Origin of the sequence: Paenibacillus sp. URB8-2 (assembly GCF_013393385.1) — a bacterium.
Lineage (GTDB): Bacteria > Bacillota > Bacilli > Paenibacillales > Paenibacillaceae > Paenibacillus_AQ.
Genome location: NZ_AP023239.1, coordinates 5302641 through 5360311 on the forward strand (window position 1 = coordinate 5302641; position 57671 = coordinate 5360311).

The 57671-nt window shown below is 53.0% G+C and carries 49 protein-coding genes and 1 pseudogene (2 of these 50 cut by a window edge); 17 read left to right on the top strand and 33 right to left on the bottom strand.

Annotated features, from left to right (window positions below; genetic code table 11):
- Positions 1-1705, bottom strand: partial view of a methyl-accepting chemotaxis protein gene (locus tag PUR_RS24525; protein WP_232101633.1) — the 5' portion only. It extends 341 nt beyond the left edge of the window; only the first 1705 of its 2046 coding nucleotides appear in the window; it begins with the start codon at positions 1703-1705; its stop codon lies off the left edge, out of view.
- Between the two features lie 261 nt (positions 1706-1966).
- Positions 1967-2362 (bottom strand): Fur family transcriptional regulator, encoded by a 396-nt coding sequence (locus PUR_RS24530; RefSeq protein WP_124696488.1) that lies wholly within the window; start codon positions 2360-2362, stop codon positions 1967-1969.
- 266 nt (positions 2363-2628) lie between these two features.
- Here PUR_RS24530 and PUR_RS24535 point away from each other — a divergent pair, with 266 nt between their 5' ends.
- The 4 genes from PUR_RS24535 to PUR_RS24550 all read left to right on the top strand — a co-directional run bounded on the left by PUR_RS24535 (position 2629) and on the right by PUR_RS24550 (position 6577).
- Positions 2629-3744 (top strand): GGDEF domain-containing protein, encoded by a 1116-nt coding sequence (locus PUR_RS24535; RefSeq protein WP_179037467.1) that lies wholly within the window; start codon positions 2629-2631, stop codon positions 3742-3744.
- A gap of 136 nt (positions 3745-3880) precedes the next feature.
- Complete coding sequence (locus PUR_RS24540; RefSeq protein ID WP_179037468.1) at positions 3881-5428, top strand: FAD-dependent oxidoreductase; 1548 nt, start codon at positions 3881-3883, stop codon at positions 5426-5428.
- A gap of 69 nt (positions 5429-5497) precedes the next feature.
- A complete protein-coding gene (locus tag PUR_RS24545; RefSeq protein WP_179037469.1) occupies positions 5498-6217 on the top strand; it encodes a 3-ketoacyl-ACP reductase in 720 nt (239 codons plus the stop codon).
- Between the two features lie 48 nt (positions 6218-6265).
- Entirely contained in the window at positions 6266-6577 is a 312-nt protein-coding gene (locus PUR_RS24550) for an antibiotic biosynthesis monooxygenase (RefSeq protein ID WP_179037470.1), read from the top strand.
- A gap of 189 nt (positions 6578-6766) precedes the next feature.
- Here the strand turns inward: PUR_RS24550 and PUR_RS24555 are convergent, their stop codons facing one another.
- Genes PUR_RS24555 through PUR_RS24565 form a run of 3 tightly spaced genes read right to left on the bottom strand, consistent with a single transcriptional unit; the run spans position 6767 to position 10937 of the window.
- Entirely contained in the window at positions 6767-8674 is a 1908-nt protein-coding gene (locus PUR_RS24555; RefSeq protein WP_179037471.1) for an ABC transporter ATP-binding protein, read from the bottom strand.
- Positions 8671-10476, bottom strand: coding sequence for an ABC transporter ATP-binding protein (locus PUR_RS24560; protein WP_179037472.1), 1806 nt, complete (start codon positions 10474-10476; stop codon positions 8671-8673). The genes PUR_RS24555 and PUR_RS24560 overlap by 4 nt, the downstream gene beginning before the upstream one ends.
- A complete protein-coding gene (locus PUR_RS24565) occupies positions 10473-10937 on the bottom strand; it encodes a MarR family winged helix-turn-helix transcriptional regulator (RefSeq protein WP_232101634.1) in 465 nt (154 codons plus the stop codon). Before PUR_RS24565 ends, PUR_RS24560 begins: the two co-directional genes overlap by 4 nt.
- A 276-nt stretch (positions 10938-11213) precedes the next feature.
- Between PUR_RS24565 and PUR_RS24570 the strand changes: the two genes are divergently transcribed.
- Positions 11214-12566, top strand: coding sequence for a transposase (locus PUR_RS24570; protein WP_179037474.1), 1353 nt, complete (start codon positions 11214-11216; stop codon positions 12564-12566).
- A gap of 254 nt (positions 12567-12820) precedes the next feature.
- On the opposite strand, the gene PUR_RS24575 is transcribed toward PUR_RS24570, so the two are convergent.
- Together PUR_RS24575 and cidR are read right to left on the bottom strand one after the other, a co-directional pair.
- Positions 12821-13057 (bottom strand): aspartyl-phosphate phosphatase Spo0E family protein, encoded by a 237-nt coding sequence (locus PUR_RS24575; RefSeq protein ID WP_232101635.1) that lies wholly within the window; start codon positions 13055-13057, stop codon positions 12821-12823.
- 136 nt (positions 13058-13193) lie between these two features.
- Positions 13194-14081 carry a cidABC operon transcriptional activator CidR gene (cidR, locus tag PUR_RS24580; protein WP_124696480.1) on the bottom strand — a complete coding sequence of 296 codons (888 nt, stop codon included), beginning with the start codon at positions 14079-14081 and terminating at the stop codon, positions 13194-13196.
- 112 nt (positions 14082-14193) lie between these two features.
- Between cidR and PUR_RS24585 the strand changes: the two genes are divergently transcribed.
- Positions 14194-14715, top strand: a complete 522-nt coding sequence (locus PUR_RS24585) for a CidA/LrgA family protein (protein ID WP_332107922.1) — start codon at positions 14194-14196, stop codon at positions 14713-14715.
- Positions 14621-15244 (top strand): CidB/LrgB family autolysis modulator, encoded by a 624-nt coding sequence (locus PUR_RS24590; protein ID WP_332107955.1) that lies wholly within the window; start codon positions 14621-14623, stop codon positions 15242-15244. The genes PUR_RS24585 and PUR_RS24590 overlap by 95 nt, the downstream gene beginning before the upstream one ends.
- A 72-nt stretch (positions 15245-15316) precedes the next feature.
- Here the strand turns inward: PUR_RS24590 and PUR_RS24595 are convergent, their stop codons facing one another.
- Positions 15317-16285, bottom strand: coding sequence for a Gfo/Idh/MocA family protein (locus PUR_RS24595; protein ID WP_179037476.1), 969 nt, complete (start codon positions 16283-16285; stop codon positions 15317-15319).
- Positions 16286-16362: 77 nt separating this feature from the next.
- Positions 16363-18662 (bottom strand): annotated as a pseudogene (locus PUR_RS24600) (helicase C-terminal domain-containing protein).
- 329 nt (positions 18663-18991) lie between these two features.
- On the opposite strand from PUR_RS24600, the gene PUR_RS24605 reads away from it, so the two are divergent.
- Positions 18992-20791 (top strand): LTA synthase family protein, encoded by a 1800-nt coding sequence (locus tag PUR_RS24605; RefSeq protein ID WP_179037477.1) that lies wholly within the window; start codon positions 18992-18994, stop codon positions 20789-20791.
- A 159-nt stretch (positions 20792-20950) separates the two neighbouring features.
- On the opposite strand, the gene PUR_RS24610 is transcribed toward PUR_RS24605, so the two are convergent.
- On the bottom strand, positions 20951-21382 hold the full coding sequence (locus PUR_RS24610) for a MarR family winged helix-turn-helix transcriptional regulator (RefSeq protein ID WP_179037478.1): 432 nt from the start codon (positions 21380-21382) through the stop codon (positions 20951-20953).
- A gap of 286 nt (positions 21383-21668) precedes the next feature.
- On the opposite strand from PUR_RS24610, the gene PUR_RS24615 reads away from it, so the two are divergent.
- On the top strand, positions 21669-23366 hold the full coding sequence (locus tag PUR_RS24615) for a methyl-accepting chemotaxis protein (protein WP_179037479.1): 1698 nt from the start codon (positions 21669-21671) through the stop codon (positions 23364-23366).
- A gap of 155 nt (positions 23367-23521) precedes the next feature.
- Here PUR_RS24615 and PUR_RS24620 read toward each other — a convergent pair whose 3' ends face one another.
- Positions 23522-25537: a putative bifunctional diguanylate cyclase/phosphodiesterase gene (locus PUR_RS24620; protein WP_179037480.1), complete on the bottom strand. Its 2016-nt coding sequence runs from the start codon at positions 25535-25537 to the stop codon at positions 23522-23524.
- Positions 25538-25845: 308 nt separating this feature from the next.
- A complete protein-coding gene (locus PUR_RS24625) occupies positions 25846-28488 on the bottom strand; it encodes a glycoside hydrolase family 31 protein (RefSeq protein WP_197970112.1) in 2643 nt (880 codons plus the stop codon).
- Between the two features lie 666 nt (positions 28489-29154).
- Here PUR_RS24625 and PUR_RS24630 point away from each other — a divergent pair.
- Positions 29155-30729, top strand: a complete 1575-nt coding sequence (locus PUR_RS24630; protein WP_179037481.1) for a response regulator transcription factor — start codon at positions 29155-29157, stop codon at positions 30727-30729.
- Here the strand turns inward: PUR_RS24630 and PUR_RS24635 are convergent.
- Both PUR_RS24635 and PUR_RS24640 read right to left on the bottom strand, forming a co-directional pair.
- A complete protein-coding gene (locus PUR_RS24635) occupies positions 30722-31723 on the bottom strand; it encodes a Gfo/Idh/MocA family protein (protein WP_179037482.1) in 1002 nt (333 codons plus the stop codon). The genes PUR_RS24630 and PUR_RS24635 overlap by 8 nt on opposite strands.
- Before the next feature lie 82 nt (positions 31724-31805).
- Complete coding sequence (locus PUR_RS24640; RefSeq protein ID WP_179037483.1) at positions 31806-32747, bottom strand: 1,4-dihydroxy-2-naphthoate polyprenyltransferase; 942 nt, start codon at positions 32745-32747, stop codon at positions 31806-31808.
- A gap of 285 nt (positions 32748-33032) precedes the next feature.
- On the opposite strand from PUR_RS24640, the gene PUR_RS24645 reads away from it, so the two are divergent.
- The 6 genes from PUR_RS24645 (at position 33033) to PUR_RS24670 (ending at position 38861) form a co-directional block, all read left to right on the top strand.
- Entirely contained in the window at positions 33033-33656 is a 624-nt protein-coding gene (locus tag PUR_RS24645; RefSeq protein WP_179037484.1) for an acetate uptake transporter, read from the top strand.
- Positions 33657-33894: 238 nt separating this feature from the next.
- Positions 33895-36099 carry a putative bifunctional diguanylate cyclase/phosphodiesterase gene (locus tag PUR_RS24650; protein ID WP_179037485.1) on the top strand — a complete coding sequence of 735 codons (2205 nt, stop codon included), beginning with the start codon at positions 33895-33897 and terminating at the stop codon, positions 36097-36099.
- A 32-nt stretch (positions 36100-36131) separates the two neighbouring features.
- The gene (locus PUR_RS24655) at positions 36132-36461 is read left to right on the top strand and encodes a hypothetical protein (RefSeq protein WP_179037486.1); all 330 of its coding nucleotides are present in this window, start codon (positions 36132-36134) and stop codon (positions 36459-36461) included.
- 93 nt (positions 36462-36554) lie between these two features.
- Positions 36555-37031 (top strand): DsrE/DsrF/DrsH-like family protein, encoded by a 477-nt coding sequence (locus tag PUR_RS24660; protein WP_124696467.1) that lies wholly within the window; start codon positions 36555-36557, stop codon positions 37029-37031.
- A 143-nt stretch (positions 37032-37174) separates the two neighbouring features.
- Positions 37175-38677 carry an aminotransferase class V-fold PLP-dependent enzyme gene (locus tag PUR_RS24665; RefSeq protein ID WP_179037487.1) on the top strand — a complete coding sequence of 501 codons (1503 nt, stop codon included), beginning with the start codon at positions 37175-37177 and terminating at the stop codon, positions 38675-38677.
- Complete coding sequence (locus PUR_RS24670; protein WP_179037488.1) at positions 38667-38861, top strand: hypothetical protein; 195 nt, start codon at positions 38667-38669, stop codon at positions 38859-38861. Before PUR_RS24665 ends, PUR_RS24670 begins: the two co-directional genes overlap by 11 nt.
- A gap of 650 nt (positions 38862-39511) precedes the next feature.
- Here the strand turns inward: PUR_RS24670 and PUR_RS24675 are convergent.
- The 9 genes from PUR_RS24675 to PUR_RS24715 form a co-directional block, all read right to left on the bottom strand.
- Complete coding sequence (locus PUR_RS24675; protein WP_179037489.1) at positions 39512-40420, bottom strand: aldo/keto reductase; 909 nt, start codon at positions 40418-40420, stop codon at positions 39512-39514.
- Between the two features lie 35 nt (positions 40421-40455).
- Positions 40456-41079, bottom strand: coding sequence for a TVP38/TMEM64 family protein (locus PUR_RS24680; protein ID WP_179037490.1), 624 nt, complete (start codon positions 41077-41079; stop codon positions 40456-40458).
- 245 nt (positions 41080-41324) lie between these two features.
- Positions 41325-41990, bottom strand: coding sequence for a bifunctional 2-keto-4-hydroxyglutarate aldolase/2-keto-3-deoxy-6-phosphogluconate aldolase (locus tag PUR_RS24685; RefSeq protein WP_179037491.1), 666 nt, complete (start codon positions 41988-41990; stop codon positions 41325-41327).
- A 67-nt stretch (positions 41991-42057) separates the two neighbouring features.
- The gene (locus tag PUR_RS24690) at positions 42058-43023 is read right to left on the bottom strand and encodes a phosphoglycerate dehydrogenase (RefSeq protein WP_179037492.1); all 966 of its coding nucleotides are present in this window, start codon (positions 43021-43023) and stop codon (positions 42058-42060) included.
- A complete protein-coding gene (gene ilvD, locus PUR_RS24695) occupies positions 43011-44702 on the bottom strand; it encodes a dihydroxy-acid dehydratase (RefSeq protein ID WP_179037493.1) in 1692 nt (563 codons plus the stop codon). Before ilvD ends, PUR_RS24690 begins: the two co-directional genes overlap by 13 nt.
- A 149-nt stretch (positions 44703-44851) precedes the next feature.
- A complete protein-coding gene (locus PUR_RS24700; protein WP_179037494.1) occupies positions 44852-46129 on the bottom strand; it encodes an MFS transporter in 1278 nt (425 codons plus the stop codon).
- Positions 46130-46146: 17 nt separating this feature from the next.
- The gene (locus tag PUR_RS24705) at positions 46147-47100 is read right to left on the bottom strand and encodes a sugar kinase (protein ID WP_179037495.1); all 954 of its coding nucleotides are present in this window, start codon (positions 47098-47100) and stop codon (positions 46147-46149) included.
- A 159-nt stretch (positions 47101-47259) separates the two neighbouring features.
- Positions 47260-48024 (bottom strand): sugar phosphate isomerase/epimerase, encoded by a 765-nt coding sequence (locus PUR_RS24710; protein ID WP_179037496.1) that lies wholly within the window; start codon positions 48022-48024, stop codon positions 47260-47262.
- A 236-nt stretch (positions 48025-48260) separates the two neighbouring features.
- Entirely contained in the window at positions 48261-49319 is a 1059-nt protein-coding gene (locus PUR_RS24715) for a LacI family DNA-binding transcriptional regulator (protein WP_179037497.1), read from the bottom strand.
- 114 nt (positions 49320-49433) lie between these two features.
- On the opposite strand from PUR_RS24715, the gene PUR_RS24720 reads away from it, so the two are divergent.
- Positions 49434-49937, top strand: coding sequence for a GNAT family N-acetyltransferase (locus tag PUR_RS24720; RefSeq protein WP_179037498.1), 504 nt, complete (start codon positions 49434-49436; stop codon positions 49935-49937).
- On the opposite strand, the gene PUR_RS26220 is transcribed toward PUR_RS24720, so the two are convergent.
- The 10 genes from PUR_RS26220 to hydA form a co-directional block, all read right to left on the bottom strand.
- Positions 49908-50078 (bottom strand): hypothetical protein, encoded by a 171-nt coding sequence (locus tag PUR_RS26220; RefSeq protein WP_232101636.1) that lies wholly within the window; start codon positions 50076-50078, stop codon positions 49908-49910. The two genes, PUR_RS24720 and PUR_RS26220, sit on opposite strands and share 30 nt — an antisense overlap.
- Positions 50075-50935 carry a transglutaminase family protein gene (locus PUR_RS24725; protein ID WP_179037499.1) on the bottom strand — a complete coding sequence of 287 codons (861 nt, stop codon included), beginning with the start codon at positions 50933-50935 and terminating at the stop codon, positions 50075-50077. The genes PUR_RS26220 and PUR_RS24725 overlap by 4 nt, the downstream gene beginning before the upstream one ends.
- Positions 50936-50966: 31 nt before the next feature.
- The gene (locus PUR_RS24730) at positions 50967-51581 is read right to left on the bottom strand and encodes a GH32 C-terminal domain-containing protein (protein WP_179037500.1); all 615 of its coding nucleotides are present in this window, start codon (positions 51579-51581) and stop codon (positions 50967-50969) included.
- A 225-nt stretch (positions 51582-51806) separates the two neighbouring features.
- Positions 51807-52895: an IS200/IS605 family element RNA-guided endonuclease TnpB gene (tnpB, locus tag PUR_RS24735; RefSeq protein ID WP_179037501.1), complete on the bottom strand. Its 1089-nt coding sequence runs from the start codon at positions 52893-52895 to the stop codon at positions 51807-51809.
- A 188-nt stretch (positions 52896-53083) separates the two neighbouring features.
- Positions 53084-53632: a glycoside hydrolase family protein gene (locus PUR_RS24740; protein WP_197970113.1), complete on the bottom strand. Its 549-nt coding sequence runs from the start codon at positions 53630-53632 to the stop codon at positions 53084-53086.
- A gap of 84 nt (positions 53633-53716) precedes the next feature.
- Positions 53717-54571 (bottom strand): MetQ/NlpA family ABC transporter substrate-binding protein, encoded by an 855-nt coding sequence (locus PUR_RS24745; RefSeq protein WP_179037502.1) that lies wholly within the window; start codon positions 54569-54571, stop codon positions 53717-53719.
- Between the two features lie 51 nt (positions 54572-54622).
- A complete protein-coding gene (locus PUR_RS24750; protein ID WP_179037503.1) occupies positions 54623-55291 on the bottom strand; it encodes a methionine ABC transporter permease in 669 nt (222 codons plus the stop codon).
- Positions 55288-56088, bottom strand: a complete 801-nt coding sequence (locus PUR_RS24755; RefSeq protein ID WP_179037504.1) for a methionine ABC transporter ATP-binding protein — start codon at positions 56086-56088, stop codon at positions 55288-55290. The genes PUR_RS24750 and PUR_RS24755 overlap by 4 nt, the downstream gene beginning before the upstream one ends.
- 279 nt (positions 56089-56367) lie before the next feature.
- Positions 56368-56589 (bottom strand): hypothetical protein, encoded by a 222-nt coding sequence (locus tag PUR_RS24760; protein WP_179037505.1) that lies wholly within the window; start codon positions 56587-56589, stop codon positions 56368-56370.
- Positions 56589-57671 carry the 3' portion of a dihydropyrimidinase gene (hydA, locus tag PUR_RS24765; protein ID WP_179037506.1) on the bottom strand. Its footprint extends 345 nt past the window's final position, so only the last 1083 of its 1428 coding nucleotides appear in the window; its start codon lies off the right edge, out of view; it ends in the stop codon at positions 56589-56591. Before hydA ends, PUR_RS24760 begins: the two co-directional genes overlap by 1 nt.

Below are 57671 nucleotides of genomic sequence, written 5' to 3' on the forward strand. Positions count from 1 at the left end.
TAACCGCCCTGCGGATCCGCGAGAAGGAACGCCCGGTCGTATCGACCGCGAGGATTCCCTCGGATACTTTCTCCTTGGCGTTGTTCATCGTCACTATCGCTTCTTTCATCTCGCTATTAATAGAAACGATTACCTCTGAAATCTGGCGTGCCGATTGCTCCGATTCCTCAGCAAGCTTGCGGACCTCCGCGGCGACAACCGCAAATCCGCGGCCATGCTCCCCGGCTCTCGCCGCCTCAATGGACGCGTTAAGCGCCAGCAGATTCGTCTGCCGGGCGATTCCCGTAATAATGCCCACGATGCCTACAATATGTCCGCTGCGCTCATTCAGCTTGTCGATGACGGCTCCCAGCTCCTCGACTGTCTCGTGAATGCCGTTGATCTTGTCGACGACCTGGATGACCGAGTCGTTGCCTTCCGCCGCAGAGCGGGAGGTATTGTCCATCATCGCCGACACTTCATTCATGTACCCGGAAATATTCGACACTTCCGCAGTGGTCGCGGCCGTGCCTTCCATCCCTTTATGCACACTCCCTACCTGCCGCTCGTTTCCGGAAGCCACCTCCTGGATGGCAACGGTCACATGTTCGATCGCCTTTGTCGTCATCTCGGCGCTGGCTGTCAACTCCGCGGCCGAAGAAGATACGTTGTCGGTCATTTCCTGTACCCCGAGTATCATCTCTCTTAGACTGGCGACCATCGTCTTGAAATTAGCGGCCAACTGGCCGATCTCGTCCCGTCCGAAGGAGCCGATATCCTGCGAAAGATCGCCTTGGCTGATGATCTCCGTCGCTTTGCTCAGCCGGCCCAGCGGACCCAAAAGAGCGCGCAATATAAAGTAGAGCGGCACCAAAGCAAGCAGTACGGACGCGGCGATGACAATAAGCGCAGTCGTCCGGATGCCTTGCGACGCGCCGGTTATTTCACTTGTGTTGATTGTCCCGGCTATTCTCCAACCGGTAAGTTCATTGACCATATAGGTCAGGTTTTTCTTGGAACCTTTATATTCATAATTGAACGAGGCAGCATCGTTCTCGAACATTTTTTTGACAAATTCCACGGATGACGGCTGGCCTAGAGGCTCGGTGGGATGCACTACAAACCTCTTGCTGCTGTCCGCAATCAGAATATACCCCTGCTTGCCGACCTTCAGATCGACCAGATTCGCCAGCTGCTTCAAATTCAGTTCTAGAATGAATACGCCGTTTTTGTCATTAAGCATTGACGATATGGAAACAACCGTCTCCTTGTTCGCATTCTGGAATACCGGCGAGATCACGGGGCCTTTCCCATTCTTGATAGCGCTAACATAAGAAGCTTCCAGCCTAGGATCGTATCCGCCGGGAATGGGGGTATCGGAAGCTTTTATGACTTTTCCCTGGTCAGTTCCTATGTACGCTTCCAGCACATCGGGATGCATCGCCGCATACTCCTTCAATCTGCCTTTCAGCTCGGCGTATGCTTCTCCGTTCGGGTCGCTGTTGACTGTGGCTGAAGAAACGGCATCGATGAAATATTTCACATCGTCCATTTTGGACCGGATATTCGAATTGACGATATCATTGACTGCCGAAACACTCTCCCTCGCATTATAGTCGAGCTGATCCGTTACTGCGCTGCTGGCCGTCCGATATGTCAGGCCTCCGATAAGGAGGCTCGGAACAATCAATACAATTAAATAAATTGCTATCAACTTTGTTCGCATGGTCAAGCCTGCCTTGTTCTTTTTAGGCATTTTCTCTGTTCCCCCATTCAACTGGATAAAATAACGGTAGAAAGCTAAATATATAATGTTATATCGGCATTTGTTAGCTGTAATTCTACTCTTTTTCTTGATTTTGCTCATAAAAATATCCAGTCATTCCATAAACGGACACAAAGAAGGGCTTCCCGGTCTGAAGTCACCGGAAAGCCCTCCTTGAACTAATCTAACTATCAGCGTCAGCAATGGACCACAGCCGCCCGGTCAGTTCACAACCTTATTGCGGCAGGCGGAGCAAACGCCTCCAAAAACGACATGCGCATGCCCGATGCTGTAGCCGGTCTCTTTGGCGACCTCCTCCAGCCAGTGCCCGGGCACATGGCTCATCACTTCATCGACCGCTCCGCACACTTCGCAAATAATATGCTGGTGGTCGTCCATGCGTGCGTCGTAACGGCTGGCGGCCTCTCCCAGCTTCAGTTCCCGAATCAACTGTTTATCCGCAAGATAGCGGAGCGAATTATACACCGTGCCGTAGGCAAGGTTATGTCCCTTCTCAACCAGGCGGTTCATGACCTCCGCCGCGGTCGGATGGTCATGCGATTCACGGACAATATCATAAACGGCTTGGCGTTGGGAAGTCAGATTCAAATGTCTCACTTCGATCACCCTAACTTTATTTTTAGATCAAGTATAAATCTTTAGAGCACTCCGGTCAATAATTTGGAGAGCTCCGGCCCGCAAAAATCCGTCAATCTGCTAGAGAAACCAGGAATTTGCATAATGCTCAAAGAAAATGGTAATGTTGCTAAAAAGTCGATTTATTTCGACAAATTTCTTCAACATTCTATATTGAATTTCCGATAAAATAAGCAAGAGCCGCAGTTGGGTACGGCCACTTTATCCGGGGAGCTCTTGATGCCGCCATGATGATAATAAAATTGATCAATAGCCTTTTTGCAAACTTTTGCATCCTTGTTACTTTCCTGTTTATGTCGGGTATGCTGTCCAAAAAATTTGTCGTCGCCGGCCGTTCGGTCAGCACGGCCGCAAGCGTCAACGCCGGACTGCTCTTCGGATTGTTCGGCATGATCCTGATGTGCTATTCCTTTCCGGTTGGCCCGGGCAGTTATGCTAATCTGCGTCACTTGACGATTATCATCATTTCCTCATATATCGGCTGGCTGCCGGCACTGATCTGCTCCGTGCTCTTGTCCATAAGCCGGGTTCTTTTTTATGGAGTGGCCTATGCTTCCGTATCGGCGAGCATTTCTCTCCTGATTATCGGGTTTTGCTGCTGCTGGATTTCCGTACTGCCATGGTCGCGGCTCCGCAAAGTTATGGTCAGCAACCTGATCAGCATGGGCATCAGCTTTGTGGCGCTCAGCACCAACCTGCGAAGCGTTGGCAGGGTAATGGAATTTTTTCCGCTGCAGCTTGGGGTCACTCTTGCCGCCGGACTGGCCGTTTATTATATTGCCGAATATATTCAACGTTCCAACGAGCTGTACGCACAGCTTGAGCATCGTGCAACGACGGACTACCTTACAAATCTAAACAATCTGCGCCAGTTCCACCGCCATATGGATACGGAGATGGCCCGGGCCGAGCGGCGCGGCGACAGCCTGTCGATGCTCGCTATTGATATCGACCATTTTAAGGTTATCAACGACACCTATGGTCATCCGGCGGGAGACGCTGTCCTGAAGCAGTTGGCCCGCCGCCTCTGCAATCACTCTCGTTCCTATGATATCGTATCGCGAAACGGAGGGGAAGAGTTTACGATTCTGCTCCCCGATTGCCCTCTCCAGCAAGCGCTAAGGGCCGGAGAGCGCATCCGGGCCGCTGTGGAGAACGATCGTTTCCAGCTGCCTTTAGGCATAAAAATTCATCTCACCGTATCCGTCGGGGTTGCGTCGTATCCGGAACATATTCAGGACGCGGACGGAAACCTGCTCTGCCAGTATGCGGACAAGGCGCTGTATGCGGCCAAGAACTCGGGAAGAAACAGGGTCTGCGCCCCCGATTATCACGAAGAGTGAAGGTACAAGCCGCCGCACGGCCATATCGAAGCATCTGATGCACATTGAGCCTTCCTATAAGTTTCTTTTGTCCTTTCAGTGGTAATAGTGGTAATGAATGAAATGACAACTGTATAATGTAGGGAGGAATAATCAAATGAATCCAGAAAATAAATGGCCGGAGAGTCTGCCCAAATTTCCGGAATCGCTGTGGAGAGGAACAACGGAGCTGCCCTCGTTTCCCCGGCTCGCGGAAGATCACACCACCGATATCGCCGTGGTAGGCGGCGGCATCACCGGTATTACCGCGGCATATCTGCTTGCGGAAGCCGGGTTTAAGGTTACGCTGCTGGAAGGCTCCGAGCTGCTCGCCGGCACAACGGGCTTCACAACGGCCAAAATTACGGCCCAGCACGGACTGATCTACAGCAATTTGATCAAGCATTTCGGGGAAGAGCACGCACGCTCCTATTTCCGCTCGAACAGCGAGAGCGCAGAGTGGATCATCCAAACGGCCGGGAAGCTCGGCTTATCTTGCGGTTTGGAGCGTGAGGATGCCTATGTGTACAGTGACGTCGGCGACGAGAAGACGATGAAACAGCTTGAGGATGAATTCGAGGCCTACCGCAAGCTGGGGCTCCCAGGGGAATGGGTCGATTCCGTATCGCTGCCCATGCGCATCGGAGGCGGCATCAAGCTTCCGGGACAAGCCCGCTTCCACCCTCTGCATTATCTGAAGGGACTGCTTGAAGCGTTTCTCGCCAAGGGCGGAACCGTATATGAACATACCATGATCGGCGAAGAGGTGGAGGATCAAGACGGCCTGACGCTCTTCACCGAACGGGGCAAGCACCGCATCAAGTGCCGGCATGCCGTATCGGCCTCCCACTTTCCGTTCTATGACGGTGGAGCGATGTATTTTTCGCGCCTCCATGCGGAGCGCGCGTACGCCCTGGCCTTCGAGCCCGAAACCGACTATGAAGGCGGAATGTACTTATGCGTCGGCGAGCCCAGACGCTCTCTTCGCGCGGTCGAATGGGAAGGACGAAAGCTGGTCATTGCCGGCGGCGAGAGCCACAAGACGGGACAGAGCGACTGTACGATCAAGCATTATGAGAATCTGGAGATTTTCGCTGGAGAGCTTCTGGGCATCCGCCGCATTCCTTTTCGCTGGTCCACCCAGGATTTGATTACAGTCGATAAGGTTCCCTACATCGGCAAACTGTCCAAAGACAAGGAAATCTACATCGCCACCGGCTTCGCGAAATGGGGAATGACGGCTGGCACGCTGGCGGCGCGGATGATTGCCGATCAGATCCAGGGCAAACCGAGTCCCTATACGGAGCTTTACGACCCGACGCGCTTTAAGGCTAACCCGGGCATCAAGAATTTTGTAGTGGAGAACGCCAACGTCGCCAAGGAGCTTGCCCTGGGCAAGGTAGAGTTCGCTCATAAAAAAATAGAGGATCTGAAGCCGGATGAAGGCTGCATTGTCCGCCACGATGGAAAACGCGTCGGCGCCTACAAGGACCCCGAAGGCGGGATTCACCTGGTGGACAGAACATGTACGCATATGGGCTGCGAATGCCATTGGAACGAGAGCGAACGCTCCTGGGACTGCCCATGCCACGGCTCCCGTTACACCTATGACGGTGAAGTGATCGAAGGACCGGCGGTTCAGCCGCTGACCAAGCTGGATTTCTGAAGCTGGTCAGCCGGCCCCGGCCGTGGGCCAACAGAAACTTAATTAAACCAAAGGAGTGATTGTAAAACAATGGAACTGAGAGGTAAGACTGCAGTCATTACCGGTGCCGGTAAAGGCATCGGCAAATCCCTGGCCTTGGCGCTCGCCAAGGAAGGCGCCAACCTGGGACTGATCTCCCGGACCGCCGCCGATTTGGAGGCCCTGAAAGCCGCAATTACCGAAGTGTATGAAGTGAAGGTCAGCATTGCCGTCGCCGATGTATCGGTCCGCGAAGAAGCGGAACGCGCGGTAGCAGCCATCCAGAACGATCTGGGCACATTCGACGTCCTGATTAATAACGCCGGCGTCGCTACTTTCGGCACATTAGTGGACATGGACCCTGAAGACTGGAAACGCCATATCGACATCAATCTGTTCGGCGTCTATTACGTCACCCGCGCCGCGCTGCCTTCGATGATCGACAAGAAGTCTGGCAATATTATCAATATCTCATCCACAGCCGGAGAACGCGGCTTTGCCACAGGCTCCGCCTACTGCGCATCCAAATTCGCGCTCATGGGCATGACCGAAGCCCTCTTCCAGGAAGTGCGCAAGTTCAACATCCGGGTTGTGGCGCTGACGCCGAGCACGGTCAATACCCCGCTCGCGGTGAATGCGGGCCTGCCGATTGGCGACGAAGACCGGATGATGCAGCCGGAAGATGTCGCCGAACTGGCTCTCACGGCACTGAAGCTGCCTGACCGCGTGGTCATCAAAACGGCCGGCATCTGGACGAACAATCCTCAATAGGCTCTTGTCCCCATTCCTTCATCCATTCTTAGCGGGAGGTTTGAAGCTATGCTCGTAGTCACGAATACGATCAAGGTCAAGGAAGGCGCCGGAGCGGCGCTGGCGGAGCGGTTTGCCGGAGCGGGCGGCGTGCAGGACATGCCGGGCTTTGTACGCTTGGAGGTATGGCACGGCAGCGCCAAAGAGGGCGCGGAGGAACTGAAGATCTGTACCGTGTGGGAGAACGAGGAAGCATTCAAAGGCTGGACCGCAAGCGAGTCCTTCCGGAATTCCCACCGGGGGGCGGGCGGCAACGACTCCATTCTCGGAGCGTCGCTCGACAAGTACGAGCTTCTCCTCAGCCGTACTCCAAAGCAGTAAAACGGACGGCCGGACAGCAAAAGCGCAGAAACGCTCCCGAAAGGGAAGAACGTTTCTGCGCTTTTTTTCTACTGCCAATCGGCGAATCCGGGCTGTTGCTTTTCCGGAATCTCCTGGTGATTGCCCGGTGGCATGAGCCGTGAATAAAGAGGCGTTCTTCATATTGAGGCCGGGTCCGAAGAAGCCCGCTCAACCGGCATCCGAAAGCTCGCTGTCCGAGAACTGGCTGTTATACAGATCGGCGTAGAACCCACCTTGTATCAGCAGCTCTTCGTGAGAGCCCTGCTCGATGACTGTGCCGTGGTTCATAACGAGAATCAAATCAGCGTCGCGGATAGTCGACAAGCGGTGGGCGATAACAAAGCTGGTTCTGCCCTGCATCAGCGTATTCATCGCTGTTTGAATCTGGACCTCCGTGCGGGTGTCGACGCTGCTGGTGGCTTCGTCCAATATCAGAATCGACGGGTCCGCCAGGATGGCGCGGGCGATGGTCAGCAGCTGTTTTTGCCCCTGTGAAATATTGGAGGCTTCTTCATTCAGCACGGTGTTATAGCCCATCGGCAGTGTGCGGATGAAATGGTCGGCATGAGCCGCTTTGGCCGCCCGCACCACATCCGCCTCGGTCGCGCCTTCGCGTCCGTAAGCGATATTGTCACGGATCGTGCCGTTAAAGAGCCACGTGTCCTGCAGCACCATTCCGAACCTGCCGCGGAGCTCGCTGCGCTTCATGTCGGTAATATCCACGCCGTTGATCAGAATCTGGCCGCCGCTTAACTCGTAGAACCGCATCAGCAGGTTGATCAGCGTCGTTTTGCCGGCTCCGGTCGGACCTACAATCGCGATAGTCTGTCCCGGACTGACCCGGATGTTCATATCTTCGATCAGAATGGCATCTTCCTTGTATCCGAATTTCACGTGGCGGAACTCAACCGCTCCTTCATCCGGATGATCGGTCTTGCCTGCCAATGCCGCCGCAGATTCCGGCACTTCCTCTTCCTCGTCGAGCAGTTCGAACACGCGCTCTGCGGAAGCGATGGTTGACTGGATAATATTGGCGATGTTGGCCGTCTGGGTAATCGGCATCGTAAACTGGCGCGAATATTGGATAAATGCCTGGATGTCGCCGACTTCGATCATTTTCTTGGTGACAAATATTCCGCCGACTACGCAGACCAGCACATAACCCAGGTTGCCAATGAACATCATCAGCGGCATGATCATGCCGGACATAAACTGTGCGCGCCAACCGGAATTGTAGAGCTCCTCGTTGATATTGTCAAAATCCTTGAGCGATTCCCGCTCACGTCCGAAAGCCTTGACGATCCGGTGGCCCGTGTACATTTCCTCGACATGGCCGTTCAGCTGGCCGAGCGATTTCTGCTGGCCGACGAAATACGATTGGGAGCGCTTGGTGATGCCCATAATCACGACAAAGCTGAGCGGCAGCGTAATAATCGTGATGAGCGTGAGCCACGGACTGATGGTCAGCATCATAATGATGACGCCAATGATCGTAATGATGGATGTAATAAGCTGGGTCAAGCTTTGCTGGAGCGTCGTACTGATATTGTCGACGTCGTTGGTGGCCCGGCTCAGGATTTCCCCATGCGTCCGGGAATCGAAATATTTCAGCGGCAGCCGTTCCAGCTTGCTGTTGACTTGCTCACGCATGTTGAATACGACACTCTGCGCCACGCCTGCCATAATATACTGCTGCACGTAGCCGAAGAGGGCGCTCAGCAAATACAAGCCGGCCAGGATCAGCAAAATTTCATTAATGTAGCCGAAATCGATGGCCGCTCCCGGAACGCCCTTCATCTTGCCAATGACGCCTTCGAACAGCTTCGTGGTCGCTCTGCCCATGATCTTGGGGCTGAAAATGCTGAATACCGTGCTCAGGATGGCTGTAATCAACACGACCAGCAGTTGCATTTGTTTCGGACGCAAATACCCGGTTAGCCGCCGCAGCGTTCCTTTGAAATCCTTGGCTTTTTCCGGCGGCAGCATCATGCCCGCTCCTCCGAAACCTCCGGGTCCGCCGGGCCCTCTGCGCTGCGTCTGCGCGGGACGGTTGTATTCCTGATTATTCTCGCTCATGCAATTTCCTCCTCTGACAGCTGCGAAGATACGATTTCGCGATAGACGTCGCAGCCGGCAAGCAGTTCGCGGTGGCTGCCGATCCCGGCAATCCGGCCCTCATCCAGCACGATAATCCGGTCCGCATCCATAACGGTGCTGACCCGCTGGGCGACAATCAGCACCGTCGATTCCGTCGTCTCCCCTTTGAGCGCGGCACGCAGCTTGGCATCGGTCTTGAAGTCGAGCGCGGAGAAGCTGTCGTCAAACAAGTAAATCTCCGGCTTCCGCAAGAGGGCCCGGGCAATGGAAAGCCGCTGCTTCTGCCCGCCGGATACGTTATTGCCTCCCTGGGCAATTTCCGAGTTAAAGCCGTCTTTCATCGCGGTTACGAAATCCAGCGCCTGCGCAATCTCGGCCGCATGCCGGATCTCTTCATCCGTCGCACCTTCCTTGCCGTAACGGATATTGTCGCTGACAGTGCCGGTGAACAGCACTGCCTTCTGCGGCACATAGCCGATCTTGGCGCGGAGCTCTTCCTGGGTCATCCGCCTAATATCGGTCCCGTTTACCAACACCTCGCCCTCAACCACATCGTAGAAGCGGGGAATCAAGCTGAGCAGCGTCGATTTGCCAGAGCCCGTACCGCCGATAATCGCCGTCACTTCTCCGGGCTTTGCGCTGAAGCTGATGTTAGACAGGGCCGGCTGCTCCGCTCCCGGATAGGAGAAGGAGACGTCCTTGAATTCCACGAAGCCGTGAAGTCCGGGTTTCGCCGGCTGATCCAGCGAAGCGACCGTAATTTCGGGATCGGCGATATCCGGCGCCAAGTCTTCCAGGTCCGGCGTTTCCGGCACTTTGATTTCGGGGTCCGAAATTTCCGGCACCATATCGAGCACTTCGTTAATGCGGATCGCGGAAGCCGAAGCGCGCGGAATGAGCACGAACATCATGGAAACCATAATAAGGGAGAACATGATCTGCATCGCATATTGAATAAAGGCCATCAGCGAGCCGACCTGAAGGTCGCCGTTATTAATCCGGATGCCGCCGAAATAAAGAATGCCGATCATGGAAAAGTTCATGACGAACATCATCATCGGCATCAGCAGGGCCATAATCTTGTTGACCTTGACCGCCGTATCCGTCAAATCCCGGTTGGCCGCGCTGAATCGCTTGTTCTCGTGCTCCGTTCGGTTGAAGGAACGGATGACGCGAATGCCGACCAGATGCTCGCGCAGCACCAGATTCAATTTGTCGAGCTTGATCTGAATCGCCTTGAAGAGCGGCAGCCCCTTCATGCCCACATAGGCAATCGCCAGGGCAAGCACAGGTATGACGACGACAAAGATCAGGGACAGCTTGGCGTCTTCGGACACCGCCATAATAATACCGCCGATCATCATCATCGGAGCGCCGACCATCATGCGCAACATCATCATAAGCACCGTCTGTACCTGGGTAATATCGTTCGTCGTCCGCGTAATAAGAGATGCGGTCCCCAGCTTATCAAATTCGGTCAGTGTAAAATTCTCCACATGATTGAACATGCGTGAACGCGTGTCGCGCCCGAAGCCCATGGCTACTTTGGCCGACAGAAAGCTGGCAACAACGGAGCAGAGCGCGCCTCCGCCCGCAACCAGCAGCATAAAGCCGCCGATCCGCCAGATTAAGGCCCGGTCCTGCTGCACAATTCCCTTGTCAACGATGTCGGACATCAGGGTCGGGAGATATAAATCGCCCATTGACTGCAAGAACACAAGCAGAAGAATTGCGGTGATCGGCAGCGAAAAAGGCTTTAATTGTCTGAATAATTTAATCATTCTGCGTCATCTCCGTTCATTGGTAACCGTTCAATATCGAGCATATGCTCTTGGGCAAAAGCGTGCACTTTAAGCAGAAGATCCGCCAACCGGCTGCTGTCTTCCTCGCCCAAAAAGTCCACGAGCTTGTTCAAGGTCGCGGTTCTATGCTCTTTTGCTCTTTCGGCAGCCTTGCCGCCCTGTTCGGTCAAATTGACGCGCACTACCCGCCGGTCGCTCGAATCCGCCTGCCTGGCAACCATTCCTTTCGCTTCAAGGCTGTTGATGAGCTGGGTAACCGTCGGCGGAGTCAGGCCCAGCAAACGGCTGATTTCCGACACCTTCAGTCCCTGCTTGGCAGAACGGCCATTCCTTGCGATGCATAGCATCAGTGTCATTTCGCTGGGTTTATTGCCTTCCGCAGCTTGGGTCCACTTCGCCTTATGCAGCTGCTGCAAAGCTAACAGCAGCTTGTGCGGCACCTTGTTGTTATCGTCCTCTATCCCAATTGTTGTCCCTCCATTTAGCGAATTCCTTCCGTTTCGTTTACTTAGCATCCCTAATTATTATACAGTATATTATTTAGGCTTACTAATTATATTTTCGCTTTGATCTCTTGTCAAACTTTGAACAGATTTAGTGTCGCAGTTCCCCTCCTCTAAGCCAACAGCGAAGGTGGGGGTTAGACACGTCTGCTTAACAAACATATGTTCTTGTGTTATGCTAGATCCATCAAACTTGCGATGGAGGCGTGTCTCATGAAGGTGGTCAAAACACTTAAACATACGATTACGTCTCACCACCGCATGCTAGATGCGACTCTCCTTGTGTATCAAGAGGCGCTCTCGTTCTTGATTACGGTCATTCACGAGCAGTTTATGGCCTTAGAACCGTTATCCACACAAGCGGTTGTGACGGCAGTAGAACGGCTGACTCACCGCACCAGGCACAATCCGAATCCGCTGTACGCCGAATTCGATCAACGCTTTTATAAGTTTCCTTCGTACTTCCGCAGAAGTGCCATTGCAGAAGCATTTGGCATTGTGAAAAGTCATCATTCCCGTTTTGAGCTTTGGCAAGCCGAGCGGCAACACGCTCAGCAAGAAGGGAAACGCTTTTCGAAGAAACCGCCGACACTCCAAGCTAAGCATCAGGCGTTCCCTTGCTTGTACAAAGGCAATATGTTCAAACGAACCTCCGATAGGGCAGCCAACATCAAGGTATTTCATCAAGGCAATTGGGTCTGGCTCCCCATTACCTTTAAAGGGCAAGACTTATTCAAACGTAACGTGTGGAGCATGAAAGAATGCAGCCCCACATTGGTTCGAAAAGGAAAACGCTATGCCCTTCATATCGCCTATGAAGGGGATGTGAAGTTGACTCAGGCGGAAATTTCCAAGCAACGGGTGTGTGCCGTTGATTTAGGCTTAACGAATTCCGCAGTCTGTTCCGTGATGGACGCTAACGGCACTGTCTTGGCGAGGACATTTATCAACCAAGCCAAAGAAAAAGATCGGATGCGCCAAATCACAGGCAAACTGAAACAAGCCCAGCGTCAATCCGGTATAGGGGCAAAACCGAATTTCTGGCGGCGGATGAACGGCTTACAGACGCATATCGTCCACGATACCGCGCATCAAATCCTTGCCTTTGCCCAAAAGTACCACGCTGATATCATTGTCATGGAGTATTTAGGGAAGATGCGTCTGCCTAAAGGAACGTGGGGAGCCAAGCGGCTTCGTGCCAAACTCCAGTTTTGGGCCAAGCGGTGCATCCAAACGAAAGTGACCGAAATGGCGCATTTCTTGGGGATGTGGGTTTCCATGGTTAATCCTGCGAATACAAGCGCGCTTGCTTTTGATGGCAGTGGATTTGTACAACGCAACACGAAGCGTGATGTTGCTGTATTCGCAACAGGCAAAACGTATCACGCGGACCTTAATGCCTCGTATAACATCGGCGCACGATATGTGCTACGTAATATACACAAAGCCACATCTGAAAAGATGTGGTTGTCCTTGGAGGCCAAAGACCCTCCATTGGCAAAACGAACGTATTGGACGTTGGCTTCCCTCATTCGGGTGCAACAGGCGTTGAGCCTTCAATCATGAAGCTCGCAAGCGTGTGCAACCCTGTATCGATGCCAACAGAAGCCCCCACTTCATGCGTAAGCTAAATGGGGGAGAGTTCACTTCGCTATTATTATCCTGGAACCGCACGTCAAAAAGACCCTCCCGCCGCATTGGGCGGGAAGGTCTATGGATTATCGATTATTGGCGGGACGATTCATCCCTTAAGTAGCTGTATTGGCGCGAAGCAGCTGTATTGCCGCAGCTAATTCAGTCTTCTCGCCGGACCCAGCCTTTCATCTGTATGCCGGCCGCTGATTCGTGCGGCTCCGGAGATTCTCCATCATTTTATTCTGGGCAAGCAGGATATAACTGTCGAGGCGCTCGCTGAGCTCAACAACGGTGCGGTCGCTGAGACTTCGCTGTTGAGCGACCTCCAGCAGTTCGCATCTGAGACTCTCTATAGTTATGAACAATTCTTCTTCCCTGCATTCTCTCACATAATCATTCTGGGGTGTACATTCCTGAAGCACTGCATCACCTTCCCTCTGATACCTTCTACTCTATTATATATCATGATACCAAAAAAACATATTTTGCAAAAAAAGAAAAATATGTCGATGCTCCAACTTTTTTTTATGACTCCCGGCAGACTCGCCCGAACGGCGATTACCTCTCGTTCAAAAGATCGCGCGCGAAGGAGATCCACTCGCGGGCGGCGAAGGACAGATAGCGGTCCTTGCGCCAAATCATACCAAGCTGCCATGGAATGGCCGGCTCGGTCAACGTGACAATGGAAATACGCGATCGGTCCATATCGCGGCAGATCGTCTGCGGAAGCAGGGCAATGCCGAGACCGGCCGCTACCATCCGGGCGATAAGGTCCCACTGGGAACTTTCATACACGACCATGGGTTGAAACCCCGACTTGACGCATTCGGTGATCACGCGGTCATGCAGGGCGAAATCCTCACGGAACAGCACAAACTCCTCATCCTTCAGCTCCACCAGGGGAACCGAGCTTCGGCCCGCCAGCCGATGGCCGGCAGGCACCAGCAGCTCCAGCCTTTCCCGGACGAAGGAGAAAACATGAAATCTGGCTTCATCTACGGGAAGAACAACGACGCCGATATCGAGGAAGCCAGTGTCCACATCATTTTCCACTTTCTTCGCCCCGTCCTCGTACAGCCGGATCGTAACGTCCGGGTACTTCCGGTGAAACTGGCCGATCACGGACGGAAAGAAGTTGGCCCCTACCATAGGCGGCAGACCGATGCGGATATGGCCCTGCTTCAGGTTGCGCAGGCTGTCCAGCTCGGAGGAGAGGCTTTGGAAGGATACGACGATATTTTGCGCTTTGGCGAGCAGGATCTCGCCCGCGTCGGTCAGTTTGATGCTCTTGCCTTCCCGGTAGAACAAATCCGCCCCAAGTTCTTCCTCGATCTGCCGGATCATTTTGCTGACGGTGGGCTGGGTAATGTACAACGATTTGGCCGCCTTGGAAAAGCTGTTCAGCCGGGCCGCCTCCACAAAATACTGCAACTGCCTGATATCCAAAGCGTTAATCCTCCTATATAGACAAAAGGAATATCATCTATTCGATATATTCATTTTACCTATGTAAATAATTGTTGTAAAATTTCAATATAGCTTGAAAGGGGCGGGCCTTATGAGAAAACTAATGATTGCAATGCTGCAGGTAGGTGCGCTGTCCGTATTCTCCCTAATAATGGGGAAACTTAGCTCTTGGTTACATCTTCCGGTTCCCGGAAGCATTATCGGCATGGTGCTGCTATTCATCATGCTGGAGACGGGTGTCATAAAGCTGGGCTGGGTCGAGGCCGGCGCAACCTGGCTGCTTGCCGAGCTGCTGCTGTTCTTCGTTCCCTCCGCTATCGGCGTTATGAAATACTCATCATTGCTTGGGACGGACGGTCTCAGCTTACTGGCGATCATACTCGCGGGAACCTTTATCGTTATGACCAGTTCGGGACTGCTAACAGCCCTTATTTTCAAATTCAAGGAGGGAAGACATCATGCTAACCGGACTTCTGTTTCTGGCTCTGACTCTCGCAGTTTATCTGATATCCAAAAAGATTTACGCGGCCAAGACGAAAGTGTACTTGTCTCCGCTGATCATTACGCCGCTGCTAATTATCAGCTTCCTGCTGATGATGGGCGTATCCTTTGATTCCTACAATGCGGGAGGCAAATGGCTCACCGACCTGCTTCAGCCGGCAACCGTTGCCTTTGCCATCCCTTTGCATAAAAACTTCAAGGTGCTCAAAAAGCACGCCACAGAGATTGCGGCAGGCGTACTGTCAGGAACGGTGATGGCGGTCATATCATCCGTTCTCCTGGCCCATTGGCTGCACCTCAGCAGCAATCTGGCAACAAGCCTGGTGCCCCGGTCGGTCACTACGCCGATCGCCATGAACATCTCGCAGAGCATAGGGGGCATACCTAGCATTACGGCCGTATTCGTCATTTTGACCGGAGTGCTTGGTACGCTGATGGGACCGACGGTCCTTCGCCTCTTCCGCATTGACAATGAAGTTGCGCGCGGTGTATCGCTGGGAACCGCTGCGCACGGTATGGGCACTTCCAAAGCCTTCGAGCTGAGTTCGCTGACCGGAACCATTTCCAGTATCGCGATGATTCTGACGGCGCTGTTTACACTCAGCGTAGCGCCGGCTCTACTCGCGGTCTTCCTCCACTAGGCCGCCCCGGCTTGGGCCGCAGACACCCGCTTCAAGCATATTGCTGAAGCGGAGTGTCTTTTTTTACGGAATTTATAACTTCACCGGCGCTTCCTTACGGGCCGATTCGAAAGCCGCGCAGGTGACCTTGAGCGTCTTGTAGGCGTCCGCGTAATCGCTCAGTATCCTGCTGCGGTCCCCTGTGCGGACGGCATGGAGGAATGCCTCGCTCTCCGACACGTAGGGGTTGCCGCTGCTGGTGTATTCGGCGCTGTCTCCATCCCGCACCTCCAGCAGCCGCTGCGGGTTCCAATCGAGCAGGCCGCGGTCGTTGTAGAAGCTGAGTCCAACCCTGCCTACCTCTCCTGGAAGGACGCAGGTGTTGGAAATATTGGCCACAATGCCACTGGCAAGCTTCAGCGACACCGTTCCAACGTCCGCGACGCTGACGCCGTCTTTTTTCTCATGCATGACCCGGTTCCCGAACATCGCGTACACTTCCGTTACTTCTCCCGCCAGGTAGCGGAGCAGATCCACGATATGCGTCGTCTGCTCGGTGAACTGCCCGCCGGACTGCTCCTGATCGCGCCACCACGGCGCCTCCGGCATACTGCCCATCCACTGGCCGACGATCATCCCGATTCTATCGCCCTGCAGCGCCTCTTTCAGCCGTTTGACGTTCTCCTGATAACGGAAATGGTAGCCGACGGAGGTCAGAAGCCCACTAGTCTCGATATCCTGAAGAAGACTCGCCGGAATTTCCGTGTTCACCCCGAGCGGCTTCTCAACGAAAAAGGGAATTCCCCTCCGGATCAGCGTCCGTTCAATCGATCCATGGGCTCCCGGCGGCACACAAATGTAAACGGCGTCCAGCTTGTGGGCGTCCAGCATTTCCACCGGGTCGCCATAGCCTTCCGCGGCGTAGGACCGCGCCATTTCTTCACCCTTGTCCCTGCTGGTGCCGCACACCGCCTGCAGCTTGACCCCCGCCATTCCGGCCAGCAAATCGGCATGCACCTTGGCGAACCAGCCTGTTCCGACCATTCCGATATTCAGCGTCATTTCCTAAGCCCCTCCGTTTCCCGTGATAGATCCTTTTTCAAAATATAAGAATTTATAGTCTTGAAAATTATACTGCGTTATCCAAGCACCCGGTAGTCTCTCCATTCGTCCGGCAGCAGCCATACATAAGGAGACTCCAGGAAGCGGTCGTCGGCAAGGATAATCCCGCCGGTATCGTGTTCACTGCGAATGAGCCGTCCTCCCGCCTGAAGCACCTTGCACATGCCGGGGTACACGTAAGCGTAGTGAAATCCGTTCTTGCCCCGGGTGCTGAAATACTCCCTCAACAGGTTGCGCTCCAGTCCAAGCTGAGGCAGGCCGACACCTACGACCATGACGCCGTTCAGCCGGTCTCCCGGCAAATCAACCCCTTCCGAGAAAATCCCGCCCAGCACGGCAAATCCGAGCAGCGTCTCCTCGTTGCCCGGACGGAATGCCTCAAGAAACCTCTCCCGTTCCTCCTCGCTCATCCCGCTTCCCTGCACAAGCGTCCTTACCCCGGGCACAGCGGCGGCAAAGACATCATATACGTCCTGCATATATTGGTAGGAAGGAAAAAAGACCAAATAGTTCCCTTTCCGGGCAGCCATCGCCGCGAGCGCCGTTGAAAGCGGGACAAACGAATGCTCCCGGTCGCGAAAGCGCGTCGATACCGGCAAAATGCCGATCTCCCACTGTTCCTTGCGGAAAGGGGAAGGCACCGTAAGACTGTAATCCTCTTCACCCGCACCGAGCATTTCCCGGTAATAAGAAAGGGGCGACAGCGTCGCCGAGAAAAAAATCCGGCTGCGGAAGCCTTTGGAGGACTGCGCCAGCAAATGCGACGGATCCAGATTGAACAGCTTCAGGAAGACATCCCCTCTCCCGCTTTCCGCGTAGGTGATGTACCGCTCGTCGTACATCTTGCAGGCGCGCAGCATCCCTTGGGCGTCATAGTAGGCCTCAAGCAGCCCCTCCTCCTGCTCCCCTTCGGCAAGGAGCGCCGGGGAGGGCCGGAGCAGTTCCCGCTCCGCCTCCTGGACGAACACCTCCAGCAGTCCCGGCAGCTCCTCGGGATACTCGCTCCATTTGCCCGCGCCGGCCGTCCCGCATTCTTTGCGAAGGGCGATAAACAGGGCGTTAACGCCCCCCGCCGCCGCGCTCAGCGCGCGGTTCCGCGCCTTGTAGCTTCGCTTCAGCGCCAGAAAGGGCGCCTTTCGCAAGCCCGCGGAGAACATCTCCCGGCCGCGGTCGACCAGATTATGAGCCTCGTCGACAAGCAGCGCCGTCTCCTTCTTCCGTTCCTCCGCAAGCCGCTTCATGCCGATGCGGGGATCGAAAATATAATTGTAATCGCAAATCACGGCGTCGCTTACATACGCCGCGTCAAGCGACAGCTCGAACGGGCATACCATATGCTTGCGGGCGTATTGTTCCAGAACCCGCCGGTCCATCAGCGTCTCGTGTTCAAGCATATCCATCAGCGCGCCGTTGATGCGGTCATAATACCCGTCGGCAAACGGGCAGTAGTCCGCTCCGCAGAGCCCCTCTTCCCGGAAACAGGCCTTTTCCTTGGCCGTCAGCGTAACTACATGCAGATGAAGGCCGCGGGCGGACATTAGGGCGAAGGCTTCCTGCGCAGCTATCCGCGTAATGGTCTTTGCCGTCAAATAGAACAGACCGCGCAGCAGCCCCTCTCCCATCGCCTTGACGGCCGGAAATAGAGTGGACATCGTCTTGCCTATGCCTGTCGGAGCCTGGGCGAACAGGTTCACGCCTTCCGAAATGGAGGTGTAGACCGCGCCGGCAAACCGCCGCTGCCCTGCGCGGTAGGCGGGGAACGGGAACTCCAGCCTGCGGATGCTTTCGGTCCGGCGTTCCCCGTGCTCAAGCAGCAGAATCGCATAGGGAGCGTAGGCCGCCGCCGTAACGCCCGCAAAATCCGCCGCTTCCCCGGCGGTCACGAGCCGCTCGAAGCTCTTCTGCTCTCCGGTCGTACTGTGAACATAGGTAAGTCTGACCGTGATAGCCGGAAGCCCCTGTTCCAAGGTAATCATATGCGCATACATGAGCGCCTGAGCCCAGTGCACTTCGCGGCCCTCCTCCGGCAGCTCCGGCCCCCCGGTCGATTTGATCTCCTCGACGGTAAGGCTCCCGTCCGCAGACAGCAGCAGCCCGTCGCAGCGCCCGAAGACGGCGATAACCAGCTCCCCGCAGGAAATCTCCGAGCTGAGATACACTTCTTTCCGGTCGCCTTCTTTATACTGCTGCTGGACTTTCTGGTGTATGCGCGTTCCCTCCGCCATGGAGGCGGCGCTGCGGAAGCCCGATTCGGGCTGCCGCTGCGGTACACATACTCCACAAGCGATCTTACTGAAATGGTTACGGAGGAAGCCAAGGTAAGCCTCTCCTTCCTGAGCCTTTATGCTGTTTCCGCTGCGCCTTTTTTCGATTTCTGCCGTTCTCCGCCGCTATGGGTTCATTTCCGGCCGAAAAAACGGCTAACATCCGCAGCATGCCGGTTTGCGCCTTTCAGCGCGCTGCTTCTTGTTTTGACATTCCTTTTACATAACGGCATAATAAATTTTATACTGGTGATTTCTTGTCTTTTGCGCTAAATATTTGCTTTGGGCGAGAGCGTCGCTTCACATCGAGAAAGAAGGCGGAGTCGTGACATCTATTAACATTAGACGATGGATCGTTAAACCCTTTATTTTTTTCACCATCATGTTTATTCTCAAGAGCTATTTGGCTTGGGCGGTCATTTTCGATAATCTGCTGCCGTGGAAATCGCTGCTTACCGAAATCCCTTTTGCCTGGGCGCTGTTCTGCATTATCGAGCGCTTCGCGTCAAAGCGCAAACTTGGCTATTATATGACAGTCAATCTGCTGGTAACGGCGATTTTTTTCGCAGCCATTATGTATTTTAAATACTACGGTGTCATCGTCACCTATCATGCCGCCGAGCAGGTCAATCAGGTAACCGCCGTCCGCAACAGCGTATTTTCATTGATGGACCCTTATTATTTGCTTATTTTCGCGGATGTCATCGTGCTGGGGTATTATTTTCTTTTTAACCGAAACGGCCGGATCTACAAAAAAGAACAAATCAACCTTGGACGCGGCAGCCGAAAGTTTTCGGCTCTATTCGCCGCATCGCTGGCGCTGTGTCTGTTCAATGTGCTGCCGAACAAAGCCAGCATGAACGAAATCAAGAAGGCGCAGGAAATGGGCATTCTCAATTATGAAGCCTATACGATCTTCGCTCAAGAAACAATCGACCTCGTCAAAGCCAGCGATATTACGCAGGAAGCCGTCGATTCGGCCAAGGGGATCAGTGCTCCCGCAAATCCGCGCCTACAGGGCGCTGCCAAGGGCAAGAATCTGATTATCCTTCAGATGGAGTCGCTGCAGAATTTCCTGATCGGACTTAAGATCGACGGCAAGGAGATTACACCGAACTTTAACGCCGTGATGAAGGAAAGCCTATATTTCCCGAACTTCTATCAAATGGTCGGCCAAGGCAACACATCGGATGCGGAGTTTGTCGTCAATACGTCCTTTTACATCCCTCCGCGGGGCGCAGCCACCCAAATGTACGTCGACAAGGTGCTGCCGAGCCTGCCGCGTTTAATGGAGAAGAACGGCTATCAGACGGCTACCTTCCACACGAATGATGTGGAGTTCTGGAACCGCGGGGAGCTATACAGCTCGCTCGGATGGGGCAAATATTACGATCACAAGTTCTTTGGCGATGAGGACACCTTTTTCTTCGGGCCTTCCGATGAGGTGCTGTACCGCAAAACGACCGCCAAGCTGAAGGAAATGAGCGCAAGCGGCCAGCCGTTCTACGCCCAGATCATTTCAATGTCGGCCCATCATCCGTTTACGATCCCCGAGGAAAAATACAAGATGAAGCTGCCGGAGCGTTATGAAGGCACTTTTGTAGGCGATTATATCCGGGCGCAAAATTACGCCGATTACGCTTTTGGCCAGTTGGTTCAGGAGCTTAAAGAGACCGGCCTCTGGGACAACAGCCTGATTATGATCTACGGCGACCACATGGGGCTGCCGATATACTCGCTTGACCATGACGACAAAGAGCTGATGACCGAAATTTACGGCCATGAATACGGGTACGGCAACATGACCAATATTCCGCTGATCGTTCACGGTGCGGGCACACCGCCGCAGACGCTGGAGCAGGTCGGAGGCGAAATCGATATCATGCCTACCGCCGCCAATTTGCTGGGCATATCTGTAAAGGATCATCTGCATTTTGGCCAGGATATCATTAACCAGACCTATAACCTTTTGCCCGAGCGTTATTATCTGCCGTCCGGCTCGTTTATCTCCACCTCCGGGCTGCTTATTCCCGGCAACAGCTTTGAGGATAACAGCCAGTATCCTATTGCACTCAGCAGCAAGCCACCCGCCGCCACGGAGGATGAATACAACCGTGCGCTCCGGCTGCTGCAGCTCTCCGACAGCTATGTGTCTCAGCTGCCCGAGAAAAAGACCGAATAGGCCGCGTTACTTAAGACTTAAGCGGCCCCCGCAAATAAAGAGCCCGCAGCGAAAGAATACAGCGGCTCCTTTGACGCCAAAAGCCATGCTCCCCGCGGGAGCATGGCTTTTGGCCGTTTATGAAGCGCAGCATCACCTTCCGGCGTGCGCCAGAAGCGACTAACGCTCCTGCCTGTCCAGCATATCGTAATACTCCGCGAATCGGTGAAGCTCCTCCGGTGTCAGAATCGACAAATATTCCTCCAGCAGGACAAGCGAGCGGCGCTGCCCTTCGGCGCACATAATCTCGCCTTTTTCGGTAAGCGTAACCACAACGGCCCTGCGGTCGTTCTCGTCCTGCTCCCTGTTGACCAGGCCAATCGCATCCATGCGGTCAAGCATTACCGTAATCGCACTCGATTTGACTTCCATCCGCTCGGCAAGCGTCACCACCCTCGCTCTTCCCTCGCGGGCTATCATATTCAGCAAAGCAAACTGGGGGAATGTCAGTCCAAGCTCCTTCTGCAGGGACATTCCCGATATAATTTTTCGCTGCACCCTCCACATCGATAATCCGATTTGTTCCACAAGCGGGTCCGTTTCTGGCGGCATATTGCATTTCAGCTCCCATTTCATTGTCCTGATTCTAGCGTACCATTTTGTACCGTTTCCATTCAATGTGCAAAGCTGAAAACAAAAAAACGGGGCCTCTTTGCCGCATTAAAGCGCTCTTATGGAGAAGTCTTAAATTTCCACTAAATTTTCAAATGAAAGCTGCCGTTATTTATTATTAAGGAGCCAACATTATAGGTAATAAGACACAGCCAATGAATCCTCAATCTGATATAATCCGCATTAATAATTAACAACAATCAGTTTAGTAAAATGGGGGAAACGTATGAAATTGGCAAGTAAATTAACTTGGATGATGCTGCTCGTGCTTCTGCTTGTGGGATCATCCATCGGATTCTTCGGCTATCGCGCCGCCTATAGCCAGCTGGATGAGGCTGCAGGTATCGAGCTTGTAGGCTGCGCCAATATTACAACCGGACTTGTAGATCCCGGGCAGCTTGCCGCTCTTGTCGCGGGCGACACCAGCAAGCTTGGCGCAATTGAGAACCGGATCGGCTGGATTGTGGAACATAAGCCGATCTTTAAGGAGGTCTTTATTCTATCGCTGGACGGCAAAATCCTTGCCGCGGACAAGAATATGAAGGCTAGGGGATACAAGGCGGGAGATTCGTTTTATTTTAGCGACGAAGATAAAAAAATGATTACCACCATGAAACACTCTACATACTCTAAGGTTTACACATACCAAGGCACCTCACTGAAAACCGGCTACGGCCCCATTTACCAAGATCACGATCCTACCAAGCCGATTGTCGCCCTGATGGCCATCAACTTTGACGGTCCGCTGGTTCAGGAAAGAACGCTTGAAATTATGAAACAACCTCTCATCATCGGCGCGTCCATCCTTATTGCCGCTATCCTGATTGCTTATTTTTTCATCCGCCGGATGGTCAGCCCGCTGACCAAGCTGTCTAAGGCCGTCAATCATGTGGCTCACGGCGATCTCACCCAGGAGTCTCTGGTCCTGATCAGCAAAGATGAAATCGGCAAGCTGGCCAGCGATTTTAATGAAATGAAAGACAATCTGAGCAGGCTTATTACCGAAGTAAACGATACCTCCTTGCAGGTCGCTTCTTCATCCCAGGAACTATCGGCAAGCGCACAGGAGACGAACCGCTCTGGAGAGCATACGGTTAACGTAACCATCGAGCTGGCGGAAGGCGCGCAGGTGCAGCTTCGCCACTTGGAGAGCAGCTATCAGGCCGTGCAGGAAATGTCCGGATTCATTGCCGAAATCGCGCTCAACGCCGACCAGGCCATGAACGATGCCGTCCAGGGAGCCGATAAGGCCCGCGCGGGAAGGGAATCTATGGATTCGACGACAGAGCAGATGAGGGTCATGAGCGGAAGCATTAATGACCTGTCCGGCATTATTCATACGCTGGGCGGTCACTCCAAAGAAATCGAGAGCATCGTCGGCACGATTGCGAGCATCGCAGCGGAGACAAATCTGCTGGCGCTGAATGCGGCCATCGAAGCCGCCCGCGCCGGCGAAGAAGGACGCGGCTTCGCCGTTGTCGCCAATTCCGTCCGCAAGCTGGCGGAGCGATCGGGGGATTCTGCCCGGCAAATCGGCGAACTGCTCGGCCTGATTGTCGGCCAAATGGATCTGGCCGGAGAGACGATGAACCGTTCGACCGTGGAGATGCAGCACGGGACGGAAATGGTGACCAATGCCGGACAATCCTTCGCGGAGATTGAAACGGCCGTTTCCGGCATGGCGACTCAAAGCCGGGATATCTCCGAAACGGTGCAACAGCTGGCGCAAATCGCCGACGGGCTGGTCGATGCGATTCAGAATACCGTCAGCGTGTCCAATCAGACCGCCGAAGGCGCGGAAAGCTTGTCCGCTACTTCGCAGCAGCAGCTCGCGGCTATGCAGGAAGTTGAATCATCCTCGGCTTTTCTCTCTTCCTTGGCGGACAAGCTGCAGAAGCTCGTGGAACAGTTCAAGGTGGCGTAAGGATCGTTACAGTGTATTTCATTTCCAATACAGCAGCGAGGGAGGCCGGATCGTTCCGGCCTCCCTCGCTTTTTAAGATCAAGATTCTATAAATGGGAGCGGCAGAACCTCTCCTTCGGCCGCCCTCCTATATGTACCTTACACCTAACCTATGTTTATACCGCAGCGGCATTATCCGTAAACCACTGGCCCAGCTCGTGAACCGGCATCGGACGGCCGTAATAGTAACCCTGCATGACCCGGCAGCCCAGCGATTGCAGCAGATCGATCTGTTCCGGTGTCTCTACGCCTTCCGCAACGACCTCCATATTGAGGTTTCTGGCGATGGCGATAATGTTGCTGATAATCGCCTTCTTGGAGTGCATCTTGCTCTTGCGGATGAACACCTGGTCGATCTTGAGCGTATTGACCGGAATTTCATCCAGATTGCCAAGGGAGGAAAAACCCGTGCCGAAGTCATCCAGGGATACTCTGACGCCCAGATTGCGCAACTTGGACAATTGAGCCACCGTCTCCTCCATGTTGTTCATCGCAATCGACTCCGTAATTTCAAGCTCCAGATAATGCGGGGACAAACCCGAACGCGTCAGGGCTTCTTCGACTATCTCATACAGATTCTCCGACTCGAACATCCGCGCCGACATATTGATCGATACGGCGACCGAAGCGACTGCTTCTTTATGCCAGAGCATATTCTGGCTGCATACCTCATGCAGCATCCAGTACGTAATGGGCACAATCAGTCCTGTCTCCTCCGCGATCGGTATGAACTCGGCCGGAGAGATAATGCCGTGCTCGGGATGCCTCCATCGCAGAAGGGCTTCGAGGCCGACGGTTACGTTCATAAGGGAGTCCCACTTCGGCTGGTACACCACCATGAATTCGGACTGCGCCAGCGCCTTGCGCAGATCCTTCTCCAGGGACATTCGCCGAAGCTGATGCCGGTTCATCTCCTGGTCGAACATGCTGAATTTATTTTTGCCGGAATCCTTGGACGTATAAAGCGCGGTATCCGCCGCTTTCATCAAGGAGGAACGATCCGTTCCGTGCGCCGGAGCCATGCTGATGCCGACGCTGGCCGTGACGTACAGATCATTGCCTTCAATCCGGTACGATTTCTTGACCTCCTGAAGAATTCGGCCCGCTTCTTCCGCCGCCTCCTCCGGGGTAAAGTCGGGTTCGGCGATCAGGAATTCATCTCCTCCCAAACGGAATACATTCCCCTTTGGACTCACGCTCTGAAGCAGCCTTGAAGCTACTTCCTGCAGCAGCATATCGCCGATATCATGACCCAGCGTATCGTTAATCGATTTAAAGCGGTCCAGATCGACAAAGAACACGGCGCCTGGCCGGCCGGCCAGAAACCAATTTCTGAAATACCGTTCCAATCCATGGCGGTTCGGCAAGCCGGTTAACGGATCATGGTAAGCCATCCGCTCAAGCATATGCCTGTCCAGGAAAACGGCGCCGCCGGATATCCCGAACATGAAGAGGGTGACGAGCGACACACCCATCAGCAGAATGACATCCGTCTCAAGCAGGGAAGGATTGGAGCCGAGCCAGCTGTCGTAAGCAAAATGGCTGGCCCGCATACTCGTATAGTGCATGCCGCTTATCGCTATGCCAAGCAGCAGCGCGGAATACAGCTTCCAGCGGTTGAAGCCGGGCGAATCCTTGAATCTGCCGATCAGCAGCATGCTCATAAACGAGGCGATGAGCGCGATCATGACGGAGAGGCTCTGGCTTGGCAGATAGTAATGAATCTGCGCCTCTATCTTCATCGAGGACATCCCTACATAATGCATGACGGAGATTCCCGCACCCAGCAGCAGTCCGCTGGCCGCGCAGCGCAAGAATGTCATCCGCTGTGCCAGCGAATTGGACATTCCCAAATAACAGAAGACGATGCCGATAAGCATGGACATAATGGCTTTCCCCGGGCTGTAGCGCACGTCAAACGGCAGCCGGACGGCCAAAATCCCGACAAAATGCATCGCCCAGATGCCGCTTCCGAGAGCGCAGGCTCCCGTGAGAAGCCATAAACGGCGCGTCCTGTTCGTTGCGGAAGGAACTTGGCAGATCAAATTTAAAGCGGAGTAGGACGCCGTCACCGAAAGCACGAATGAGAGCAGCATAATCCATACATTATAGTGGATTCCCATATGATCCATTGGTCAACCTCTTCATCGGTTAGTAATGATCCGGTTTTTTGCGGGGCGGAAATTCAGGCGCGATTATTGGCGGATAGTGATATATGGAAACAGCTGCAAAAAGTAATAGGATGAGAAAAAATTCGCAAAGAAATAACTTTAGCTGTATTCTACCCTGTATCCGGCGGACTGTCTAAGTAAATACTGGAACTTGTGCCCTTTTTTCGGTCGCCGCTATAAATGTCCACATTTGATAAACGCGATGCTCAAACACAAATGGACCAGGCGATTATGCCTGGTCCATTTGCTTCGTTAGTGCATCAAGCGTTTTAGTTAAAAATCTTAACTTTGTGGCTCTCGTTTGCCGGGATTTTTACATACAGCACTTTCTCGGTGTTATCGAAGAAGTAGCCGCTTGCTTCTTTGCCCAGTTCTTCCAAGCTGGCTGCTTCAGCATATTTGTCATTGGCTGCCTCCACTTTCTTCGGCGCCGTGGCATTATGCAGTTTCAATGTGTAAGACTGAATATCGGAAGCGTAGCTTTGAGTTTGTTTGTTCTGGCTGAACTCAACGTGGTTGCCCTTTTGATCTACGCTAAATTCGGTAATGTTAAATTCGCCTCTGGTGTAGTCCTCGGTTTTAGCATCGTCTTCATAGAAGCTGTAAGATGCTTTGTTATCCAGATAAGTGTCGAGAATCAGGTTCGTCAATTCCTTCTCACCGGAATGCTGCTGAACTTCGCGGCGCGGGATAATCGAATCCTGCTTCACGTAGATCGGAAGCGTTCCAAGATCGGCGTCTTTGTGGATCGTTTGTCCGCCTTCAAATACTTCGCCAGTCCAGTAGTCTACCCATTTCACGCCTTCCGGCAGGTATACGTCACGGGACGTTGCGCCTTGGTATACGATTGGAGCCATCATCAGAGATTGACCAAACATGAATTGGTCTTGGATATCATGAGTGTTCTGGTCCTGCTGGAACTGGTACACGAGCGGTTGGAAAATGAGATTGCCTTTTTCATGCGCATCTTTGAACGCATTGTAAAGGTAAGGCATCAATTCATAGCGCATGGAAATGTACTTGCGGCTGATATCCTCAACTTCTTTACCGAACTGCCATGGTTCTTGTCTGCCCCATTTCAAGCTTTGAGCCGCGTCTGTTTCCATCGGGCTTTTACCGTCATTGTTGTAGTGGTCGCGGGAGAACGGATAGAATGCGCCGACTTGAACCCAACGAGCAAACAATTCAGGTGTAGCTACAACGCCTTCGTAAGGTTTTTTCGCAAAGCCGCCGATATCGTTTCCGACCATCGCCATACCTGTCAAACCGACATTAGCGTCTTGGAAAATTGAAATTCTAAGCATTTCCCATCTGCTCCAGTTATCGCCTGTCCAGGTTGCGGTAGCGTAACGCTGCGTACCTGTAAACGAAGCACGTGTCAAGATAAATGGACGAACGTTCGGTTTATTCGTTTTGAATGCCTGATCTGTGGCTTGAGCCTCAGTGTGGGCGTAAACGTTATGCGCTTCTTCATGCGTTAATTTTTCACCATTGTCCGTTTCAAAAATTCTATCCAGCGGTAACGTCCAATAGTCTACCGTACTAAAGTTAGCAGGTTCGTTCATGTCGTTCCAAATGCCGTCTGCGCCTTTATCAAAGACCGGTTTATGCCATTTCGCCCACCAGTCGCGGGTTTCTTGTTTCATGAAGTTAGGGAAAACGGATTTGGATGGGACGCCCCAAGGCCAAACTTTACCCAAATAGTTGGTGCCATCCGGATTTTTAACCCAAAGATCTTTTTGAGTCCCCTCGGTATAAGGAATATATTCCGGTTGTCCCGGGTCAGGCACGCGAATTGCTGGATCAATGATGGAAGTATAATGGAAACCCGCATCGTGCAAGCGTTTGTTCATTCCATCCGGATCCGGGAATTTATCGCCAAAATAGAAGTTTTTATAGTCATCCATCCATTCGATGTCCAGCATCACGCCGTCAATCGGAATGTTCTTTTCACGGTAGGTTTGCGCCACTTGCTCAATATCCTTTTGATGATAGCCCCAAGCGGATTGATGGAAGCCCATCGCCCATTCCGGCGGCATTTGCATTTTTCCGGTCAAATCCGTGTAGCGGTTTACGATGTCTTTCATTTCCGGTCCGTTGATGAAGTAGTAAGTCAATTTTCCGCCATCGGCCCAGAAGTAGTAGTAGTCGTCGCTTTCAGCAGCCATATCGTAGTAAGAACGGTAAGTATTATCGAATAAAATACCGTATGCTTTGTCGCCTTTCAACCCGATAAAGAATGGAATCGAAGAGAACGTGTATTTCGAAACCGGTTCCGGCAGATTCTCGCGGTTCCATACTCCGATTTCTTTACCGCGATGGTTCAATCCGGTTGTTTTCTGTCCGAATCCGTGAAAATCTTCGTCTTTGTCGGTTTTCTTGAACACGTAATGCTTGCCGTTTTCGTAACCTACGCCTTGGTCCGCGTCTTCGTTGATCACATTGCCGTCTTTATCTAAGTATTTGATGCCGAACGGGCTTTTGTTGATGTTTACCGTTAAGCTGTCGGACTTCAATACAATTTTCTTGTTATCTTCTGTTACTGTAAATTTAGGACTTTTCCAATCTGTTTCCGCAATACCGACGGAAGTGAATTCTTTATCGCCTTTTTTAATGATCGATACTTTGGAAATGTCGGAAGACAGCAAGCGGATATAGGATTCCATTTCTCCCAAATTCAACTTCACGCCGTTTACCAGCTTTTCGACGCCTTGAACGGTCAGCTTTTGCAGATTGTTTTTATCCAAAGGTCTTTCATCATGTACTTGCTGCTGGTTGCCGTTCTTGTCGACCATCTTGCCTTCCCATACTTGTGCCCCAGGCGGAGCCACAAGCTCTGCAGCCTCGGAAATTAGAGGCGTTAGGGCATTGCCTGATATTAAAAATGTAGTTGCAGCATTAATCGTGACCATTTCTTCATACGCTGTTTATGCGACATTAGATCTCTCTCCTTATTCTGAATAAAAAATATCTCTTCATCAGTCAAACTCCCGGGTTTCTGGCGCCTACTACCAAGTTAGCAACAGAATTCGATATGAACAATGGGAACTTACACCCACAAACTATTGGAAAACGATTTCAAAGGGGGTCGGATTGTGCTCGGCGAGCGAATCTTTCTAAGGGGGAAAATCGTGGCGGGGCTTAGCTTCAGGCCTGTCCAAGCTCTTCTTTTACAAATTGGATCTTCATACTTTTATTTCCTAAATAATTGGTTGAAAATCGCAATTAATAGCCAGGGAGAACTAAGGACTATGGTTTATACCGGCATCGATATCAAATCGTCAACCTTTTATTTATTTCAAATATATTGATAAATTCCACTATGTTACTGCTAGTTTCTTTTTAATAACAAATATATGCATTAAATGTAATTTCAAGCGTGCCTCTCTATAAACATTGACAAGGTGTACAATATTACGCTCTTCGCTCAATATAAAACACCTTCCTTTGGGTTAGCCCGATAACCCGCACGCGGAACATGATTCATATGACTCTGTAAAGTGCTTCATCTATTCAGTAAGATTAAACCGGGTAGGCCTTGCATCCAAAAAGAATCTCGCATCAAGAGGGGGAATAAGATGTATAAAGTTCTTATTGTCGATGATGAGGCCGTCATCCGTAACGGTATCAGCGCCATTATTGATTGGGAAAAGGAAGAAATGCTCGTAGAAGACCATTACGCCAACGGAACAGAGGCTCTGACTGCTATGAGCGAGCGTTCCTTCGATATTCTCATTACGGATGTCAAGATGCCTTTAATGGACGGTATTCAACTCACGAAGCGGGCGCTGGAGCTGTATCCCTGGCTCAAGGTGATCCTGATCAGCCACTACAGCGATTTCGAATATGTCAAAGAAGGGCTTAAGGTGGGGGCCGCCGATTATTTGTTGAAACTGACCTTGAACCGGGATGAACTTCTTGCCGTTCTTCGAAGATGTGTCTCTCTGCTGGAGGAAGAAAGGAAGAGAGCTCTCGAACTGAATTATTTTCGGCAAAGCGCGGCTTACCGGAAACGAAAAGGTCTCGAACAGGAGATTAAAAGGCGGATCGTGCAAAAAAGGCCCTCCTCCCTGGCAACCGGTTGGGCGCCGGCATGGATGGACAGAAGATATGCCTGCGTCTATCTCACACTGGATAAGGCCGAGGAATGGATTGAAAATTACGGTTATTTGTACGTCCATTTTCTGCTGGAAGAAATACAGGAAGCGTTCTATGAACATATTGCGGAAGGAGCAGCCATGCTTGCGGCAGACAGTAGCCTGTTTCTGGTCGTTCCCGATAATGAGGGAGATTCCGAAAAGCTAATCCTGGAGTGGAAGAGCACGCTGGAAGCCGGAAGAGGAATCTCGACTTCAGCGGGTACCGCGGTCAAGCAAGGCATACATCATCTTCTTAAGGGATTTGCCGACTGCCGTTCCGCCTGCCAAAGACGTTTTTTTGAGGGGCTTGGCGGTTTGTATCCAATGAAGGTCGTTGAAACTGGGGTTAAAGCCTATGAAAATACATATATCCCCAATGATTGGACGCTTTTTTCCGAAATGATCCGCAGCGGTGATCCGGTCTCATCAGCAATCGAGTTAGCCTTGGAGCGCTGGAAGAACGGGACTTTGAACCCGGAACAAGTACGGCAGGAGGCTTGCGAGTTGCTTGCAGGCGTCCATCACTTACATCCGGATTCCAGATGGCTGCTTCCCCACAGGCAAGATATGCTCCTCCGGACAGAGACACTGGAGCAGCTCTCGTCTTATTTAACGGGTCAGTTGGAGGAAATCCGCCAGTCTCTGATGCCTGCACTGGCCGATAACGGTTACGGGGGCCAGTTAATTACGAAGGCGCTGGAGTACATCTCCGCCCATTACACGGGGAATTTGACGCTTCAGAGCGCAGCGGATAGCGTGCATCTCAGCAAAAGCTATTTCAGTCTATATTTCAAAAAACAGACCGGGCGCAATTTTATTGATTATCTAATTGAACTGCGAATCAGGGAGGCGAAGCGGCTGCTCGCCCAAAACGATATCCGGATTTACGATGTAGCCGAGGCCGCCGGTTTTAAAGATGTGAAATATTTCTGCAAAGCATTCAAGAAAGTGACCGGACTGACACCGCTCGAATACAGGGAGAAGCACCAGGTGACCGGATCGTATGTCAATTAAGAAGCGTTACTCTTCTCCGTCCGGCAGCGGAAGCCAGGCAGGCTTCCAGCAGCTTCATATTCAGTACGGCATCTTCCGGTTCAAACAGCGGCGGAGCCTGGCCGAAAACGGCGGAGGCGAAATTGTCCACCTGACAGGTAAAAGGATTTGCGCCGGGGGCATCCACCCGCCTTACGCCGCCTCCGGCATAAATAAAGAATTCGGCATCGTCCGTCCGGGCGTTGAAAGGCATCGGGATTTCAATGCGGCCTTCCGTGCCGATGATCTCCAGAAGCTGGCGCTCATAGGCCCACATTCCGCATTCGAAGATAAGGCTGTGTCCGCCGGGAAACTCCACAAGGCCCGAGGCCATCATATCGACGTTATCATGCTCCGTCGAGAACAGTGCATGAACGGTCGCCGCTTCCGGTTCCGTGCCGAACAGAAGCCGCGCGGCGCTAAGGGGATAACAGCCGATATCGTACAGCGACCCCCCGCCCCATTTCGACTTGAACCGGACATTGGAGCTGTCCGAAGCGTTGTTATAGGTAAACGAACCCCGTATGGCGCGGAGGCCGCCGATTTCGCCCGACTGCAAAATAGCCTTCAGCAGCGGATACCGCGGATGATGCCGGTACATGAACGCCTCGGCCAGATGAACCCCGGCCTTCCGGCAGGCTGCCGCCATCTCGGCGGCTTCCCCGGCGCTTAAGCCGATCGGCTTCTCGCACAGCACATGCTTCCCGGCTTCCGCCGCCCGGATCACCCACTCCCGGTGCAAATGATTGGGCAGCGGAATATAGACCGCGTCCACCTCCGGGTCCCTCAGAAGCTCCTCATAGCTTCCGTAAGCCTTTTCTATCCCAAACTCCTGAGCGATGCGCGAGCTCTTCGACATTCCACGGCTGGCCACCGCCTCAAGGACGGCCAATTTCGATTCGGCAATGGCCGGCATCATCGTGCCTGTCGCGATTTGCGCGCAGCCCATAACTCCAAAACGAAGCGGACGTTGCATTTCCTGGCACCCCTTCTTGTCTTAGGCTTGTCTTTAACTCATAATGCCATAATGCGGCTGCTAAGGCCAAGCAAGCTATGCCCTAAAGAAGCAGGGCCACAACGAGTACGGCAATGCGCGCCGCATTCAGCAAAAGGAAGTTTTTCACGGAGAGAACAAAGGTCGTGGCTTTTTCCTGCCTTTCGTCAAACTTGGTCAGATTTCGGCGCAGCGGGATCAGTGTCGGCAGCAGAAGCAGCACAAGCAGCGGGTGTACGCCCAGAATCAGCAAAAGGGCCAGATCCACGTAAGACACATAATAGAGCAGCTTGAACAGCGTGAGCGCATTTGCTTTGCCGATGTAGACCGGCAGCGTGTAACGGCGGTTATCGCCATCCTCATCAATGTCGCAGATGTTGTTCGCCAGCATGATATTCGCAATGCCGAGAATCGCCGGAACCGAGAACCAGAACAGGTAGATCGTTTCCACAAGATTCAGCTGAAAATGAACCCACCCCCGCTCCAGGGTCAGCACTGCCAGCATATCGTCCGTATGGATGTAAGCAGAGATAAAGATGATGATAAAGCCCATAAACAGCCCCGAGAACAGCTCCCCAAGCGGCATCCGCGATATGGGAACCGGCCCGAATGAGTAGAGAATGCCGATCAAAAAGGACAGGCCGCCCAGCAAAAAGACGAGCAATCCGGTCTCCGCCACAAGCAGCAGCCCGCAGCCTGCCGCCAGCAGCAGGAGCAAGACGATGACGCCGACCACGACACTTTCCTTTAATTTGTGCGCAACGATGGCATTATGCGTTTCATAGCCGTAGCCGTGCGTTCTTGACGCCTTTTTAAAGTCGTAATAATTGTTGACCGCCGTTGTCGCCATGTCAAAGCTGAGCAGCGACACCAGCATCAGTGCAAAGCGCCATGTGTAAAAATGCTCAAACCGGTAAAGGGCATAGAGCGTTCCCATTGTCAAAGGAATCACGCTCGCCACTTTGGTCTGAATTTCAACCAATTTCAAAAAGCTTTTAACGTTCACCGGCTCACCCCGAAACGGGAAGCCTTCTTAATAAATGTCTTATTCTTCAATGTCTTATTCTTCATGCCGCAGCCTCTCGCCCCCAGTTAATAATAATTCTCATTTATTATACATCAAGCATGCAAATGAATGTCACAAGTTCCTCCAAATTTCGACCGGATAATCCTATGTTCGTTATAGGCAAGCCCTAAGCGATATGGTATGATAGGCTGACTTGTACTGGAATCGATTCCATTCGTCCTTACTAAGTCAACCATTTTAACCGTATTGGAGGCTTTATTGTTTATGTCAGCGCATCCGTCTTCTTCCCAGTCCGTCCAAATCGTTACCGCCGATCCAAGCGCGATTGGCCTGTTTGGACTGGCCATCGTCACCCTGGTGGCATCTTCGCAAAAGCTTGAGATCACAGAAGGCCTAAGCTATGTAATTCCATGGGCTGTCTTTCTCGGCGCATTCGCCCAGCTGTTTGCCTGTATTCAGGATGCCAAGCACAACAACACCTTTGGCATGACCGCTTTCGGAGCCTATGCCTTTTTCTGGTTCGGCATGGCCGGAAGCTGGCTGATCAAGCTTGGCGTATTCGGTACCGTGCTTGCCGAAGCCGTCGATCCGAAGCAGCTCGGCTTCGCGTTTCTCGGCTATCTGATTTTCACACTGTTTATGACTATCGGCGCTACCGAAACCAATAAAGTGCTGCTGATTATTTTCGCGCTGATCGATCTGCTGTTTCTTGGCCTGACCTTCAATTCTTTCGGAATCGCCGCGGAAGCCTTTCACAAACTGGCGGCCTTCTCAGAGCTCGGCATCGGCATCGTCTCCCTTTACGGCTGCGGCGCTTCCGTCCTGAACGCCCATTTCGGACGCACCTTCCTGCCGCTCGGCGCTCCGCTTCGCATCTTCAAAAAATAACAATAAACCTAATGCAAATCAGTCAAACGGATATACGCGTCGTTCAATACAGGGCAGACGCGCGCATCCGTTTCTTTTTTGCTGTTTGACTGCTTAAAGGCTATTGACGAGGCGGCTCTACTAATGACATGCTATACAAGAATGATAAGCGCCCGGCTTATAAATTCTTATATTTTAAAAATACTTTGACGAATGATGTTGCCATGCCTGCACACTTATTCGTTACCGGAGGCAGATTATGGCTTTCTTTAGGAAAAAGCCTTTAACGATCATCCTCGTCTTCATCGCAATTCTTCAAATATTATTATTCTATTACTATTCCATATCGGTTGACCGGGAGTACCGTGCCGCCAAAGCCGATTTGTCTTCTCAAGCCTTCATGCTGACATCGAATATCGAAGAGAGAGCCTCGATTGTCAAAGGCGTCAGCTCCTTTGTGCAAACCGTCGGCTTCGACGCAAGCCCGAGTGTGATTAACAGTTACCTGTCCACCGCCTACCACAGCACCAACCACCTGATGAATATGGCCATTGCGCCGGATGGCATCATCCGCTATCTTTATCCGATTGAAGGCAATACTGCCATTCTCAATAAGAGCCTCCTGCTCGAACCCAAGCTGTCCACGCCGGGCATGATTCAGGAAACGATCCGCTCCCGCACCATCACGGTGGACGGTCCGCGGCTGCTTGCCCAAGGCGAGTACGGGATGGTGATCAGACAGGCGCTGTTTAAAAATAATTCGTTCGAGGGCATCGTCTCCGTCACGCTTCGCATCAACGATATTATCAGCCATTTTCTGGGCAGCAATTCCGAGGCGTACATCACAGGGAAGGATCATGCCTATTTGTTCGGCTCCCATACGGAGAACAAGGGCACCTTGATCAGTATTCCGATTCGTTTCTATAACCAAAGCTGGCTGATCAACACCCACCTCGACCCCAGAGCGAAATGGAACGCGCTCATCAGCGTACTGCTGGTCGATTGTGCCTTTTTGTCAATCATTGCTTCCGTCTTATATTTCTTAACCCGGCAACGACGGTTCAACCGCGAGCTGGAACAGGTGGTCAATAGCCGCACACGCGATCTTCGCATATCCGAAAGGCTGTACGAAAAGCTGGCCTACTACGACAGTCTGACCGAGATCCCGAACCGCCGTTTTTTTATGGATGAATTTGACCGCTTGCTCAAGGCGGCGGCCCCTGCGCAGACCTTTACTCTGTTCTTTTTCGACCTCAACCGGTTCAAGGAGATTAACGATACGCTGGGACACTCGGCAGGCGACCGGGTCATCCGCACCCTTGCCAGACGAATACATAATGCCAATCTTCCCTGCAGGCTGTTCGCGCGAACCGGAGGGGACGAATTCGTCATGCTGTTTCAGGATCTGCCACGGGATCGAATCCCGGAAATGGCCGAACAACTCAGCGCGGTCGCTTCAAAGCCGCTTATCATAGCCGGAACACATCTCAACCTGTCCACCAGCATCGGCATTTCACTGTATCCGGAGCATTCCACGACTAAAGAGGATTTGCTTAAATATGCGGACATGTCCATGTATCAGGCCAAATCGACGGATGGGCAAGGTTATTACCTGTTTGACAACCAGCTCCGGGAGAAGCTGCAGCAAAAAACGATGATTGCCAAATATCTGCATTCCGCTCTGGAAAACCATGAATTTGTACTGCACTATCAGCCTCAGGTCAATGCCGCCACCGGCGATGTCATCGGTTTGGAAGCGCTGATCCGCTGGAACCATCCCGAGAAGGGGCTGCTCCTGCCGGGCTATTTCATTTCGGCTGTCGAGGAAGCCGGACTCATGACCCAGCTGACCGATTGGGTGATCCATGAAGTATGCCGGCAGCTGGCCGCATGGAAGCGGGAAGGGCTGGAGATTCTGCGCACTTCCGTTAATATTTCCAACAGCTGGTTTTATAACCGCAATCTGATCCCGATGCTTATGTCCATCTTCGGACATTACGGACTTGCACCCGACTGCCTTGAGTTCGAGATTACGGAGAGCACCGCCCTGCTGGAGGAGCACTACCCGCTGCTGCAGCAAATGCGCGACCGTGGAATTATCGTGTCCGTCGACGATTTCGGCACCAAATATTCTTCTCTGAATTACCTGAAGCATTTCCCCGTCAACAAAATCAAAATTGACCGCACCTTCATCATTGGCATCGGCCAGAGCTCCATCGACGAGACGATCATCAAATCCATCGCTTATGTCGCTTCGCAGCTTGGCTACCATCTGATTGCCGAAGGCGTAGAGAATCGGGAGCAGGCTAATTTCCTGTTGGCGCACGGCTGTAAGCATGTGCAGGGCTTTCTTTTTTACCGTCCTCTTCCCGCAGGGGAAATCGGACCTCTGCTGAAACACCTAGAGCCGGCAATGAAGGCAGGGACCGCGATAATAGATGAGTGCAAGCATGCAAACGAATAAGGACAATCACAGGCAGAAAGGAATTTGAAAATATGAACTCTTTTTCCTCATCGGAGCTTTTTGGAACCGCTGTCTTTACCTTGATTCTGGGTGCTATCGCCTTTATCGTGATCCGTGGAATGCCCAAGATGAACGGAGCGATTGCGGCACTTCGCAAACGAACGCTGATATGGACCCAGGTCGCTCTGGTGCTGACCGTGCTGCAGCTGAACTTCAAGGCGGGAGACTGGCGGTTTTCGATTATTTTGGGGCTGATCGTGCTGTTCACCGGAAGCATCTGGCTGGCCGCGCGCCACTACGACCTTCGCCTCTCCGCCGCCGAACGGGCGGGCGATTCCGCGCAGGGGGGTCCTAAGGAATAGAGCTGCACATTTCTTGGTGAAATTGTGAAAAATGGATACCCTCGCCCTGCCGGCCCATACTAAGGTCATTCCCATACGGAGGTGGCCAAGGCAGTGAGCAAAAAAATGAATCTGCTGATGTTCAGCGGTGAATATGACAAGGCGATGGCCGGTCTGATTCTGGCTAACAGCGCGCGCGATATCGAGGTGGATGTCACCATGTTCTTCTCGTTCTGGGGATTGTTCCTGGTCCGTGATCCCGAAAAAATGACGCTGGAAGACAAAACGATCTATGAAAAGCTTATGGATGTCGTAACCCCGAAAGGGCCGGAGCAGCTTCCGCTGTCGCGCATGAATTTCAGCGGGCTTGGCCGGATGATGCTGGAGGAAATGATCGAGGACCAAGGGGCGCCGAAGCTGATTCACTTTCTAAAGGGCGCGCGCAAAAAGAACATCAAATTCTACGCCTGCAAGCTGTCCGTGGAAATTATGGGCTTCAAACCCGAGGAGCTGCTGCCGGAAGTGGAGATTATCGACGCCGCCTCTTATTTAAAGGATGCGCTGGAAAGCGACCTGCAGCTGTTTATTTAGAAAGCAGGGCGGCCTCTCGGCCGTCTTGGTACATACTTGGTTTCGCCCCGGCAAGCCGACGGCTGTCCTTGCTGGGCATTAACCTATTTTGGGCGCGGGCATATACTAAGGCCAAAGACACTACCCGTCTGGAGGGACTGCCCGTGCTTAGATCCACCCTCGCCTCTTCCGCGGAAGCGGCTGAATCTTTGGAGGCGTATTTTGGCCCATTTCGCGAACAAACAATCGGACTGAGACATACGATAACGACCCCATACGGCAAAAAAACGCTGCTGTACGCCGATTGGACCGCCAGCGGCCGCCTGTACGAACCGATCGAGCGCAGAATGCAGGAGCAGTTCGGCCCCCTGATCGGCAATCCGCATACCGAGGCAAACGCCACGGGGATGACCATGACCCGGGCTTATGAAGAAGCCAGGCGTCTCATCAAGCGCCACGTGAACGCCGGCCCGCGCGACATTCTACTGACCTGCGGAAACGGCACGACGGCGGCTGTGAATAAACTTCAGCGCCTGCTCGGACTCCGTCTGCCCGAATGGATGGCGGAACGGTCGGTGGTGCCGCCGGAGGAACGGCCGGTCATCTTCGTCACCCATATGGAGCATCACTCCAACCTTCTTCCGTGGCAGGAAAGCATCGGCGAGCTTGTCGTTCTCCCCCCGGGACCGGACGGAAACGTCGATCCGCGCAGGCTCGAAGCTGTGCTGAAGCTTTACCGGGACCGCAGGCTGAAGATCGGCTCGTTCACCGCCTGCTCAAATGTGACCGGCATCGAAACGCCGTACAGACAGCTGGCGGCCGTCATGCACCGCCATGGCGGCTTGTGCTTTGTCGATTTCGCGGCCAGCGCCCCTTATACGGACATCGACATGCATCCGCCGTCCCCGCTGGAGAGGCTGGACGCCATCTTCTTCTCGCCGCATAAATTTCTCGGCGGGCCGGGCACTGGCGGCGTCCTGGTATTTGCTGCGGAGCTCTACGGCAACCGGCGGCCCGACGAACCGGGCGGCGGCACGGTTTCCTGGGTAAGCCCGTGGGAGGGCCCGAGCTACTTCCGGGGAATCGAGGCCCGGGAAGACGGCGGAACCCCCGGCTTTCTTCAGACGATCCGGACCGCGTTATGCCTCCGGCTGAAGGAGCGAATGACGACAGAACGCATTTTGCGCCATGAACGCGAGCTGTGCCTCCAGCTGCTGGACGGACTTCAGGCGATCCCGGATATAACGGTGCTGGAGGGCGGCGTCCGCCGCCGCCTCGGCATCGTCTCCTTTACGGTCCGCGATATGCACTACAACCTCGTCGTGAGACTGCTGAACGACCGCTTCGGCATTCAGGCGCGCGGCGGCTGCTCCTGCGCCGGCCCTTACGGCCACTACCTGCTATCGATCGACAGGGAAGCCTCCGCCCTCATGGGCACAGCCATCCGCGCCGGCGATCAATCCCTTCGGCCGGGCTGGGTCCGCCTGTCGCTGCATCCCGTTATGACCTCCGGCGACGTCGCCTACATCCTCCTGGCTCTGAAGGCGATCGTAAGCCAACGGGAGATCTGGCAGGCCGACTACCGCTACAACCCAGCGACGAACTGCTGGTGCCACCGCTCGGAAGGCGAAGAAGAACCGGATATGGAGCAGCTGTTTGCTCTGTAGCGAGCCGCTTGGGCAGATCGCAGGGAGCGGTCGGTGGGAAAGTGCGGACGGGGCCGGAGCGGGAAGCTTGGGCAGGGACACGGCCAGGCTGCCCCGATTGGGCGGGGGCACTGGCCGGAGCCAGGCCCGCTGGGGCGGGATGCGGACGGGGGCCCGGGACCCGGACGAATGCCGCCGGCGCTGACGCTACCATCGGGAGTGCGGCCTCCCCCCTAGCCCCACGAAGCAACGAGCCGCAGAGGATGGCGTATTTCGCTCCATTCTCTGCGGCTCGTCTCTTGCTCTTGCTGTATAGAAATCTTGCCCAAGACCGCAGGCAAGCCTCTCCATGAAGCGGAAATCCTCCCGCTTATTCACAAATTACAGCGCACTTTTACTAGCTGAACAGGAAAAACTCCAGCTTATTTCCCGCTTCCCCGTCCATTCCGGCATAAACGCGGAATTAAGAGGGAGCTTTTCCCGGCCAACCCTGGAAAATCCCGGTTTCAGCCAGAATAAAGGGGAACTATTCCGCTTTATCCGTCCCCCTACATTCTGCTCAGTTCTGCTCCATTTTGCTCAGTCCTGCTCCGTTCCCCTCTAGCCCTCCACAGTCCAGCCCACTATCGTGCCCACCGTCCAGTCCAGCCCTAGTCCCATCGTTACCGCCCCACTCTTCATTTATAGCTCAGTACAGCACGCGGCATGGGAGCGGACGTTTCCATCTCTCTTGGAGCGGGCGTTGCCAGCGGCATTGTCACTGGCATTATTTTTGCCATCAGTTGCTCCGTTCCACTCTATCCCACCCCAGTCCGGCCTCCAGTCCGGCCTCCAGTCCCTTCTTACCGCCTCAGGCTATCCCTTCGCCACAATGTCGAGATCCGCGGCTTGAGCGTTCGAGACTACCTGCTGCACGTTCTTGCAGCCGGGGATCACGCTCGTCACCGCGGGATGCTGCAGGCACCAGCCCAGCGCCCACTGCGCCATGTTCAGGCCTGCCGGCACTTCGTTGGCCGCGATTTCGGCAACGATACGCAGCTGCTCCTCCCGCTTCTTCGCATCATGGTTCGCCCGCACATCGCCGGCCTGGAACACCGCATCGGCCTTGTATTTGCCGCTAAGGTATCCGCTCGCCAGCGGAACCCGGGCCAACACCCCAAGGTTATGCTCCTTGCACAGCGGGAACAGTTTCTCTTCCGGCTGCCGCTCCAGCCGGTTGTATACCACCTGAATCGCCTCGGCGCCGATCTCCGGAGCGGAGGACGTCTGATGAACGCCGTCATTGGCGGTGCTGATGGAAACACCCAAGTGACGGATTTTTCCGGCCCGCTTCTGCGCGTCCAGCATATTCCACAGCTTGTCGTTGTCGAAATCGGCATCGGTACCGGAATGGAACTGATACAGGTCGATATACTCCGTCTGAAGCGCGCGCAGCGAGTCGTCCAACTGCTTCAGCACATCGTCCGCGCTCCACAGCTGCTCCCGCTTGAGATGACCACTGAAATGATGGCCGAACTTCGTGGCGACGATCCAGTCCTCGCGTTTACGGCGGTTCAGGTAGCTGCCGATGAACTTCTCAGAGAGATGGTCCCCGTAGCATTCAGCCGTATCGATCAGATTGATGCCGAGCTCGCCCGCCTTGTCCAGCATTTCATCGACTTCATCCTGGGTGAAATCCTTCCCCCATTCGCCTCCGAACTGCCAGGTTCCCACTCCGATTACCGATACGTTAAGACCCGTGCTTCCAAGCTTGCGGTATTTCATGCGTCACATTCCTCTTTTCTTAAAAGTATTTGGACTTATGAGCTTCCGCCGTCTCCGCCGCTTCGTGAGATTCTGGAAAAATAAGCCTCTATCGACTTGACGCCCCACAGCGACAGCAGAACGAACAGCAGCACATAGAGAACTTCCACTGGATGTTGGATAAATCGTCCGACATCATTGCCGATATACGATACAGCAAATACCATAACCGCCTTGCCTGCGGCCAGAGCCAGCAGGTAGGAGCGCAGCCGCATTCCGACAAGCCCGGCGGCCACATTGATAACAACGAAAGGTCCAACCGGGAACAGGCTCAGCAGGAACACATAGCTGAAACCGCTGCGCCGCACCCACTCCATCGCTCTGGCCACCTTCGGCCGCTCCGCCCATTTGCGAAAGAAGCGCTGGGAGGCGATTTTGCGGATCATTAGAAAAGTCGCCAGACAGCCGGCAACAAGTCCGATCCAGGAGTACAAAAAACCGAGCCACAGCCCGTACACCGCAGCATTCAGGCCCACAATAAGTATCGTTGGCAGCGGCGGAACAAATGATTTCATAAAGGTCAGCACAATCCCCGGAAAAGGACCGAGAGACCGGTAACGCTCCAGCATACCGCGCAGATTCTCTTCGGTGAGCCAGGAAATGACATCTAGTACATACATAACGGTCTTAAGAACCCTCATCTTTCCAATAATTTTCAACAGCCTTATTATACATGATAACCGTGCGGATTGCCCTTACCGAATCTCCCCACCCCTATATGCAAATTTGTTTTCCGGCTATCGACAAAGTTCCCTTACAAAGTTCCCTTACAAGGTAACCATTAATTAATTTCTGAAAAAAAAAGGCTGGCCCCTCGTCCGCTTACACATGACGGTGGGCCAACCTTATTTAATGAATCGCAGTCTTATTTAATCGCTGCTTTGAACGCATCAATGTATTGGGCCGATTTCTTGGCAACCAGGCTGTAGTCCTTTTGGCGTACTGCTTCGGCCGTAAGGTCGGAGCCGATGCCAACGGCAAATGCCCCGGCTTTGATCCAATCCTTCAGGTTGTCCAGATTGACGCCGCCCGTCGGCATGATGTTCGTCTGCGGCAGCGGGCCCTTGAAGGCCTTGATCATTGCTGGCGAGTACAGATTCCCCGGGAACAGCTTCACAACGTCGACGCCCAGGTCGAGTGCTTCCTGGATTTCCATCGCCGTCATGACGCCCGGCATGATCGGAACGCGGTATCTGTTACACAGCTTGACCGTTTCCGGATTCAGCGAAGGTCCAACCACAAATTCCGATCCGCTCAGGATGGCGGCGCGGGCAGTCTCAGGATCAAGCACGGTTCCTGCGCCGATCACCGCATATTTATCGGAGTCGGCAGGCGCGCTCGAAGAGTATTCGGCGGCCAGCTTCTCGATGGCTCTCAGAGCAAACGGCACGGTCAGCGTAACTTCGATAATCTTGATGCCGCCGGCGATCGATTGCTTCGCCATTTCCACTACTTCTTCAGGGGAGTCTCCGCGGAGAACCGCGACGACGCCTCCCTCATGTATCTGATTGACAATACGCAGTTTTTTCATTTCCAGTTCCCCTTTGTTTAAAAATAACGTGATCTATCCGATTTACTTGCTTCGGTTATTTTTTCGGTTACTTGTTAACCGGGACCTTGACCGGGAATTTAGGCGCTTCTCCGTTCACCGCACGAATCGCTTCTTCCGCAGCCATTTTTGCCATCCGGTAACCGGCCTCTACCGTGTTGGAACCGACATGCGGCGAAGTCACCACATTGGGCAGACCGACGATGTCCAGCGTTGCAGGCGGCTCTTGAACAAAGGTGTCCAGTCCAGCGCCTGCGATTTGTCCCGAAGACAGAGCCTCGTACAAATCCTGCTCAACGACCAGATCTCCGCGGGCCGTATTGATCAGAATCGCGGACTTCTTCATTTGAGCCAGAGATTCCTTGTTGATCATGCCGACCGTTTCCGGAAGCGCCGGAGCGTGCAGGGTAATGTAATCGGACTGCGCATACAGCTCTTCAAGCGTAACGTACTGCACGCCATACTTGTCGATCATATCCTGACGGACAAAGGCATCATATGCAATGACCTTCATATCAAATGCAACTGCGCGCTTCACAACTTCGGCTCCGATGGCTCCGAGACCAACGACGCCCAGCACTTTGTCTCCAAGCTCCGAACCGGTAGTCCGGTTCCAGCCCCCGTCTCTTACTCCCGCATTCATCTGCGGGATGTGACGGGACACGCTCAGCATTAAAGTGAGCGCCAGCTCGGCTACCGAACGGGTAGGAGCGCCCGGCGTAATGGTCACCGGAATGCCCAGACGGTTTGCGGCTTCCACATCAATATTATCATAGCCGACGCCGTATTTCGCAACGACTTTCAAGGTCGGAGCGCCGGCTTCCAGCACCTTTGCTGTAACCTCGTCAATCCCGGTAATCAGCGCGTCAGCGCCCTTGATTACTTCGATAAGTTCCGCTTCCTTCAGCGGACGGCCTTCCGTATTCCAGATGACCTCGAATCCTGCCTGAAGCAGCATTTCTTTCGCTTCCTCCGAACGGGAGAAAGAACGCGGCAGTGCAACTACTTTTGGCATGCTGTTACCTCCTCTTTCACGGCCTGCGCTTCATTAATCCCCTCAGACACTACACGCACGCCGCCCTTGGCTGCCGAGGAAGCATGCTGCGCGTACAGACGAAGCAGCTTGCTGGCTTCGATTTTGAACTCTTCCAGATGCTTCGCACGCTTCGCCAGCTCTTCTTCCGAGACATGCAGCTGCAGCTTGCGGGTTGCGATGTCGATCTCGATCATATCGCCGTCCTGCACCAGCGCAATCGTTCCGCCTTCGGCGGCCTCTGGGCTCGCGTAACCAATCGACAGACCCGATGTTGCGCCCGAGAAACGGCCGTCCGTTACCAGCGCAGCGCGCTTGAACTTGCCGAGGATCTCCGTACAACGATGCAGTTCGCGCATGCCCGGTCCGCCTTTCGGTCCTTCATAACGGATCACGACCGCGTCGCCTTCCTGAATCAGGCCCTCTTCATAAGCTTCCGAGAAAGCTTCCTCGGAGTTGAACACCTTCGCCGGTCCTGTGAAGCTTCTCAGCTCAGGAGCTACCGCCGACTGCTTGATCAGCGCGCCGTCCGCTGCCAGGTTGCCTACCAGTACGGCCACGCCGCCTTCCTTGTCCAGCGGCTCTGCCAACGTACGGATGACGTCGCGGTCCAGAACCTCTGCGTCCGCAATGTTGTTCTCCACAGAGTCGCCCGTAACAGTCAACGCTCCGGTATGCAGCAGTCCGCCGAGTTCCTTCATCAAAGCCTTCATGCCGCCTGCACGCTGCAGATCGTTCGTGGTATATTCTTGGTTATTCGGCGTTACACCCGCCAGGAACGGTACGCGGCGGCTGATGTCGTCGAACAGGGTCATCGGCAGGTCGATGCCGAGTTCATGCGCGATTGCCGGCAGATGCAGGCACGCGTTCAGCGAGCCGCCCATAGCCAGCAGCACGGAAATGGCGTTCTCGAACGCTTCGCGGGTCATGATTTGGCTTGGCGTAATGCCTTTTTTCACCAATTCGACCGCTTGACGGCCGGCGGCTTCCGCAGCATCCAACTGCTCGTCGGACAGAGCTTGCATCCAGGACGAATTCGGCAGAGCCATGCCGAGCGCTTCGGACAAACCTTGCATCGTGTTGGCTGTTCCAAGGAACGGGCACGCGCCAGGACCCGGGTAGTATTGGTTAGTCACTTCAACCAGGCCTTTTTCATCCAGCTTGCCGTCGAGGAATGCCCGTCTTGCCGCTTTGGATTCCTTCGGCTTGATGTGGTTCGGCATAACTCCGCCCAGCACAACCAGACCCGGCAGGTTCAAGCGCGCGGCTGCCATCAGCATGCCCGGTACGATTTTGTCACACGAGCTCAGGACAACCATACCGTCAAAAATACCATGCGCCTTGACCATCGTCTCTACACTGTCGGCTACGATTTCGCGGCTCGGCAGCGAGTATTTCATGCCTTCATGTCCCTGAGCGATGCCGTCGCATACTGCGATAGTGTTGAACTCCAGCGCCAGACCGCCGGCGGCCTCGATGCCTTCTTTCACACGGTCGGCCAGTTGGCGCAAATGCACATGTCCCGGCACGATTTCGTTCCAGGAGTTGGCGATGGCGATGACGGGTTTATCCATTTTGGAGTAGTCTACTCCGCAGGAGCACAGGTGAGCCTTCAGAATCGCTCTTGTAAAAGGCGAAATAGTAGAAATTCGGTTACTCATTATGTTTCCCTCCAAGTTTTACTGCTTGATTTTGTCTACTTGATTTTTTCTGAACGAATATGTCAATTGCACATTATTATAATACATAAAGGGAAGAGACGGCGCTGTGCCAAAATTGGCACTCTGCGCCGTGTCTTCCAAATCGGAATTTATGCGGCCAATTTTTCGCCGTCAGGAGCGTTTCCCTTTGGCGTCTTTACTACAAGGGTCATTACAACGGATACGACAAGCGCCAGCGCCATGAATATAAAGGAAGCGTCAGGCGAACCGGTAGAGCCGTTCAGGTAACCTACAATGTAAGAGCCTGCGAAAGAACCAAGTGCGCCGAAGCTGTTGATCAGCGCCATCGCGCCGCCCGAAACGTTCTTTGGCAGAAGCTCTGGAATGATCGCGAAGAAAGGTCCGTAAGGCGCGTACATCGCTCCGCCGGCGATAACCAGCAGCGAGTAAGACAGCCAGAAGTTCGAAGCCCCGATCAAATAGGAACCATAGAACGCGATCGCGCCGACCAGCAGGCATACCCAAACGGCGCCTTTGCGGTTCATGGTGCGGTCTGCGTAGTAAGATACGCTAAGCATACCGATGATGGCAGCCAGGTACGGAACCGAGGACAACCAGCCTGCATTGACAATTCCCATACCGGACGACTCTTTAATAATGGACGGAAGCCACATAACAAAACCGTAGACACCGATACTCCAGAAGAAATATTGGATAGACAGCATAATAACCTTCGGGTTCTTGAATGCTTCACGGTAATTCTTGACTTCTTTCATACCTTTTTGTTCTTCAAGAAGCGCTTGTTCAAGATCTTTCTTTTCACTATCGGACATCCACTTGGCTTCGCTAGGTTTGTCCTTGACCAGCTTCCACCAGAAGAATGCCCAAATTACGGAAGGCAAGCCTTCAACGATGAACATGTGACGCCAGCCGAGGCCATGTACCAGATATCCGGACACAATGGACATCCAAAGAACCGTAACGGGATTTCCGAGAATCAGGAAAGTATTCGCACGGGAGCGTTCGCTTTTGGTGAACCAGTTGCTCAGGAAGACGAGCATCGCCGGCATTACAGCGCTTTCTACCACCCCAAGTGTGAACCGGATGGCATAGAGCACTCGGATGTCATTTACGAGACCGGTTGCAGCAGCGCATGATCCCCACAAGATTAGACAGACGAATACGAGTTTTTTGGCACTTCTCTTCGCGGCATAAGTAGCGCCGGGAATTTGACAGAAGAAATATCCCAGGAAGAACAGAGCGCCCAGCAGCGAGGAAGCGGACGGTGTGATATTCAGATCATCGGCCATGCCCGATGCAGACCCGAAACTATAGTTTGCGCGGTCCAGGTAGGCCAAGCTATACGTAATAAAAATAATAGGAATCAATTTTAACCATCGGCTTGGAGCCAGCTTTTTATTTTCCATGTCGATTTTTTCTCTCCTTATTTAATAATAACGGATGCATCCATAAAAGCTGACAGCTGTCCGCGGGTAGGAAGTCCTTCCGAATCGCCTTCCGCTGTTACGGCAAGAGCTCCGATCGCGTTTCCGCGCCGTACCGCTTCGCTCACCGGCAGGCCGTCAAGCAGACCACTGATTAAACCTACTGCAAATCCGTCTCCGGCACCGACCGTATCGACAGCCTGCACTTTGAAGCCTTCGACAATGCCTTCATCGGTCGGGGTGCGGTAATACGCGCCTTCCGGTCCAAGCTTCACAGCCACGAGCTGTACTCCGCGGTCCAGATAGTAGGCAGCAATATCTCTGTGATTGGAATAACCGGTAAGCAGCTTGCCTTCTCCCATACCCGGAAGAACCCAGTCCGCCTGAACAGCGAGCGCATTGACGGTTTCGATCATTTCGGTCTCGCTGCTCCACAGCTTCGGACGCAGGTTAACGTCGAACGAAATGCTGCGGCCGGCTGCTCTCATCGCTTTGATCGCTTCAAAGGAGAGCTCGCGTGCGCATGCCGAGATGGCCGACGGAATTCCCGTCAAATGGAGATGCTTAGCAGCGGTAAAGTAGTTCATGTCGACATCTCCCGGGCAGATCGTGCTTGCGGCAGAGCCTTTGCGGAAATACTGAACCTGCGGATCTCCATCCAGGACCTTGGATTTCATTTGAAATCCCGTCGGATAACGATCATCTACAAATACCGCATCCACATCGACATTCTCTTTGCGAAGAGCATCTACAATAAATTTTCCAAACGCGTCGTTTCCGACCTTGCTGATCCACCGCATGCCAAAGCCGAGCCGAGCCAGACCTATAGATACATTTGTTTCCGCTCCTGCAAGAGCTTTTGTGAATCTTTCGATTTGATGCAGTTCGCCCGGACGATCAGCAATGAACATAGCCATGGCTTCTCCGAATGTTACAACATCGCATGCTTTCATAACCATTCCTCCTAAAAGTTTTGACAGCTTCTGCTTTCAGTCTTCACTTCGCAAAACTTGCTTCGAAAGCATAGACTTAAAGTTTTGACAGCTTCTGCTTTCAGTCTTGACAGCGTTTTCTTTCGGATTGCGCTTGAACCTGCTTCGAAAGCGTAAAGCCTACGCTTCCGAAATCATTGATACATACTTCCGCAGAACCCCTTCAACATCTTCACCTTCAACCGGGAACTCAATCGTGCGCGGCACATCGCGCGGGAGCAGATCCAGAATGCTACGCCATAGGCTATCTTTTTCTTCCGGAAGTGCCAGAGTAACCAGTTTCCCATCGATTTTCTCTACATGTTTTAAATGAATATAGCCGACATATTTATTTAGTTCCGCCGCCGCTTTCATGGCTTCTTCTTCGGTAAAGTTCCAGTTGCCGACATCAAAGGTCATCTGGATAAACAGCCCCGCTTCTTGGGAATCTTCAAAAAATTTACGAAGCTTTGCTACATTACCACCATGAAGTGTCTGGTCATTCTCAACTGTCAATTCCAATGCGTCCGTATCGGATACATGGCTCTTCCAGTACTTCTTGAGCCCTTCGAGATCCGATACTCCGGACTTGTAATGTCCAAGCGAAGTCTTGAGCCATACCGCTCCGACTGACAGCGCCTCCGGTATAACAACATCCAACTTCTCCACATTCAGCGAACCATCCGCGTTCCACAGCTCAATGGGTGCCGAATAAACGCTTACAAGCTGGCCCTTCTTGATCAAGTCGTTCAGATCGTCCAGGCGGGGAGTTTCCTCCCGGAACAGCTCTCTGCGAATTTCAATACCGGCACATCCTGCGGCTATGGCTACCGGGACACATAATTCCTGTCCCCCGTCTGCGGCCAGCGGGCCGAGGGAAGCCGTCGTTGTAAATACCTGAGTCATCCCAAATTCTCCTTTAGTTTAAAAATAACTCGCCGACATCAGTAGAAACTTTCAATGGTATCGATAAACGGTATCGGTTCCATCAAGCTTCTAAAGATGAGCCGCTTTTCACTTCAAAGCGACCCTAAGTGACACTTTTCACAACCTACGCTAATCGATTAGGAATGGAATCGGTTATCGGTATCGGTTCCACTGGCATAAAGATACATGAGGGAAAGCTTCCCCGTCAATACAGTTCACAGGATCTTAGCATTTCTTGACGGAGTTGAGCCTCTTGTGATCAAATTCGCAGACAATGCAAAATGCTGCTGCGGGCCGTTATCGCCGGCAATCCGCTCCAGAATCCGCTCCATCGCCTTATAGCCGATCTCATAGGTCGGCTGCGCAATGGTTGTGAGTCCGGAACCGACCACGGGCGCCCACTCCGAATCGTCAACACCGGCAAAGCCGACATCTTCGGGGATGCGGAGCCCCCGCTTCTGCAGAGCGTTGATCAATTTCAGTTGGGTCACTACGTTGACCGCAAAAATCATGCGGTATTGACCCTGGGTCTTGGCGATAAACCGGTCCAGTTGTTCGTCGAACTGCCCCTGGATCCGGGGCTCATATTCGTATATATCATCGACGCTGGGATGTCCGGCCGCGGCCAGAATCTGGACAAAGGTTCGAGCCCGCTCAATCCGGGAGCTGACATGCTGAATCGGCTGCGAGAAGAAACCGATCCGCTCGAATCCCTGGTCAAGAAAATAGCCCGTCGCTTCGGTCATGGCCTTGTCATTATCGGTTCCGACCGTATCGACTTTAAGTCCCGGGATGCTGCGGTCGATCAATACGATCGGAATTTGGTCCTCCGAGAGTTCCCGCAGATTCTCCAGGTTCTGTCCGGTCGGGTGGATGATCAGCCCGTCAACGCGCTGGGCATGCAACATCGCGATATAATTTTTTTCCTTCTCGGGATCGTTATCCGTATTGCACACAATCATGCTGTACCCCTGTTTCGTGCACACGTCCTCGGCCCCCTTAAGAACGGAGGTGGAGAAGGGGTTGGAGATGTCGGCAAAAATCATGCCGATGGAATAGCTGCGGTCCTGGCGCAGGCCCCTGGCCAACCGGCTTGGGCGGTAGCGAAGCTCTTTCACGCTTTGTTTAATTCTTATCAGTGTGGCTTCGGAAATCGATTTATAGTCTCCGCTCAAATAGCGGGAAATGGTCGTTTTTGAAACGCCCGCGGCCTTGGCTACATCGGCGATTGTCGCCTTCTGCGGCGGCCTGGGGGGCTGGTTAATGGAATCCATGGCTTGCCCTCATTCTTATTCAAATTATGGAGATTCTTTATTATATCATACGAAGATTTACAGTTAATAGTTTTGTTAATATGCTATATTTTTATCAAAAAAGGAGGGAGACTCATGCAGATTCATTCGAATATCCTCTCGCTGAGGAAGACCGAAGAGAAGGATCTGGAATTCGTGCTGGCCGCTGAAAGAAGTGAGGACAACCGGCCGTTTATCGGCCAGTGGACAGCGGATCAGCACCTCGCTGCGCTGGATGATGCCGGGATGCTGCATCTGATCATCGAGACGGACACGGGGGAGCTGGCGGGGTACATGATCGTAACCGGCCTTGATAACCCTAATCTTTCCGTTTGCATCCAGCGCATTGTCATCGAGCGCAAGGGCCGCGGATACGGAAAAGAAATGCTGCCGCTGCTTATCAGCTGGCTTTTTCGCAGCACCCCGGTTCATCGGCTGTGGCTCGATGTCCGGGAGCATAATGTTCGAGCGCGGCATCTTTATGAAACCGTCGGCTTTGTGTATGAGGGCACACTACGGGACTGCGTTATGACGGAAAACGGGTTCGAGTCGGAACATATCCTGTCGATCTTACGGCCGGAATACGAGGCGGGACGTTAGCCCGATTGTTCGCGCCCGCGGTGCCAATCGACTGCCGTATTCTCCCCCGCCGGGGAGATGGGACGGCGTCCGGGCAGGGACAGCGGCGGCCTGCTCCGGCTGCACCGCAGCTGCATTCGCCCGCGCCGCTTCCGGCGTCATTCCCCCGGATGCTCCAGCAGCGTCACGGACACGCCGACGTCCAGCGTGCTGCTGCCTCCGCGATAAACGCCCTGCAGCGGGCTGACATCGGCGTAATCGCGGCCCGTTCCGACGCGGATGTGATTGTCCAGCGTCTCCACATTATTGGTCGGGTCCAGGCCGACCCAGCCGATGCCAGGCACCATCACCTCGACCCAGGCGTGAGTGGCCGCATCGCCCTTAAGCGCCGAATCTTCGCCGACGTATAAATACCCGCTTACATACCGGGCCGGGATGCGCCCTGCGCGCAGGATGCCGATCATGACATGGGCCAGATCCTGGCACACCCCTTTTTTCAGATCAAAAGCCTGCCGGGCCAACGTATTCACGCTTGTCGCCTCCCCGCAATAGGTGAACGTTTCGTATACATACTTCATCACCCGTAAAGCGTACTGCACGGGATTGTCCATCTCGCCCAGCCCGCGCTTCACTTCCGACAACTGCTCCGGGTACAGCAGGGTATAGTCGGTCTCGTTCAGAAAGGACAGATAATGCTGCCGGAATTGCTGGGAATGAAAAATATCCTGCATCCGCTTCGAATACTGGATTTCATAGATAAAGGAGCCTCGCTGAATGCTCACGACCGACGTGGTCTTCACTTCCAGCAGATTATGCTTCTCGGGTATAAAAAAAGTCTCCACCTGATTGCCCCACAGATCGGTATATTCTTGGGTCAGGGAAGCCGGCGTGATCTCCGCCCGGTACATCAGCAGCCGCTGTACTTCATCCGTCAAGGGTTTAAGCCGGATCGTATTCAAGCTTTGATCGACTTGCGTTTCATAGGTGAACGTATTCGTATGCACAATTTCATAGTTCATCGGACATAACGTCTCCTTTGAGGCATTCTGTTTAGTTGATCGTAGAATTATTAGAATTCCTTAGTTTTAGGTAATCTAAATGTACATGTCCATCTGTCCATAGTCTCAATCCATCTGAAGACAAATCATTTAATATTAAATTACTCAGCACGTATTCCCCGTCATTGATAAATACTTCGACGGCACCCCTGTCCACTAATATTTCTAACTTTATTTTCCCCTCTTTCGGGTGTACAATCACTCTTTGCGGTCTGTTGAACTCCTCAGCATCAACCTTTATCCTTGAACTTACCCTATTAAACACAAATTCATTAATTGATTTATCATAGGTCAGATCTGCATGCTGCCCGTCCCCATCTCTAACAGCAAACCCAAACTTTCCTTCCGTTAAATCTGCGACATCAATTTCGGCCTCAATAGAATAAGAAAGTCCATGAAAATCTTTAAAAATATTCTCTTGACCCGTGTATATATCTTCCCCTCTTATATCCATTATTGTAAGAAAATTATCAAGAAGATTCCATACCGGTTTTTGCACCAGCTTTAATCCGTCAGGTGTTGTTTTTAACCGTATTTCTCTTACAATACTCGCATTTCCATTAAACGTATCCCACGGGAGCTTGCCTGCGTAATTCCAATTATTCATCCACGAATTGAACACTCCCCCACTTAGCTAACACTTGAAGTGGGGGATTCTTGGGTAATCCCTTCTACTGAAGGGAATTCATATCGATATTTTCTTTCGAAAAATCGTATACCAAGCGATCCCTGCGGTTCCCGCAGTTCTCCTATGGAAAATCTGTACTGATCTTCCCAGAGTTTTAAGATTATTGCCTTAGCAACATATCTAAAGGAAAGGTAGGATTGATGTTTAAACAGCAAGGCTTTTGATGTTCTGTGCTGCATTATCATCTCGATCATGAAGGGTATGGCACGATGGACATGTCCATTGCCGCACAGACAATTGCTTTACTTCGGAATGGATATAGCCGCATACATGACACCTTTGGCTCGTTGGGGCGAATGTGTCAGCCACCTTAACCGTACGTCCATACCATTCCGCTTTATACGAAAGCTGACGTGCAAATTCACCCCAGGACACATCGGCGATGGATTTGGCCAGCCGGTGATTTTTGAGCATGTTCGCCACGCTCAGATTTTCGATGCTGATCGTTTGGTTTTCACGAATCAGCTCCGTGGTGAGTTGATGCAAAAAATCATGGCGGCTGCCCACGATCTTTTCATGGATCCGGGCAACCTTCTGTTTGGCTTTCTGCCAATTGGAGCCCCCTTGGTTACGACGAGCCATGCGGCGTTGCCAAAATGCAAGTTTTTGTTCATATTTGCGAAACACTTTGGGATTGGCAACCCGCAACCCATCCGAGCAGACTGCTATTTCCTTGAGTCCAAGGTCAATGCCGATCTCCTTATCGGTCTGCGGCAGAGGTTTTATTTCCACTTCACAAAGGATGGATACAAAATACTTGCCTGCCGCATTTCGCCGCAGGGTAGCCGAAAGAATGCGTCCTTCACATGCTCTGGAGTTGGCAAAGCGAAGCCAGCCAAGCTTCGGAAGCTTAAGCCGGTTTCCATCGATTGCAATGTTGTCATTGGTGTATTTGGTGGTGTAGCTTTGCACAGGATGCTTTCGGCTTTTGAAGCGTGGAGACTGATTTTGTTTCTTGAAGAAACGTTCAAAGCTGTCTGCCACGTTTCGCACCGCCGATTGCAAAGCAATGCTATCTACCGATTTCAACCATTCAAATTGCTGTTTGAGTGCAGGAAGCTGTGTGGCACAGGTGTTATAGGACAGCCCTTTGCCTGTTGCCGCATAGGTTTCGTTCCATTTGACTAAGAAATGATTGAAGACAAAGCGACAACAGCCAAACATTTGATGGATGAGTTGCCGTTGCTTTGGATTGGGATAGATACGATATTTATAAGCTTTATGTACCAACATGCCACACAATCTCCTTTCTTGTAGGATACTTCTATTATAGCACATATGTTCGATTTGGAGCGAAAAAACCGCCGATTCATCTCCTCCCTATAGAGGAAGGAGTCTTCTTGGCTTTATAAGATAAAGTACCGGAAGTTCCCATTTGTATACGGAGCATCCCAAGTAACCCCTGTATAAGAGTCTGCGCCCTATTCCAGCCATTTGACAGGAGTTTCAGCATGAAACTCCCTTCCGTCAAAGTCACCTACAAAGTAACTGGAGCCGGTTGTTAAACCATAATTAAACCCGTTTCCCCCAATCATCAATACCCATTTTTTATTATCGCTATTGTCATCGACGTTCAGCTGAAAAAGATCAGGACATTCGATAATTCCAATATCCTGTCTTACAAAAGAAGAAGTATACTCCCAGTCTTTTAAGTTGGAAGATGTATAAAATCCCACTTTATCTCTTTCTGCCAATAGCATGACCCACTTTTTGGTTTGTTCATGCCAAATGATTTTGGGATCTCTAAAGTCGGCACTTCCTGTCGGGTTATGCTGGACGATACTATTATATTTAAAGGAATTTCCGCCATCTGTACTATACCAAAGGTTGTGCGGGAAAACCGAAGTAAAACGGATAGCCGCTATGAAGTGGAAGTGAAGCTTCTTTCTGAGGAAATATGCGATGGGCCAAAATGAAACCGGCCGGCCAAGGATGAACCCCTTGACCGACCGGTTTGTTTGTTTTTGCATATGTGAGGAGCCCCGTAAGATTGTAGAAACCTACTTTTAGGACAGCCTCAAAAATGGATCGTACTAAGGTTTCATTAGCGATCTCTAGAACGCCGGCACGACAGCAACGCCGTATTTATCCTCGATAAACTTTTTGACCTCCGGACTGGTCAGCGCTTCATCCAGCTTCTTGATTTCCTCGCGGTTCTCGTCCCCTTTGCGGACCACCACTATGTTGGCGTAAGGGGAGTTCGCGTCTTCGCGGAACAGCGCCGTCTTGGGATCGATTTTGGCCTCGAGGACAAGGTTGGTATTGATGATCGCTCCGTCCAGATCGGGCAGCGAACGCGGCAGCGTGGCGGCATCCGCTTCGACAAACTCCAGGTTATGCGGGTTATCCACGATATCTTTGGGAGTCGCCTCGTAAGTCGTAATACCGTCCTTCAGCTTGATCAGCCCCTGCTGCTGAAGCAGGACAAGCGCCCGGTATTCGTTGGAAGGATTGTTCGGAATGCCGATTTTCGCGCCGTGCGGGATTTCATCCTTGCTCTTCAGCTTCTCCGAGTAGAAGCCGATCGGTTCCACATGCACTTTAGCCGTAACTACGAAATCATAGCCCTTCTCCCCTTTAACGGAATCGAGATAAGGAACGTGCTGGAAGTAGTTCGCGTCGATCTGCTTCTCTTGCAGCGCAGGGTTAAGCTGTCCGTCATCATCCAGCGTAACGACCTCCAGATTGACGCCTTCTTCCTTCAGCTTCGGTTTGATGAATTCCAGAATCTCGGCATGCGGCACAGCCGACGCCCCTACCTTGATTGTTACTTCCTTGGGCGCTTCGCTTGCAGCCGTGCTGGCTTGCGGAGCCGCCGCTTCCCCGTTACCGTTCTGCGATCCGCAGCCGGCCAGAATTCCTGTCGCCACAATGACCGCCGCAAACCATAAGCTTCTTTTTCTCGCCATCCCAATCCCTGCTTTCTCTGAAATATGTATGTAAAAAAGTATTACTACGCTTTAACCGTTCTTGCAGCGTCTCCGGTCAATGGAGCGGGCGATATAGTCACCGGACCATTGGATAAGCTGCACAATCAAGATGATAAGAAGGACCGTCCCGAGCAGTATGTCGGTGCGGAACCGTTGATAGCCGAAGCGGATGGCCAGGCTCCCGAGTCCTCCCGCGCCGATGGCTCCTGCCACCGCCGTAAATTCGGTGATGGATATTACAGCGATCGTCATCCCCCGGATCAGAGCGGGCAGCGCTTCGGGTATAAGCACCTGCAGGATGATGGTGAACGGTCCCGCGCCCACCGATTTGGCTGCTTCGATCTTGCCGTCCTCCACTTCGCGCAGGGCATTCTCGATAATTCGCCCCAGAAACGGGGCCGCACCGATGGATAAAGACACGATTGCCGCCGTCGGGCCCAGCGATGTGCCCACAATCAGCCGGGATAAAGGCAGCAGAATCACAATCAGGATGATAAACGGGATCGAGCGCACACCGTTAATTGCGGTGCCGATTACCCGGTTGACTCCGGGAGCGGCGAGGATTCCTCCCTTCTCCGTAACCACCAGCGTGATCCCGAGCAGCGTGCCCAGAAACAGCGCGAAGACCGACGACCACGCCACCATATACAGCGTCTCCCGCAATCCTTCCCACAACAATTCGGCCAGATCGTCTCTCATCGCAGCACCGCCTCCTTTTCCGCCGGTTCCGGAATGTGTCCATTATGTCCGCTCTTGTAGAAGTCGAAAATTCCGGCGAACCGCTTGGCCGTATCGCTCTGCGGGTCTTGAAACAACTGGCGGACGGGAGCGCTCTCGACGATGCGTCCTCCCTCAATTACGGCGGCGCCGCTGCAAATGTGGCGAAGAACATCCATTTCATGCGTAATCAGCACGATGGTAAGGCCCAGGTTGCGGTTAATATCCCCGAGCAGCTCCAGAATGGAATAGGTCGTCTGCGGATCGAGCGCCGAGGTCGCTTCGTCCGACAGCAGCACATCCGGCTCTCCGGCCAGCGCCCTGGCTATGCCTACCCGCTGCTTCTGCCCTCCGCTCAGCTGGGAAGGATAGCTGCCCGCCTTGCCCGTAAGCTTCACCAGCTCCAGAATGTCCCCGACACGCCGCTTCACCTCCGCCTTGGGATACCCTGCCACCTTCAGCGGAAACGCGACATTTTCAAAGACTGTCTTGGAATCGAACAGATTAAACTGCTGAAAAATCATCCCGATCTTGCGGCGGGCCAGCCGCAGTTCACGCTCCTTCAGGTCGGTAATAACCGTCTCGCCGATCACAATCTGGCCCGAATCCGGCTCCTCCAGCCGGTTCAGACAGCGGATCAGCGTGGATTTCCCTGCGCCGCTGAAGCCGATAATGCCGAATATTTCTCCTTTTTCGATATGCAGATTAATATCCCGAAGCGCCGGAACCGTTCCGCTGCGAGTGAAGTAACTCTTGTTCAGATTAGTCACGGTGATCATGCCCGAACCGACCTTCTTTCCAGAAAATAAAAAAATCAAGCCTCTTCGCCTGGACGGCGTCACTCGGCTTGATTTCCAGACAACTGGTCAATCAATCATAATTCCTATTAATTCAATGCGTTTAATTGATAATCATTAATATAGAGTACCCGCTATTTGATGTCAATCCCCATTTTCAGCTAGACCAAACGATAGGTGCGAAGCTTATAAAGTCTTATATTTCAAAAAAGCGCACCCCCTGACTTTCGGGAGTACGCTTTTCATGTGTAAGAGGGACGGCTATTGCGCCTTCTGTAATCCGGCAAAAACCAGCGTCGTCACATACTTGCGGGCGTCCGCTGTCAGCAGCAGCAGTTCAACGCTTCCTTTGGCGGGTTCCCCGCTGCCAAATTTCACTTTGGCTCCATCCAGGGTTTCCAGCATACCGGTAACGGTATAGCCTTGATCTAGCAGAGCGTCGATTTCCTGCTTCTCTTTGGCGAATTCATCGTATGCGGACATTAAACCACCCCTCCACTGATCTCGGCTTTGGCCGGCACCACCGGAGCGGTTCCGAACCGTTTGCGCTGCAGATACTTGCCGGCGCCTGCCTTGCCCACAAACTGCTTGTCGCGGATAACGAACTCGCCGCGGCTCAGCACGGATACCGGCTCTCCCTTCACCTCAAAGCCTTCAAAGGCATTATAGTCGACATTCATATGATGAGTTTCGGCAGAAAGGGTCCGCTGCACCGCCGGATCGAAAATGACGATATCGGCGTCGCTGCCGACGGCGATCGTCCCTTTTTGCGGGAACAGGCCGAACAGCTTCGCGCTGGTAGTTGAGATAATATCCACGAACTTGTTCAGCGAGATGCGTCCTTTTTCCACGCCTTCCGAGTACAAAATGGTGAACCGGTCTTCAATCGTCGGCCCCCCGTTCGGAATTTTCGAGAAATCACCAAGGCCCAGCTCCTTCTGGCCCTTGAAGTTAAAGGAACATTGGTCGGAGCCGATGGTCTGCAGACTGCCGTTCCAGAGGGATTTCCACAGCACGTCCTGGTTCCACTGCTCACGCAGCGGCGGTGACCAGACGTATTTGGCTCCTTCGAAGTCCGGCTTCTCCAACGCGGTCTGGTCAAGCACAAGATACTGCGGGCAGGTCTCGCCATAGACGCGCAGCCCTTTCTTGCGGGCCTCCTCGATCTTCCACGCCGCTTCGGCGCAGGTTACATGCACGACATAGAGCTGCGAGTCGGTCAGCTCGGTCAGATAGGCGGCGCGGCCCGTGGCCTCGCCCTCAAGTTCCGGCGGCCGGGTCAGCGCATGGTAGATCGGATCGGTATTGCCCTCGGCTAGCGCCGTGCTCACGAGATAGTCGATGACATCACCGTTCTCGGCGTGGACCATGACGAGCGCGCCTTCTTTTTTGGCGGCCTGGAGCGTCTTGAAGAGTGTGCCGTCGTCGGCCTGGAGCACATTTTTGTAAGCCATGAACACTTTAAGGGAAGTGATGCCTTCGTTCTCGATGATTTGCGGCAGCTCGGCGAGCACCGTGTCGTTCAGCTCGGACACCATCAAGTGGAAGCTGTAGTCGATCACGGC

Coding starts and splice junctions, on each gene's coding strand:
- PUR_RS24535 (WP_179037467.1), top strand. CDS start 2,629: ATGATGATAATAAAATTGATCAATAGCCTTTTTGCAAACTTTTGCATC.
- PUR_RS24540 (WP_179037468.1), top strand. CDS start 3,881: ATGAATCCAGAAAATAAATGGCCGGAGAGTCTGCCCAAATTTCCGGAA.
- PUR_RS24545 (WP_179037469.1), top strand. CDS start 5,498: ATGGAACTGAGAGGTAAGACTGCAGTCATTACCGGTGCCGGTAAAGGC.
- PUR_RS24550 (WP_179037470.1), top strand. CDS start 6,266: ATGCTCGTAGTCACGAATACGATCAAGGTCAAGGAAGGCGCCGGAGCG.
- PUR_RS24555 (WP_179037471.1), bottom strand. CDS start 8,674: ATGAGCGAGAATAATCAGGAATACAACCGTCCCGCGCAGACGCAGCGC.
- PUR_RS24560 (WP_179037472.1), bottom strand. CDS start 10,476: ATGATTAAATTATTCAGACAATTAAAGCCTTTTTCGCTGCCGATCACC.
- PUR_RS24570 (WP_179037474.1), top strand. CDS start 11,214: ATGAAGGTGGTCAAAACACTTAAACATACGATTACGTCTCACCACCGC.
- PUR_RS24585 (WP_332107922.1), top strand. CDS start 14,194: ATGAGAAAACTAATGATTGCAATGCTGCAGGTAGGTGCGCTGTCCGTA.
- PUR_RS24595 (WP_179037476.1), bottom strand. CDS start 16,285: ATGACGCTGAATATCGGAATGGTCGGAACAGGCTGGTTCGCCAAGGTG.
- PUR_RS24605 (WP_179037477.1), top strand. CDS start 18,992: ATGTTTATTCTCAAGAGCTATTTGGCTTGGGCGGTCATTTTCGATAAT.
- PUR_RS24610 (WP_179037478.1), bottom strand. CDS start 21,382: ATGCCGCCAGAAACGGACCCGCTTGTGGAACAAATCGGATTATCGATG.
- PUR_RS24615 (WP_179037479.1), top strand. CDS start 21,669: ATGAAATTGGCAAGTAAATTAACTTGGATGATGCTGCTCGTGCTTCTG.
- PUR_RS24620 (WP_179037480.1), bottom strand. CDS start 25,537: ATGGATCATATGGGAATCCACTATAATGTATGGATTATGCTGCTCTCA.
- PUR_RS24625 (WP_197970112.1), bottom strand. CDS start 28,488: ATGGTCACGATTAATGCTGCAACTACATTTTTAATATCAGGCAATGCC.
- PUR_RS24630 (WP_179037481.1), top strand. CDS start 29,155: ATGTATAAAGTTCTTATTGTCGATGATGAGGCCGTCATCCGTAACGGT.
- PUR_RS24635 (WP_179037482.1), bottom strand. CDS start 31,723: ATGCAACGTCCGCTTCGTTTTGGAGTTATGGGCTGCGCGCAAATCGCG.
- PUR_RS24645 (WP_179037484.1), top strand. CDS start 33,033: ATGTCAGCGCATCCGTCTTCTTCCCAGTCCGTCCAAATCGTTACCGCC.
- PUR_RS24650 (WP_179037485.1), top strand. CDS start 33,895: ATGGCTTTCTTTAGGAAAAAGCCTTTAACGATCATCCTCGTCTTCATC.
- PUR_RS24655 (WP_179037486.1), top strand. CDS start 36,132: ATGAACTCTTTTTCCTCATCGGAGCTTTTTGGAACCGCTGTCTTTACC.
- PUR_RS24675 (WP_179037489.1), bottom strand. CDS start 40,420: ATGAAATACCGCAAGCTTGGAAGCACGGGTCTTAACGTATCGGTAATC.
- PUR_RS24680 (WP_179037490.1), bottom strand. CDS start 41,079: ATGTATGTACTAGATGTCATTTCCTGGCTCACCGAAGAGAATCTGCGC.
- PUR_RS24685 (WP_179037491.1), bottom strand. CDS start 41,990: ATGAAAAAACTGCGTATTGTCAATCAGATACATGAGGGAGGCGTCGTC.
- PUR_RS24690 (WP_179037492.1), bottom strand. CDS start 43,023: ATGCCAAAAGTAGTTGCACTGCCGCGTTCTTTCTCCCGTTCGGAGGAA.
- ilvD (WP_179037493.1), bottom strand. CDS start 44,702: ATGAGTAACCGAATTTCTACTATTTCGCCTTTTACAAGAGCGATTCTG.
- PUR_RS24700 (WP_179037494.1), bottom strand. CDS start 46,129: ATGGAAAATAAAAAGCTGGCTCCAAGCCGATGGTTAAAATTGATTCCT.
- PUR_RS24705 (WP_179037495.1), bottom strand. CDS start 47,100: ATGAAAGCATGCGATGTTGTAACATTCGGAGAAGCCATGGCTATGTTC.
- PUR_RS24710 (WP_179037496.1), bottom strand. CDS start 48,024: ATGACTCAGGTATTTACAACGACGGCTTCCCTCGGCCCGCTGGCCGCA.
- PUR_RS24715 (WP_179037497.1), bottom strand. CDS start 49,319: ATGGATTCCATTAACCAGCCCCCCAGGCCGCCGCAGAAGGCGACAATC.
- PUR_RS24720 (WP_179037498.1), top strand. CDS start 49,434: ATGCAGATTCATTCGAATATCCTCTCGCTGAGGAAGACCGAAGAGAAG.
- PUR_RS26220 (WP_232101636.1), bottom strand. CDS start 50,078: ATGACGCCGGAAGCGGCGCGGGCGAATGCAGCTGCGGTGCAGCCGGAG.
- PUR_RS24725 (WP_179037499.1), bottom strand. CDS start 50,935: ATGAACTATGAAATTGTGCATACGAATACGTTCACCTATGAAACGCAA.
- PUR_RS24730 (WP_179037500.1), bottom strand. CDS start 51,581: ATGAATAATTGGAATTACGCAGGCAAGCTCCCGTGGGATACGTTTAAT.
- tnpB (WP_179037501.1), bottom strand. CDS start 52,895: ATGTTGGTACATAAAGCTTATAAATATCGTATCTATCCCAATCCAAAG.
- PUR_RS24740 (WP_197970113.1), bottom strand. CDS start 53,632: ATGCAAAAACAAACAAACCGGTCGGTCAAGGGGTTCATCCTTGGCCGG.
- PUR_RS24745 (WP_179037502.1), bottom strand. CDS start 54,571: ATGGCGAGAAAAAGAAGCTTATGGTTTGCGGCGGTCATTGTGGCGACA.
- PUR_RS24750 (WP_179037503.1), bottom strand. CDS start 55,291: ATGAGAGACGATCTGGCCGAATTGTTGTGGGAAGGATTGCGGGAGACG.
- PUR_RS24755 (WP_179037504.1), bottom strand. CDS start 56,088: ATGATCACCGTGACTAATCTGAACAAGAGTTACTTCACTCGCAGCGGA.
- PUR_RS24760 (WP_179037505.1), bottom strand. CDS start 56,589: ATGTCCGCATACGATGAATTCGCCAAAGAGAAGCAGGAAATCGACGCT.